General features: G+C 44.2%; 43 protein-coding genes and 1 pseudogene (2 of these 44 cut by a window edge). 40 read left to right on the forward strand and 4 right to left on the reverse strand.

The genetic code is table 11. The features are described 5' to 3' along the window. On the forward strand, positions 1-7,536 hold the 3' portion of the coding sequence (locus tag RQP50_RS14900; RefSeq protein ID WP_315745874.1) for a non-ribosomal peptide synthetase. 2,166 nt of this gene lie to the left of the window's left edge; 7,536 of the gene's 9,702 nt are visible here — the last part of the coding sequence; its start codon lies beyond the left edge, outside the window; its stop codon occupies positions 7,534-7,536. Between the two features lie 54 nt (positions 7,537-7,590). Here RQP50_RS14900 and RQP50_RS14905 read toward each other — a convergent pair whose 3' ends face one another. Continuing rightward, positions 7,591-7,713, reverse strand: coding sequence for a hypothetical protein (locus tag RQP50_RS14905; protein WP_260612126.1), 123 nt, complete (start codon positions 7,711-7,713; stop codon positions 7,591-7,593). A 455-nt stretch (positions 7,714-8,168) separates the two neighbouring features. Further along, complete coding sequence (locus tag RQP50_RS14910; protein ID WP_072730904.1) at positions 8,169-9,116, reverse strand: choline kinase family protein; 948 nt, start codon at positions 9,114-9,116, stop codon at positions 8,169-8,171. 315 nt (positions 9,117-9,431) lie between these two features. On the opposite strand from RQP50_RS14910, the gene RQP50_RS14915 reads away from it, so the two are divergent. The 29 genes from RQP50_RS14915 to RQP50_RS15055 all read left to right on the forward strand — a co-directional run bounded on the left by RQP50_RS14915 (position 9,432) and on the right by RQP50_RS15055 (position 40,636). Next, positions 9,432-9,728, forward strand: a complete 297-nt coding sequence (locus tag RQP50_RS14915; RefSeq protein WP_021255521.1) for a BMC domain-containing protein — start codon at positions 9,432-9,434, stop codon at positions 9,726-9,728. Positions 9,729-9,751: 23 nt separating this feature from the next. Continuing rightward, positions 9,752-10,045: a BMC domain-containing protein gene (locus tag RQP50_RS14920; RefSeq protein ID WP_021259275.1), complete on the forward strand. Its 294-nt coding sequence runs from the start codon at positions 9,752-9,754 to the stop codon at positions 10,043-10,045. A 30-nt stretch (positions 10,046-10,075) separates the two neighbouring features. Further along, positions 10,076-11,224, forward strand: coding sequence for a 1-propanol dehydrogenase PduQ (locus RQP50_RS14925; protein ID WP_315745875.1), 1,149 nt, complete (start codon positions 10,076-10,078; stop codon positions 11,222-11,224). A 33-nt stretch (positions 11,225-11,257) separates the two neighbouring features. After that, positions 11,258-13,816 (forward strand): choline trimethylamine-lyase, encoded by a 2,559-nt coding sequence (gene cutC / locus RQP50_RS14930; protein ID WP_315745876.1) that lies wholly within the window; start codon positions 11,258-11,260, stop codon positions 13,814-13,816. An 86-nt stretch (positions 13,817-13,902) separates the two neighbouring features. Continuing rightward, positions 13,903-14,865 carry a choline TMA-lyase-activating enzyme gene (cutD, locus tag RQP50_RS14935; RefSeq protein ID WP_315745877.1) on the forward strand — a complete coding sequence of 321 codons (963 nt, stop codon included), beginning with the start codon at positions 13,903-13,905 and terminating at the stop codon, positions 14,863-14,865. A gap of 76 nt (positions 14,866-14,941) precedes the next feature. Beyond that, a complete protein-coding gene (eutS, locus tag RQP50_RS14940; RefSeq protein WP_021255526.1) occupies positions 14,942-15,295 on the forward strand; it encodes an ethanolamine utilization microcompartment protein EutS in 354 nt (117 codons plus the stop codon). A gap of 72 nt (positions 15,296-15,367) precedes the next feature. Further along, the gene (locus tag RQP50_RS14945; protein ID WP_315745878.1) at positions 15,368-16,072 is read left to right on the forward strand and encodes a cobalamin adenosyltransferase; all 705 of its coding nucleotides are present in this window, start codon (positions 15,368-15,370) and stop codon (positions 16,070-16,072) included. Continuing rightward, complete coding sequence (gene eutJ / locus RQP50_RS14950; RefSeq protein ID WP_268623559.1) at positions 16,030-16,869, forward strand: ethanolamine utilization protein EutJ; 840 nt, start codon at positions 16,030-16,032, stop codon at positions 16,867-16,869. Before RQP50_RS14945 ends, eutJ begins: the two co-directional genes overlap by 43 nt. Beyond that, positions 16,870-17,190 (forward strand): BMC domain protein, encoded by a 321-nt coding sequence (locus RQP50_RS14955; protein WP_315745879.1) that lies wholly within the window; start codon positions 16,870-16,872, stop codon positions 17,188-17,190. Then, positions 17,177-17,440, forward strand: coding sequence for a EutN/CcmL family microcompartment protein (locus RQP50_RS14960; protein WP_072730882.1), 264 nt, complete (start codon positions 17,177-17,179; stop codon positions 17,438-17,440). Before RQP50_RS14955 ends, RQP50_RS14960 begins: the two co-directional genes overlap by 14 nt. Before the next feature lie 302 nt (positions 17,441-17,742). Beyond that, a complete protein-coding gene (locus tag RQP50_RS14965) occupies positions 17,743-18,399 on the forward strand; it encodes a cupin domain-containing protein (RefSeq protein WP_315745880.1) in 657 nt (218 codons plus the stop codon). A gap of 14 nt (positions 18,400-18,413) precedes the next feature. Beyond that, positions 18,414-19,232, forward strand: a complete 819-nt coding sequence (locus tag RQP50_RS14970) for a BMC domain-containing protein (RefSeq protein ID WP_315745881.1) — start codon at positions 18,414-18,416, stop codon at positions 19,230-19,232. A gap of 27 nt (positions 19,233-19,259) precedes the next feature. Beyond that, a complete protein-coding gene (locus RQP50_RS14975; RefSeq protein ID WP_394358398.1) occupies positions 19,260-20,732 on the forward strand; it encodes an acetaldehyde dehydrogenase (acetylating) in 1,473 nt (490 codons plus the stop codon). Next, positions 20,732-21,388 (forward strand): phosphate propanoyltransferase, encoded by a 657-nt coding sequence (locus tag RQP50_RS14980; protein WP_315745883.1) that lies wholly within the window; start codon positions 20,732-20,734, stop codon positions 21,386-21,388. The genes RQP50_RS14975 and RQP50_RS14980 overlap by 1 nt, the downstream gene beginning before the upstream one ends. Before the next feature lie 2 nt (positions 21,389-21,390). Next, the gene (locus RQP50_RS14985; protein ID WP_019419483.1) at positions 21,391-21,672 is read left to right on the forward strand and encodes a BMC domain-containing protein; all 282 of its coding nucleotides are present in this window, start codon (positions 21,391-21,393) and stop codon (positions 21,670-21,672) included. Positions 21,673-21,824: 152 nt separating this feature from the next. After that, positions 21,825-22,106, forward strand: coding sequence for a BMC domain-containing protein (locus RQP50_RS14990; protein WP_090510678.1), 282 nt, complete (start codon positions 21,825-21,827; stop codon positions 22,104-22,106). A 252-nt stretch (positions 22,107-22,358) separates the two neighbouring features. After that, a complete protein-coding gene (locus RQP50_RS14995; RefSeq protein ID WP_021255536.1) occupies positions 22,359-23,537 on the forward strand; it encodes a histidine kinase in 1,179 nt (392 codons plus the stop codon). 4 nt (positions 23,538-23,541) lie between these two features. Continuing rightward, positions 23,542-24,297, forward strand: coding sequence for a response regulator transcription factor (locus RQP50_RS15000; protein ID WP_268623563.1), 756 nt, complete (start codon positions 23,542-23,544; stop codon positions 24,295-24,297). 150 nt (positions 24,298-24,447) lie between these two features. Beyond that, entirely contained in the window at positions 24,448-25,524 is a 1,077-nt protein-coding gene (locus RQP50_RS15005) for a DMT family transporter (RefSeq protein WP_315745884.1), read from the forward strand. A gap of 4 nt (positions 25,525-25,528) precedes the next feature. Continuing rightward, entirely contained in the window at positions 25,529-25,816 is a 288-nt protein-coding gene (locus tag RQP50_RS15010; RefSeq protein WP_028532960.1) for a hypothetical protein, read from the forward strand. Positions 25,817-26,333: 517 nt separating this feature from the next. Next, complete coding sequence (locus tag RQP50_RS15015) at positions 26,334-26,903, forward strand: RNA polymerase sigma factor (protein WP_315745885.1); 570 nt, start codon at positions 26,334-26,336, stop codon at positions 26,901-26,903. Positions 26,904-27,683: 780 nt separating this feature from the next. Next, positions 27,684-29,042, forward strand: a complete 1,359-nt coding sequence (locus tag RQP50_RS15020; protein ID WP_315745886.1) for an amidase domain-containing protein — start codon at positions 27,684-27,686, stop codon at positions 29,040-29,042. A 105-nt stretch (positions 29,043-29,147) separates the two neighbouring features. Continuing rightward, complete coding sequence (locus RQP50_RS15025; RefSeq protein WP_315745887.1) at positions 29,148-29,822, forward strand: hypothetical protein; 675 nt, start codon at positions 29,148-29,150, stop codon at positions 29,820-29,822. 671 nt (positions 29,823-30,493) lie between these two features. Continuing rightward, positions 30,494-31,471, forward strand: coding sequence for a sugar kinase (locus RQP50_RS15030; RefSeq protein ID WP_315745888.1), 978 nt, complete (start codon positions 30,494-30,496; stop codon positions 31,469-31,471). A gap of 52 nt (positions 31,472-31,523) precedes the next feature. Next, entirely contained in the window at positions 31,524-32,177 is a 654-nt protein-coding gene (locus tag RQP50_RS15035; RefSeq protein ID WP_394358405.1) for a bifunctional 2-keto-4-hydroxyglutarate aldolase/2-keto-3-deoxy-6-phosphogluconate aldolase, read from the forward strand. Between the two features lie 181 nt (positions 32,178-32,358). Beyond that, complete coding sequence (locus RQP50_RS15040; protein WP_021255543.1) at positions 32,359-33,258, forward strand: carbohydrate ABC transporter permease; 900 nt, start codon at positions 32,359-32,361, stop codon at positions 33,256-33,258. Positions 33,259-33,287: 29 nt separating this feature from the next. Beyond that, the gene (locus RQP50_RS15045; protein WP_021255544.1) at positions 33,288-34,112 is read left to right on the forward strand and encodes a carbohydrate ABC transporter permease; all 825 of its coding nucleotides are present in this window, start codon (positions 33,288-33,290) and stop codon (positions 34,110-34,112) included. Between the two features lie 256 nt (positions 34,113-34,368). Further along, a complete protein-coding gene (locus RQP50_RS15050) occupies positions 34,369-35,319 on the forward strand; it encodes a hypothetical protein (protein WP_315745890.1) in 951 nt (316 codons plus the stop codon). Positions 35,320-35,419: 100 nt separating this feature from the next. Then, on the forward strand, positions 35,420-40,636 hold the full coding sequence (locus RQP50_RS15055; RefSeq protein WP_315745891.1) for an InlB B-repeat-containing protein: 5,217 nt from the start codon (positions 35,420-35,422) through the stop codon (positions 40,634-40,636). A 159-nt stretch (positions 40,637-40,795) separates the two neighbouring features. On the opposite strand, the pseudogene RQP50_RS15060 reads toward RQP50_RS15055, so the two are convergent. Together RQP50_RS15060 and RQP50_RS15065 are read right to left on the reverse strand one after the other, a co-directional pair. Then, positions 40,796-40,939: pseudogene (locus RQP50_RS15060) on the reverse strand (transposase); the annotation flags it as partial. Between the two features lie 188 nt (positions 40,940-41,127). After that, complete coding sequence (locus RQP50_RS15065; RefSeq protein WP_315745892.1) at positions 41,128-41,985, reverse strand: PhzF family phenazine biosynthesis protein; 858 nt, start codon at positions 41,983-41,985, stop codon at positions 41,128-41,130. Between the two features lie 410 nt (positions 41,986-42,395). Here RQP50_RS15065 and RQP50_RS15070 point away from each other — a divergent pair, with 410 nt between their 5' ends. From RQP50_RS15070 to RQP50_RS15115, 10 genes are all read left to right on the forward strand, one after another. Continuing rightward, positions 42,396-43,736, forward strand: a complete 1,341-nt coding sequence (locus RQP50_RS15070) for an ABC transporter substrate-binding protein (protein ID WP_315745893.1) — start codon at positions 42,396-42,398, stop codon at positions 43,734-43,736. A gap of 123 nt (positions 43,737-43,859) precedes the next feature. Next, positions 43,860-45,656: a sensor histidine kinase gene (locus tag RQP50_RS15075; protein ID WP_315745894.1), complete on the forward strand. Its 1,797-nt coding sequence runs from the start codon at positions 43,860-43,862 to the stop codon at positions 45,654-45,656. 6 nt (positions 45,657-45,662) lie between these two features. After that, entirely contained in the window at positions 45,663-47,330 is a 1,668-nt protein-coding gene (locus RQP50_RS15080) for a response regulator transcription factor (protein ID WP_315745895.1), read from the forward strand. Between the two features lie 20 nt (positions 47,331-47,350). Beyond that, a complete protein-coding gene (locus RQP50_RS15085; protein WP_315745896.1) occupies positions 47,351-48,466 on the forward strand; it encodes a glycoside hydrolase family 88 protein in 1,116 nt (371 codons plus the stop codon). A 555-nt stretch (positions 48,467-49,021) separates the two neighbouring features. Next, complete coding sequence (locus tag RQP50_RS15090; protein ID WP_315745897.1) at positions 49,022-50,707, forward strand: sensor histidine kinase; 1,686 nt, start codon at positions 49,022-49,024, stop codon at positions 50,705-50,707. Positions 50,708-50,715: 8 nt separating this feature from the next. Then, entirely contained in the window at positions 50,716-52,041 is a 1,326-nt protein-coding gene (locus RQP50_RS15095; RefSeq protein WP_315745898.1) for a response regulator transcription factor, read from the forward strand. Between the two features lie 100 nt (positions 52,042-52,141). Beyond that, the gene (locus tag RQP50_RS15100; protein WP_315745899.1) at positions 52,142-53,545 is read left to right on the forward strand and encodes an ABC transporter substrate-binding protein; all 1,404 of its coding nucleotides are present in this window, start codon (positions 52,142-52,144) and stop codon (positions 53,543-53,545) included. An 81-nt stretch (positions 53,546-53,626) separates the two neighbouring features. After that, positions 53,627-56,218 carry a carbohydrate-binding protein gene (locus tag RQP50_RS15105; protein WP_315745900.1) on the forward strand — a complete coding sequence of 864 codons (2,592 nt, stop codon included), beginning with the start codon at positions 53,627-53,629 and terminating at the stop codon, positions 56,216-56,218. A gap of 173 nt (positions 56,219-56,391) precedes the next feature. Then, positions 56,392-57,273 (forward strand): LysR family transcriptional regulator, encoded by an 882-nt coding sequence (locus RQP50_RS15110; RefSeq protein ID WP_315745901.1) that lies wholly within the window; start codon positions 56,392-56,394, stop codon positions 57,271-57,273. A 25-nt stretch (positions 57,274-57,298) separates the two neighbouring features. Further along, positions 57,299-57,671, forward strand: the start of a protein-coding gene (locus RQP50_RS15115) for a LysR family transcriptional regulator (RefSeq protein ID WP_315745902.1). 521 nt of this gene lie beyond the right edge of the window; 373 of the gene's 894 nt are visible here — the first part of the coding sequence; the start codon lies at positions 57,299-57,301; its stop codon lies off the right edge, out of view.

A 57,671-nucleotide genomic window follows, 5' to 3' on the forward strand; every position in this document is an offset into this window, starting at 1 on the left:
CAGCATATCGCATTACGCTTCCAAGACGAACAGATAACCTATCAAGAGCTTAATGAGAGAGCCAATCGTCTGGCTCATTATGTAAGACAGATGGGCGTAGGGAACAATGTCATCGTTGGTGTTATGGGTGAACTTTCCGTGGAAACGGTGATCGGCATTGTAGCAGTTCTAAAGGCTGGCGGAGCTTATTTGCCAATTGATCCGAAATACCCGGTAGACCGAATGAGGACTCTGCTTGCAGACTCCAACACTGGAATGCTCCTTGCCCAATCCTCTCATATGGAAGCATTACTTCATATCGATAGCAAGATCGACATCGTGCTTACGGATCGAATCGCAGTGGAATTGTCATCAGAGAGCTCTGATAATCCGTTGCTGATTAACAGCCCTTCAGATTTGGCTTATGTCATGTATACATCCGGCTCCACGGGAAGACCAAAAGGGGTTATGGTAGAGCATCAAAGTGTTGTGCGGCTTGTCCAAAACACGAACTACATAGAGTTTGCGGAAGGAGACCGGATCTTACAAACTGGGGCGATGGTCTTTGATGCCTCCACATTCGAGATCTGGGGAGCCTTGCTGAATGGAATCGAATTGGTGTTGGTTGACGAACATATCCTCTTACATGCGGAACGGTTAGGGGAGGAAATTAGTAGAAATCAAATTACAACGATGTGGTTGACCTCTCCGTTATTTAATCAGCTCGTTCAACAGGACGTGACGATATTTAAGGGACTGAAGCATTTAATCGTGGGTGGAGATGCGCTGTCTTGGGAGCACATCAATCAAGTCAGACAGGCTTATCAGGGCCTGAAGCTGATAAATGGGTATGGTCCAACCGAAAATACAACCTTCTCAACCTCCTATGCTATTGAGGAAGAGTTCGGTAGCTCTATCCCAATTGGAAAAGCAATTAGCAATTCGAAAGCCTATATCGTAGATCGTCATCACCATTTACAGCCTATTGGTGTGGCGGGTGAACTATGCGTTGCCGGAGACGGTCTTGCTCGCGGTTACGTCAACAATCCAGAATTGACGGCGGCGAAGTTCGTTCCGAACCCGTTCGAAGCGGGGGCACGAATGTATAAGACCGGAGACTTGGCTCGCTGGCTGCCTGATGGGAATATCGAATATTTGGGCCGGATTGATGAACAGGTCAAAATTCGAGGCTTCCGCATCGAACCAAGCGAAATCGCCCAGCAATTGCTGCTGCACGAGGTGATCCAAGATGCAATCGTAGTGGCCCAAATAGGAGAGGACGGACAAGCGTACCTATGCGCATATATTGTGAGCGAGATGGAGCTGTCTGCATCAGAACTGCGGAATCATGTGTCTGCATCGCTGCCGAGCTACATGATTCCATCGTATTTCGTACAGATGGATCGGCTGCCGTTAACCCCGAATGGAAAAGTAGACCGTAAGGCATTGCCGGAACCAGATGGCAAAGTGGTTACTGGAGCCGAATACGCAGCGCCTCGAAATGACATGGAGAGAGCAATCGCCCAGGTATGGGAAAAGATATTAGGCGTGAGGAATGTTGGCCTCAATGACGATTTTTTCGCCTTAGGCGGAGATTCCATTAAAGCGATCCAAGCGATTGCCCAAATGAGCAATAGAGGTTATTCATTTGAGATTAAAGACTTAATGGGCAATCCTAGAATTAAAGACTTGATCCCGCATATCAAATCGACAACAAAAACCATAGATCAGGGCGAAGTATCCGGCGAGATCGAGCTGACACCAATTCAGAAATGGTTCTTAGCGCAAGAACATCTTGACAAAGATCATTTCAATCAGGATCTGATGCTTTTCCGTGAAGATGGCTTCAGCGTAGATAGAATCGAACGCGCTTTTGATCGTATTGTGCAGCATCATGATCTATTGCGAGCCATATATGTTGACCAGGCGTTAATCAATCGAGAAGTAACGAATAGATTATATGATTTTCATATTTATGACCTCAGAGGAAAGCCGATTACGGATAAATATATTACAGGCTTATGTACTGAACTCCAGTCAAGTATGAAATTAGCGAGAGGCCCGCTTGTCAAAATAGGACTGTTCCAAACAGACAAGGGCGACCATTTGCTTATATCCATTCATCATATGGTTGTAGATGCCGTGTCATGGAGAATTATTATAGAGGACTTTGATATGCTCTATCAGAATCCAGAAAAGAGTTTGCCGTTGAAGACCAGCTCCTTCCAAGAATGGGCTTCCAAGCAGAAGCAGTATGCTGGCGGATTTACATTGCATAATGAGCTAAAATACTGGAATCGTCTTAGCCAATGGGACGTGAAAGAGATTAACAAGGATTATGAGCCTTCAAGTATACAGGGCGCTAAGATTATGAAAAAGACGATTGAGCTGGATCAGGCCTATACCGAGAAGTTATTAACGAAAGTAAATAAGGCGTATTCCACGGAAATCAATGATATCCTTCTGTCAGCCTTAACCGTCTCAATTGCTAATTACAACCAAGCGGAGCGCATACTTATTAATTTGGAATCGCACGGAAGAGAACAAATCGTAGATGATGTAGACATAACAAGGACAGTCGGGTGGTTCACCAGTCAATACCCGGTGATTCTGCACGCCCAAGATCATATTTCGGATGTAATCAAATTTACGAAGGATACACTCAGACGGATCCCTCGCAAAGGGATAGGCTATGGAATGCTGAGATATTTATCTCCTTTTGATTTGAAGGCGATACGCACCCCAGACATCAGCTTTAACTATTTGGGACAGTTCGATGAGAATATTTCTGGCGACAACTTTACGTTATCCGATATTTTACCGGGGGATTCGGTAAGCCAAGAAAGCGGTAGATTGTATCCTCTAAACATTTCAGCAATGGTTCTCCATAAACAATTTAGTCTGACCTTGAGCTACGTCAGGGAAGAATTTAACGATGCAACGATTGACGAGATACTGCAGCGCTATATGGATAGTCTTAAGCAGATTATCGATCATTGCATCTCCCAGGAGCATGTAGAAGTTACCGCTTCGGATGTCACTGATGAGAACATATCCTGGGCCGAATTAGCTCCGTACCATGAGCAAATCAACAACGTGAAACGCATGTACCCGCTCACTCCAATGCAGGAAGGTCTGCTGTTCCATTCGATGGCGGATAAGGGCGAGTACTACCATGTCAATATGGAGCTTAGGGTAATCGGAGAACTTAATGCGGAGTTATTCAAGAAGAGCTTTGTAGAGCTTGTTGCTCGTCATGACATCTTGCGAACGAATGTTGACAGCAATCATTTCAAAGAAAATATGCAGATCGTGTACAAATCAAGAGAACCCGAGTTCACGTATCTGGATATTAGAGACTTACCATCCGATAAGGAAGCGTATATCGAACAGCTGGTCATAGAGGATAGACGAAGAGGCTTTGATTTAAGCAACGATATCCTTATTCGATTATTTATAGTAAGGATGAGCGAGCGGGAATACAGTTTACTGTTAAGCAATCACCATATTATTTTGGACGGATGGTCATTTGGGATCATTAGCAGTGAACTGTTCGATATCTATAATCTACTGCTGTGCAATACACCTTCAGCAGCGAAGAAAGTACAACCTTATGAAGCGTATATCAAGTGGATTGGTTCGCAGGATAAGACGGCAGCTCTGAACTATTGGTCAACGTATTTGAAGGGATACGACACGACAATCGATATTCCATTCAAGAAAGCTTCAACAGTCCAAGGGAAACCGCAAGAGGTTATTCTACGTCTAGATAAAAGCGTTACAAAACAAATTGAGCTTTTAGCGCAGCAGCATACCGTTACAGTCAATACCATTTTCCAGAGTATATGGGCGATCCTGCTGCAACGATATAATTACGTGGATGATGTCGTGTTCGGATTTATTGTATCGGGCAGGACAACTCAAATACATGGAATTGATGAAATGGTAGGATTATTTATCAATACCATTCCATTACGAGTAAATGCGACGCAGGAGAAACGATATACGGAAGTGCTGCGGAAAATAAAATCGGATTTTCACGAGAGTGAGCCCTATCATTATTGCTCAATAGCGGAAATCCAAAAGCTGACTGAGGTTGGCAATAGCCTCATCAATGGGCTGATGGTCTATGAAAATTATCCGATGGATCAAGATATGATTCATAAAGATATTCAAGATAAGGTCAATCTTCGTATTCATTCAGCCCGGATATTTGAGGAAACGAACTATAGCTTCAATATCAAGGTCATTCCAGGGGAAGAGCTGCTTGTCAAATTCAACTATAATGACGGAATCTACGATGAAGAGAGCGTCCATACGATCAAAGGCCATTTCCTTCACATTTTGAACCAAATCATGTCCAATCCGCATATCCGCATTGATGAACTTGAAATTGTGGGAGAGGAAGAGATAAACGAAATCTTGGTCGATTTCAACAACACGGTTATGGAGCTTCAACCTGAGGACACAATTCAAAGTCTCTTTGCACATCAAGTGATGAGGAACCCAGAGAAAACGGCGGTACGATGCGGTGAAGATTCCATTAGCTATCTTGAGTTGCATCAGAGAGCGAATGCGTTAGCTATTCAACTCAGAGAGAAGGGCATAGGTGCGGAGTCGATCGTGCCGATCATGATCGATCGCTCCATCGACATGGTTGTCGGTGTACTAGCCATCTTGCAGGCGGGCGCTGCCTATCTGCCTATTGATATAAATTATCCGGAAGAACGAATCAATTATATGTTGCAGGATAGTAAAGCTGAGCTTATGCTGTCAACCCATACACTTGTGCAGAAGAGAACACTAGAAATTAATGAAATGATTGATTTGGAAGATAAGGCGTTATACGTACGCTCGATTGAACAAATCGATAATATCAACCATCCTCACGATTTGGCCTATGTGATCTATACCTCAGGAACGACCGGAAAGCCTAAGGGAGTAATGGTCGAGCATAAGGGCGTCATTAACTTGAAGCACTGGTTTGAGCGCGAGCTTGGAATCGGTAACGATGAGAATATACTGCAATTTGCAAGTATAGCGTTTGATGCGTTCTCATGGGAGTTGTTCATGGCATTATTGCTTGGCAATACCCTTTATATTCCGGATCAAGAGGTGCTGCTCAATACGGATTTATTGAACGAATTTGTGAGAACTCACGGCATTACCACCATTACTTTACCTCCATTTGTCGCGGGTAATTTGGAGGCAGGGAACGGTTTGAAGCGGGTCATAACAGCAGGAAGTGAACTGAAGTACGAACAGATCTCGCATTTGCTCGGACAAGTAGAGGTCATTAACGCCTATGGCCCGACGGAGGATACTGTATGTACAACAGCATGCAAGCTGTCCGAGGTTCAGCAAACGAAAATCTCCATTGGAGCTCCGATCGCAAATCATCGCGTATTGATACTGGATGCCAATCATAAACTGGTTCCGGTAGGTGTAAATGGTGAACTGTGCATCGCAGGTGTGGGGCTAGCAAGGGGCTACTTGAATAACGAGCAATTAACGAAAGAGAGATTTATTCATAATCCATATCGGCCAGAAGAGATTCTATACAAAACGGGTGATGTGGCAAGATGGCTGCCTGATGGCAATATCGAATATGTAGGAAGGCTCGACCATCAGGTTAAAATCAGAGGATATCGAATTGAAATCGGCGAGATTGAACAGACCCTGTTACAGCTGCCAGAAGTGTCCCAGGTTGCAATTATCGATAAGGAAATCGATGGATCGAAAGTTCTCTGTGCCTATTATGTAGCAGAGCAGGAAATCGCCATCCATTCTTTACGGGAATCATTAAGCAAGAAATTGCCGGCCTATATGATACCCGCGTATTTCCTGAGAATGGAGTCGCTGCCATTTAATCTAAATGGAAAAGTGGATCGCAAGCGATTGCCTGAAATGGAAGGCAATATCAAGACGGGCGCTCATTACGAGGAGGCCGAGAATGAAATCGAAAATCTAATGCTCGACATTTGCAAGGATGTACTGGGATTGCAGCAGTTGAGTGTTAGGGACAATTTGTTCGAAGTTGGCGGAGACTCGATACGAATTGCAAAAATATACAAAGAGTTACAAAAGGTAGATGTCCATATTTCGATTAAAGATATTTTCTATTATGAAAATATACGTGACATCTATAATAACTGGGCGAACAAAAGAATGGATAGCCAAGAAGAAGAAGGATCTAAGATCTTAGAGCGTATTTCACTAAACGAATCAAATTGGAAGCAAGCTTTAGCCGACCAACTCAATGAATTTAGCAGTTCGATTGTAAATAAGAACGAGATAACGAGCGTGTACCCACTATCCGCGATGCAGAAAATCCTTCTTGATACCAACCAAACATATAGTGGGGCGATCATCGATTTTAATCACCAAGTTAATGTGCAGCTGCTGAAGAAGAGCATTGCGTCTGTCATTAACGAACAGGGGCTGTTACGAAGTACATTAATCCAAACTGATCATCAAATCATGATCCAAGAGTACGGGGTGGTTCAAGGCATTGATATCCCTTATGTAGACTTGGAACATGCGAGCGAAGAACAGAAAGAACATATACAGTCCTATATCCATGAGCGGTTTGGAGATCATGCGGATCGTACAAATGTATTGAATAATCTGCTGTACAACATGATCATCACAAAAATCTCGGACAGTCATTATAAGGTGTATATGCCTTGCAGTCATCTCATCTTTGATGCAATGAGCTTCGATATCATACAATCAAGTATCCGACAAGCCTATGCAAACAATGGGGAATCAAGAGGGCAAAGCATATTGCAATTTGAACATTATGTTCAAGAACAGTCGAGAGGGCCGCAAGGGATAACGGAAAAGGATCTGATCGAGAGGTTCAAGCTGACTGATTTTCAGGATAGCTTTAGCCAGTATTTCAAAAAGTACAAGGAAGCATCATTGATTCATACTACCATTTCGATTCCGTTGACTGAAGAAATACGCGAGTCTGTACAAGAGATGTCCTGGGATATATCCATGAACATCTTTTTAAAAATTGTTGAGCTCGCTTTCGATCTTGATTCGGTACCGTTTGCACTTATGCATACAGGAAGAAAATATACATCCCATAACTATTATCATACTATGGGGGCATTTATTGATATTCTGCCTCTGAGTCTGCCACGAGATCAGCACCTGGCTATGGAAGACATAAATGAACTCATTCGCTTTGCCTATGAGAAAAACATTCATTTTGCAGCGTTACTGTCTCAAGAAGAGCCGAAGAACAAGTATAAGAAGGTACGACGTGCACTAAAAGAGATCTACAGCTCTGAAACGATTACGCTCCCGATTTTTAACTACCTTGGACTGTTTGATTCACATGCGGAGATGAAGAATGAGCTCACTGCAATCAAGGAGATGTACAGCAGCAGGACAAAAAAATTATCTACAGAGATCACAATTGCGGTAGTAGAGGATCAGCTCATGATTAAGCTATTCTGTGAGGAGCACAAAATACCAAGGATTACAAAAGAGATTCAAACCTATATGAATAATGTAAAGGAATATTTGCCGCTAGCGTCGCGGTGATATGTCTACAAGGTATTTGCAATTCGTTTCAAACTATGTAGCCCGATGAATGGTTCATTCATCGGGCTTTTCTTTTTTGTCGCGCATATCCGGCTCCAACAGCACGACTTGCAGGCTAAGCTTCTTACACAATGTAATGTCCTTCTGACCGTCCTCAGCCAAACCAATGGCTTGCATATCCTTATGTTCCTTCAGAATGCTATGTAGGCTGCGCTCAGACCAAACCCTTCAGATGGTCTCCATTCCTATCTACAGCCTCCATTATTAATTCCTCGTTATAAATGTTAAACGTACGACCCGTTTTCCCAATAAAAATCCTCTCCGCTTAACAACATCTAAGTCCATCTTACCAGTTGTCTTTTTTTCGTTTTCTACCATGAGGGGATTCTGATATTTGGATGGCTCACAAATGTGTTAAAAGGTAAGGGGAGAGAAGAAGAGGATGGCGTTTAGGAATGCTTCCTGATGCAACAAGAATCACATTGCTCAAATTAAAAAACCTGTACTTTTTTATCCATTTAGATAAGAAAGTACAGGTTTTTTTTTGTATAGTATCTGACCGGTCAATCGTTTTTAAAGAGATTGGATTAACCTCCAAAGGTTTTTCATTACAGCGCAAGCGACCGTTAGTGCTAGCGCATCACCATGTCGGCAATAGGATAATCCGGTTGTGTGCTTAATATTTGAATATTCCGACGCAGGCGGTTATAGCGCAGCGAGCAGTAATCCAGGTAATCATCCCCTGTATAATGGCGCAGCAGGGCCCATACCGTCCATAACAAATCTTGGGCCATCATATAGCATTTGACCTTCATCAGATCATCCTCTGTAAACGTATTGCCGTAATAGGCTTCAAACAGTTGCTCAATAGACTCTTCTGTCAAACGCGATTCGATGATATATGCAGCAATATCAAAGGCTGGATCATTCATTCCGGAATATTCCCAATCTATCAAATAGACACTGCCGTCCCCATCTACGAGAAAATTCTCCGGAACCGTATCATTATGGCAGGGCACGGAAAGGACATTTTTGAGATGTTTCTGCATGAAACGAAGCAATTGCTCTTTTAAGGATGCGTAATCAAAAAACAATTCACCGTTGATCTGCGTGACAATGGTTTCATATTTGGCAAGTTCACTGAGCCAATCAAACTTGTTCGGGAAGTGCTTGGGACTACCGTGAATTTTCTTCAGTAAAGAGGAAACGGCCTGCAAGCTTGGCAAAGCCAAGGGTCCTGCTGCGGCAAGCGTTGTGCTATCGGGAATATATTTGCTGATCTTAATGCCGCTTTCCTCATCAAAATATATACATTCTGAATTTACGCCAAACTCCGAAGCGATGCCGTTGTTCACACGCTCTATCTTGCGATCGATCATTTGATCAGTCAGATTACCGGGCTTGCGAATCACATACTCCGTTCCGTGGATATTCATAATGTAGTTATAATTGGTCAACCCGCCTGCAAAACGAGATTTGTCAAAAACAATACTCTCATCTTTAAAAAAAAGACGGAGTTTTTGCTGCACAAGGTTCTCCATATTCATTTGTTTGGATAAAAAGTCGTTTAGAGGTTTCATGATGGCCTTTTCTCGGCATTCCATATACATGCTTTAACAATGTATATACTCGCCGCACAGATTTTTCCACAATTATAGCAAGATAGGAGAAGTAATTCAATGAAATGGACACGCTTGAGGACGTTCTGGTACTTGTCGTGCAAGAAAGACGTTTTTGTACCAGATTGGCGGTAAAGGGGGCATTAGAATCCTAAAATCAGCTACCGAATCCTCCATAATCACGGGGAGAACCATGTTAACCTGCTAGTAAGAGTTAAATATCTACGATTACAGCGATTTCACAAATAAAAATGACCTATGTGAGGTGAGATTCGAATGGAGTACCGGGGAGAAGAAGCTCTCGGGCTTGTGGAAACATTGGGCATGGTTCCTGCCATCCAAGCAGCGGACGCTATGCTTAAAGCAGCAGATGTTGTTCTAGTATCCTATGAGAATGTTGGTTCCACACTCGTAACGATAATGGTAAAAGGTGATGTGGCGGCGGTTCGTTCGGCAGTAGAGGCTGGCGCTGAAGCAGCAGCGAAGATTGGCAAAGTCACGGCCCATAATGTGATGCCGCGTCCGCTCAGTTCTATTGCAGGAATTGTGAAAGCGCATTCTATAAACGCATAATTGCCGGGGAGGGAAATAGGTTCATGAGCAAGCATGATGCACTGGGTTTCATTGAAACCTTTGGAATTGTATTCATCATGGAAGCGGCAGATGCCATGTGCAAAGCGGCCAATGTAGATTTGATCGGTTATGAAAACGTAGCGTCCGGTTATATATCTGTCCTTGTTCGCGGAGATGTAGGGGCTGTAAGGGCTGCAGTAGATGCCGGCGTCGCCGCAGTACAGGCGATGGGGACTGAGGTGTACAGCTCAAACGTTATTCCTAATCCACACCCAGACATTGAAAAGATCATTGCCCGCTATGCCCTTCCAGCTTAGGGGTAGGTTATCGACAGAAATTCAAGGGAGGTGACCGTCATAAACGACATCTTTGTTATGAAATCGAAAGTATTTTCAGGGGAACAGTCACTGAAGAAACTTGCGGAAATCCATGGCACGAAAGCCTGTATCGTATCCGATCAGATGATGGAGAAGTTGGGTTATCTGGGGCAGGTGGTTGATCTACTGCAAAGCGGTGGAATCTCCACTTCAGTGTATACCGGTGTTAAGCCCGATCCAAGTGTGAGTATTGTAGCCGAAGCGCTTCAAGTGTATTGGGAAAGTGGCGCTGATGTGTTGCTGGCGCTGGGCGGCGGCTCTGTCATTGATACAGCGAAGGGTGTTCTGTACTTCGCCCGGCAATATGCGTTAGAGAAAGACGAGCCTTTTGTCAAACCATCGTTTGTCGCCATTCCTTCCACCAGCGGCACCGGATCGGAAGTGACAGACTTTTCGGTGATTACGGCGGGCGGAGACAAAATGGTTATCGTGGACAATTTTATCGCACCGGACATCGCGATTCTCGATTCCACCCTTACCAAGCAATTGCCAAACAAAATCGTGGTGGACACCGGAATGGATGTTCTGACCCATGCGCTGGAGGCTTATGTCTCCACCAAAGCGACCGACTTTACCGATGCCTTAGCTGAAAAAGCCGTCCAATTGGTATTTGCTCATCTGGAAACGCTTTACCATGATCCGGCAGATGCAGAGGCGCGGGATCGGGTGCAGAATGCGTCCTGTATGGCGGGAATGGCGTTTACTAACGCTGGTCTAGGTATCATTCACAGTATGTCCCACGCCTTTGGCGGAACGTTTCACATTGCTCACGGGCGGGTGAACTCCCTGCTATTAGAGGTGGTAATGGAGTATAACGCCAACTTGGGCGGAAAAACGATAGATAGGGTTTGTGAACGCTATGCTAGGCTTGCTTCACTGCTGCACTTGCCGGCCCGAACCGCCCGTGAAGGAACCGTAAGTCTGATCCAGGCGATTGGAAAGCTGAAACGATCTATCGGTATCGAAAATGGAATCCGTGAGCTTGGCGTTGACCAGGATGCTTTTAATGAGGCGCTGTCCCGCATGGCGCGGAACGCAATGGCTGATCGCTGTACGCCAACCAGTCCTCGTCAGCCAACGGAGGAAGAGTTGGAGCACATTTACCGTAAAAGCTTCTAAATAATATAAAACTTACAAGATTGCGAGGGAAAAATGTTGGATATTCATGAGTTTTCAAGCAAATTCGCCGAAGCTACGAAAGCCATGGCTCCTCAAGAACGAGCAGCGATCATGAAGCTGTTCCAAGGAATTTCTAAGGGGCTATCAGATAAGGGAGCTCAGTCGCAGGTCGAAAACAGCCTCGGTAAGCTTCATAAGGAAGAATGCGCATACCCGGAAGGAATGACCGAGCGTTTGCGGGCTTTGAAAGAACATTATTTGACCGCTACGCCAAGCATTACAACCTACCGTGCCAGAGCCTTTACTCAGGTATATAAGGAAAATCCAGGTCTGCCAGAGATTATGCTGCGTGCCAAGGCTTTCCGCAAAGCGTGTGAAGAGGCTCCGCTGCTCATCCAGGACAACGAGTTGATCGTTGGTCATCCTTGCGGCGCGCCGCGCGCGGGCGCCTTCTCGCCTGACATTGCTTGGCGCTGGACCCGGGATGAGCTCGATACCATTCACAACCGTCCTCAGGATCCATTCTATATCTCTGAGGAAGACAAGCGAATCATGCGCGAGGAGCTCTTTCCGTTCTGGGAAGGCAAATCGGTGGATGAAATATGTGAGCAGCAATACCGCGATGCTGGTCTTTGGGAGTTTTCCGGCGAAGCATTCGTCAGCGACCTTTCCTATCATCAGATTAACGGCGGCGGAGACTCCAACCCCGGCTACGATGTCATTCTAATGAAAAAAGGGATGCTGGATATCCAGCGGGAAGCCAAGGAGCATCTTGCGAAGCTGTCCATGCAAAACCCGGAAGATATCGACAAAATCTATTACTATAAATCCGTGCTGGACACAACCGAAGGCGTAATGGCGTATGCCAAACGGATGTCTGACTACGCATACCAGTTGGCTGCTAAAGAAACAAATCCGAAGCGCAAGGCTGAGCTGCAAAAAATCGGCGAGATCAACGCTCGCGTGCCGGCTCATGCGCCGACTACATTCCATGAGGCAGTGCAATCGGTCTGGACCGTAGAATCTCTGCTCGTGGTGGAAGAAAATCAGACAGGCATGTCTGTCGGTCGTGTGGATCAATATATGTATCCTTTCTATGAGGCGGACAGAAAAGCTGGCCGTCTGACAGAGTTTGAAGCTTTCGAGATTGCAGGCTGTTTCTTAATCAAATGCTCGGAAATGATGTGGGTTTCCAGCGCGGGTGGCTCCAAGTTTTTTGCCGGCTACCAGCCGTTCGTCAATATGTGTGTAGGCGGGCAAAAACGAGAGGGCGGCGACGCCACCAACGACTTGACTTATCTGCTCATGGATGCAGTACGTCATGTCGGCGTTTATCAGCCTTCGCTCGCTTGCCGTATCCACAATAGCTCTCCTCAGAAATATTTGAAGAAGATTGTGGATGTCGTCCGTGCGGGATTGGGCTTCCCGGCCTGCCATTTCGATGATTCCCACATCAAGATGATGCTGATGAAGGGCTGCAGTATCGAAGATGCCCGCGATTACTGTCTGATGGGCTGTGTGGAGCCGCAAAAATCCGGACGCTTGTATCAGTGGACCTCCACTGGATACACCCAGTGGCCGATTGCCATTGAGTTCGTCCTTAATCGTGGCAAAATGCTCTGGCACGGAAGCAATCCGGGATTGGACATGGGCGATTTGAGCAACTTCAAGACTTATGAAGCATTTGAAGCAGCGGTGAAGAAGCAGGTAGAATACATCACCGAGCTTTCCGCAGTCGGTACCGTAATCAGCCAGCGCGTACACCGCGATTATGCACCGAAGCCGCTTATGTCGATCATGTATGAAGGCACAATGGAGAGCGGCCGAGACGTTTCCGCTGGCGGCGCCATGTATAACTGGGGACCTGGCTTGATCTGGTCCGGTCTGGCAACTTACGCCGATTCGATGGCTGCCATCAAGAAGCTGGTTTACGATGACAAAAAATATTCGCTCGAGCAAATCCGTGATGCGTTGCTGGCCGATTTCGAAGGTTATGAGCAGATCCACAGGGATTGTTTGGATGCGCCAAAATTCGGCAACGACGACGATTATGCCGATCGCATTGCCGCCGATATCACGGGGTGGACGGAGAACTATCACCGCAACTTTAAAACGCTGTACTCTACCTTCAGCCATGGTACGCTTTCGATTTCGAACAATACGCCTTTCGGCGAGATGACAGGTGCTACCGCCAATGGGCGCAAGGCTTGGCTGCCGCTGTCCGACGGTATCAGCCCGACTCAGGGGCATGACAAGAAGGGTCCGACGGCTATTATCAAATCAATTAGTAAAATAGATGTTGAGGCCATGAATATTGGTATGGTGCATAACTTCAAGCTATTGCGCGGTTTGCTGGAAACACCTGAAGGAGAGAACGGACTGATTAATCTGTTGCGGACGGCCTCCATTCTCGGAAACGGTCAAATGCAGTTCAGTTATGTGGATAATGAAACGCTGATTAAAGCGCAGCAAAATCCTGATCAATACCGTGATTTAATCATTCGGGTCGCTGGCTATAGCGCGTACTTCGTGGAATTGTGTAAAGAAGTGCAGGATGAGATCATCAGCAGAACGATGATTGAGCATTTCTAAAATAGCCCCGTGCCTCTTCTCTGGCGCTGACGCCGGGGAAGAGACATTCTGGCATTTAGATTTGCGGAAAGGGAGGAGCCACAGCTATGGAGTCAGGTATGCCGGAAAGGCAGGCACGTATTTTCAACATTCAAAAATATTCCATATACGACGGCCCCGGTATCCGGACGCTTGTTTTCTTCAAGGGATGTCCCCTGCGCTGTCAGTGGTGTGCGAACCCGGAGGGTTTGGAAAAGAAATATCAGGTGATGTACCAGCGGGATTTGTGCAACGATTGCGGCGCATGTGTTGCGGCGTGTCCCCGGGGAATCCACCGTGTGGACACTTCCGGCTCGCAGGAGCCGTCCAAGCCGCAGCATGTGGTGGACCGGAAGATCGAGTGCATGGGCTGCCGGGAATGTGAGAAGGTTTGTCCCGCACGGGCGCTCTCAATCGTCGGGATGAATATGACGGTATCGGAAATTGTGGAAATTGTAGAGCAGGATATGCTGTTCTACACGACATCCGGGGGCGGCGTCACGTTGGGCGGCGGCGAAGTATGTGCGCAGTCCGAGTTTGCGGTCAATTTGCTCAAAGAATGCAAGCGCTCCGGAATCCATACGGCCATTGAAACCTCCGGGCATACCAAACCGGAAGCGATTTTGGCCATGGCCGAATTTACCGATCTGATCTTATACGATCTGAAACATATGGATTCGGATCGCCATTATCAACTGACGGGTGTACGCAACGAGCGCATTCTCGAAAATTTGCGGGAACTGATCACCCGCAAACATAACGTGGAGGTGCGGATGCCGCTAATGAAGGGGCTCAATGATGATGAGGACACCATACGCGAAACGGTAGAGTTTCTGCTTCCCTACAAGGAATACCAGAATTTTAAAGGCATCGATTTGCTCCCTTATCACAAGCTGGGGATTAACAAATATAGGCAATTGGATATGGTTTACAACGTTGAACGCGATCTAAGCCTTAATGAAGCCGATCTGGAGCGTATTGAACGTCAAATCAGCCAATACGATTTCCCAGTACGGGTTATCAAACATTAAGAGCATGCTTTCGAAGCCAGTTTTATTCGATAAAGCTACCGTTTTACAAGCTCGCAATACTTTTAGGAGGACGTTTATGCAGCAGCCTGCTGGGCCGGATCTCGGGCGGATTATTCAGGAGTCGGTGCCGGGCAAACAAGTGACGCTGGCCCATATGATTGCTTCACCCGTGCCTGACATGTATGAAAGACTGGGCATCGATGAAGCGGGGGCTATTGGCATATTAACACTGTCGCCCAGCGAAACCTCCATTATAGCCGCCGATATCGCGACCAAGGTGGCAGATGTGAAAATCGGCTTTCTGGATCGCTTTGCTGGTTCGGTGCTTCTCACCGGAGATATAGCCAGTGTGGAAACGGCGCTGCGGGCCATCATTGAGACGTTGGGCGATAGTCTTGGTTTTACGACGGCGGAAGTTACACGGACATGAAAAAACGTATATTGCTGGTTATCGGGGAATTGAAACGTTATTTGTTCGGGTAATAAGAGTGGAGTTGATACCATGAAATTTATTACCGAAATGGAATTGCGCAATATGTACAGGTTAGAGCCTTTTACTTCATATATGGTGGAGCATGGAAGCCGATTGACGCCGGAAGCGCGCCAGTTTTTGACGGATCGCCAGATCACACTTTCCTATGGTATGCAAGAGCAAAATCAAGAACAAAAGCAAGAGCCACTACCGAATCCAGAGCTACAGGCGAAAAAGCCGGATTGGCGGCGTGGAAAGCTGCGCTGTCAGATGCAATCCGTCTCAGCCCTGTTCTTGTTAACCGGGCAGGAGCTGCTGGAGCGGGATGTGCTTCTGGCCCAGAAGGTGCTAGAGCTGTCAAGGCAGTTTTCGGCCCTTCATAAAAGGGAAGGAGGCGGCACATCCACTGCCGACTTATCTTTCCAGGGTTGTACCGGTATTACAGCCGATGTTCTTTTTGAGGATGCAGGAGATTGCTTTGAGGTAACCGAGTTTCACATTCAATTGGAGAAAGGCAGAGAAATTGCGTTGCTCCACCGTCTGCGCTGCGCTTTGCGGGATCTTGGGTTTGGGATGTTGGAAGCCGCAGCAGGCAGTCCTCAAGAAAAGCCGGAGGAATCTATTGTTGCTGGAATCAACTTTATGATTAATGAATTGAGCTCGCTTATTTGCAGAACTACAGGAGGTGGAACATGCCAGAGACAAAACCCTTTGCATACTGCGATCAACTCGTAAAGCAATTTGAAGCGGTTATCCAGAAGCCGATTCCAGGACGGTCTTCGTTCTACTATACCGGTGTGGATCTGGGAACGGCCTGTGTGGTGCTTACGGTGTTGGATGATTCTCGGAAGCCGGTGGCGGGAGCTTACCGTTACGCCGATGTCGTCCGCGACGGAATGGTGGTGGACTACCTTGGAGCGATTCAGATCGTGAGGGAGCTTAAAGCACAGTTGGAGCAGCAATTGGGTACAGAACTTGAATATGCAGCTTCGGCGATTCCACCGGGTACCGATTTACTGGATGCTGGCGCCATCAAGCATGTGATCCAAGGTGCGGGTTTTGAAGTTACGGCTTTACTGGATGAACCTACGGCGGCTAATGCCGTGCTGCAAATATCCAACGGAGCCATTGTGGACATTGGCGGAGGAACGACTGGCATTTCGATTCTGAAGGATGGCAAGGTTGTCTATGTCGCAGACGAAGCAACGGGAGGCACCCATTTTTCTTTGGTGGTTGCCGGGGCATACCAGATGAGTTTTTCTGAAGCGGACTGCTTTAAGCGCGACCCTGCCCATCACCAAGAATTGCTGCCGCTGCTTCGGCCGGTTATTGATAAGGTTTCCTCTATCATCAACCGCCATGTGGTGGGCCATGAAGTCAAGGAATTGTACTTGGTAGGCGGAACCTGCTGCTTGACCGGTATGGAGACGATCATTGAGCAGAGGACTGGCATTGCTACCTATAAGCCTAGCAACCCACTGTTTGTCACGCCACTGGGCATTGCTCTGAATTGCACGCGGGAGGCGATGTAAGTGGAATTTCGGATTATCAAATCTCCATCCAAGGGGACGCTGGACATTTTGCTTCGTCGCAGAGGAGCGCCCAGTAGCCGGGAAATTCCCCAATGCGACGCGGTCGGTCTGGTGCAGGGAAGGCTGATTGACATGGTATGGGCCGCTGATGTAGCTGAAAAAGTGGTGGGCGTGACAGTGGAGGATATTCGCGGCAGCTGCCCGCAGAACATGATTCTTCTCGCTATTTTTGGTGACACGGCTTCTGTGGAGGACGCCATCGCCGAGATTAAGCAGAGAAGCGGAAAAGCGGGGAGGACGGACTGCTATGATTGCCGCTGAATTGATTCACAATATCTGGTCTACCCGTAAAGCAGATTCCCTTGTGGGAATGAAACTGATGCTGGCCGAGGTGATAGGAGGAAGCGACGACGGGCGCCGCTTGATCGTAGTCGATACGATCGGCGCTGGCATAGGCGATCGAGTGATTGTCTGCACCGGCTCTTCGGCCCGCAAAATGCTGCATACAGACGATGTCCCTGTAGATGCCGTCGTCGTAGGCATCATCGACGCGGACTGCATGTTTGAATAAATATTCGAACAGAAATCTTATAGAGGTTGTTCAAAAAGCCCCCCTTTGATCACGAAGAAACACTGAATGCATATTCGACATCGAATCTTGAATTCAGCCGGGCCTAGGTAGAAGCTTCCGAAGCATGTTTCCTGCGGAAACATTTCAGGTGCTCACGTACCCAAAACGTACGCTCCGCTCCTCAGGTCCTAGCTTCATCCAACTGAAGCGTTTTGAAAAAATGCACATCGGAAGCATAAGCTTCGGTGCTGAAAGTTTGACTTTTTGAACACTTACTTATAATTCGAAAGGGGGCGAGAACTGTGAAAAAACTGATTTGCGCTGCGGATGTGGAAGAATGGGTGTCTTCCGGACAGAAGCGGTGCTGCATTGACCGAAACACGATTGTGACACCGGCAGCCCATGATAAGGCAAGGGAGCTGGGTCTGGAGTTTACCGATGAGCCATGTGGCACTTTGAGTTCCGAGGCCGCGGGCAGCGAAACTCAGGATGATCTCGACATGAATGCCATTTTCAAATTTTTCAAGATGTTATCGGAAAAAGGAATGGTTGAAAAGCTGTTAGGGATGACTCTTGATCCACCTTATCAGGCGGAGACGGATCCGACGGGCTTAAAACTTGTACGGGGCCGAACGGTAAAAATGGAAGCTTACGATACGGGAACATCTGGTGCCAAGGTATACCGTCAAGAGGTAATCGGGAAGCCGGATTGTTCCATGAGCGCAGGGTTTATGACTGTCGATCACGGTTGCTTTCAGCAGGAGACGGCCCACGAAGAAACTTATATCGTGATGGAAGGCACGCTCGATGTCACTTTGAACGAGAGAACCTTCACCGCTCATGAAGGGGATGTACTCTTCATCCCCAAAGGGGTGAAGGCGATCAAGGGATCGTCGAACTGCGCGAGGATGTTTTATATGACTTATCCGGCGGGCGGTCCTGATCGGAAGCTACAGTAACTGGAGGTGATAGCATGCAGGCGCTTGGATTAATTGAAACGCGGGGACTTCTTCCGGCGATTGAATGTCTGGATATCATGCTCAAATCAGCTCAGGTAGAACTGATAGAAAAGTGCAATGTGGGTGGCGGGCTAGTGACCATCGCGGTAACCGGCGATGTTGGCGCTGTTCAAGCATCCGTGGAGGCGGGTGCCTCCGCGGCGCAACAATTGGGCAGTGATGTGCTTATCAGCCGACATGTTATTCCAAGACCCCACAACGACATAGCGAGCATCATCGGTCTTGGCAACGTTTCGAACATTGCCGAGGAGAAGGACAAGCATGCACTGTCGGTACAGCATACTCAGGCGTCAGAAAAGTTGCCGGAACAGCTGCCCGAGCAAACGCCAGAGCAGACTCCGGAACTGGACGCAGTGTCTGATGTTCCACTGGGCGATGCGCCCAATATTCCATTAGTCACGGCTCCTAAAGTTCCACTGGAAGCAGCGCCCGATATCTCAATCAATATCGGTGGCGAAGAAGACTTCCCAGTACTGACAGCCGATCCCGCTCAGGCTCTTGCGTCTAAAGACGTCAGTCCAGAAACAGACAATCAAGATCCGGTAGATGGAGAGCAGGCAGTGCTGGGCAGTCCATTCAAACAACAGATTGACGTGCTGGTGAAGGAATCAGGGCTTGACAAAGCAATGGAACTGCTGGAAACGATGACAGCCGTGAAGCTGCGCGAACTGGCCAGAGAGTGCGGCCCTGCGTATGGGATGAGCATGACGACGATTTCCAAGGCAAACAAGGTGAAACTGCTCAAGCGGTTCCGCCATTATTATCAGCAGTAAGCAGTAAGCGAGAGGAGGATGTTTCACTTGGGAAATTATGATTATGATTTGCAATCGATTCAGGAAACGCGGGACTTGGCTCGTACAGGAAAAGCGGCCGCCGATATCCTTGCCGGGTACGATGCTGATCAGATTGACAGAATTGTACAAAACATGGTGCGGATAGCGGAGGTAAACGCCGCTGAACTGGCTGCGCTGGCTGTGGAAGAAACCGGATTTGGCAAGATTGAGGATAAGATCTTCAAAAACCGTCTGGCTTCCACGGAGCTATATGAATCCATTCGGGATACGAAAACGATTGGGGTTATCCGCGAGGACAAGACAAATCAATTAATAGAGATTGCCGAGCCTGTCGGACTGCTCATGGGTATTATTCCATCAACAAATCCGACATCCACTACGATTTTCAAATCGATTATTGCGATAAAGGCTCGTAATGGAATCATATTTTCGCCGCATCCATCGGCAAAGAAATCCATTATGCGGGCCGCCGAACTCATGCATGCAGCCGCTGTTGAGGCAGGGGCTCCCGAAGGAATCATTGGCTGCGTTGCCATGCCTTCTATGCCAGCTACACAGGAACTGATGAAGTGTGAGGAAATCGCCATGATTATCGCCACAGGCGGCTCTGCGATGGTGAAATCTGCCTATAGCGCGGGTAAACCGGCGCTGGGGGTGGGGCCGGGTAATGTACCGGCCTATATAGAGCGCACCGCTGATATTCCAAAAGCAGTAGCGAATATCATAGCCAGCAAAACCTTCGATTACGGAACAATCTGCGCATCTGAACAGGCTGTTATCGTGGAAGAATGCATCCGTCCTCAGGTGATCGCGGAGTTTGAGCGTCAGGGCGGTTACTTTATGAATCAGGAGGAGACTGCCAAGGTCGCGTCCAAGCTGTTTGTAAAAGGCCATGCCATGAATTCAAGACTGGTGGGACGTTCGCCTCAGGTGATTGCAGAAGCGGCCGGCATTCAAATTCCTGCAGGGGTCAAGGTGCTGTTAGGTGAACAGCAGGGCGTGGGAGAGAAATTCCCGCTGTCCTATGAAAAGCTTACTACCGTATTGGCGTTTTACACCGTACAGGACTGGCATGAGGCTTGCGATCTAAGTGTTGGGCTGCTGCGTAATGGAGGAATAGGCCATAGCTTCTCCATCCATACACAGAATCACGATATGGTCATGGAATTTGCACAAAAACCTGTATTCCGCATTTTGGTGAATACGGGCTCCACTCAGGGCGGCGTGGGCGCAAGCACCGGGCTTGCCCCGGCCTTCACTTTGGGATGTGGTACCTGGGGGGGCAGCGCCACTTCAGATAATGTGGGACCACAGCACTTGATTAATATCAAGCGTGTGGCTTATGGCATTAAGGACTGCACAGCACAAAAACATTATTCTGCTCCCTCCCCGCAACAGCAGAAGCAACAGGAGGATGCAATGCTGTTGAATCTGGTCGATGAGCTGATGTCTATTTTGCAGAAAAGCGGTGACTGCTAGTGGGGAGCTATGATCAAGTACTTTCATTATTAATGGAGGTGGTATCCGGTGCCGGCAAGGCGGGGGAGGAGCCGCGCTCCATCCCTTTAGGGATTTCGAATCGCCATGTGCATCTTTCTCAAGCTGATGTGGAGACGCTCTTCGGATCCGGATATACGCTATCCAAAATGCGTGATTTGTCCCAACCTGGACAGTATGCATGTAATGAGACTGTTACGGTCTGCGGTCCCAAGGGAGCGATTGAAAAAGTGCGGGTTCTCGGTCCAGTGCGGAAACAGACTCAGGTAGAAATTATGCGGGGAGACTGCTTTAAGCTGGGCGTGAAAGCTCCAGTGCGCTTATCCGGGGAGCTTGAAGGCACACCTGGAGTCACATTGGTCGGTTCCAAGGGAAGCGTATATATTACTTGCGGCTTGATGGTTGCACAGCGCCACATTCATATGACGCCTGATGATGCCCTTTTCTTCGGCGTAACCGACGGAGAAATGGTCAGCATTCAATTTGATGGACTCCGGGGCGGGGGGTACAATCAGGTCGCAATCAGAGTTGGCAATGACGCCGCTCTCGACTGTCATATCGACGTTGAAGAGGCCAACGCGATGGATCTGACATCGGCGTCTGTGGTTAAAATCATAAAAATTGCTAGGAGGAAATGAACATGAGATCGGAAGCTCTTGGTTTGGTTGAAACAAAAGGTTTGGTGGGTTCTATCGAAGCAGCGGACGCTATGGTCAAAGCGGCCAATGTCACCTTGATTGGCAAAGAAATGGCAGGTGGAGGCCTTGTTACCGTAATGGTACGGGGCGATGTAGGTGCTGTGAAGGCAGCAACGGATGCTGGAGCCGCCGCTGCGAAGAATGTTGGGGAACTCGTGTCAGTGCATGTAATTCCTCGTCCCCACAGTGAAGTGGAGAACATCCTTCCGTCTACTAAGGCATAATTCAATAAATCATATATAAGCCTATGCTTCCGAAGCAAGTTTTGTTCGGAGCTAGCGCTTTATTCTCACAAAACTAAGCCTATGCTTCCGAAGCAAGTTTTGCTCGGTGAGCTAGCGCTTTATTCTCACAAAACTCTTAGGAGGAATGTATCATGAAATCGGAAGCATTGGGTTTAATTGAAACAAAAGGTTTGGTAGGTTCTATCGAAGCAGCGGACGCTATGGTCAAAGCAGCCAACGTCACCCTGATTGGCAAAGAGATGGTAGGCGGCGGCCTTGTCACCGTAATGGTACGAGGCGATGTAGGAGCAGTAAAAGCGGCAACGGACGCTGGTGCCGCAGCCGCACAGCGTGTAGGGGAACTGATATCCGTACATGTGATTCCTCGTCCTCACAGTGAAGTGGAAATTATTCTTCCCGCTGCTAAGCAATAATTTATATCGATGTTCTGCAAAGGGCCAAAACTCGGTAAAACGGGTTTTGGTCTTTTTATATTTGTCTGTAACAATCCGCGTGTCGAAAGCTTGTCGAAGTGGTGTATTTCTATAAATAGAGCTTTGAGGAAGGGGGATGTACTATTTCCAAACAGTTTGTAAATTGTTATAATAGAGATATTATATTGTGAAAAATTTAGCATGTAACGTCTATTTTCCCGTTCATTTTCGGTGAAAGGGTGCAACGAGATTATGCTGAAAACCGATAGTCCGATCGCAACCAAAGTATACGCACGATACAGCGGCATCCTGTCTCTTTCCAAGTTCTCGCTGCTGCTGCACGATCACAATGGAGACGTTTTGCTAGAGTTCAATCCGTCCCCTGATTTCTGCAGGCATTTTTGTTGGGAGAATCCTACGCGACCTTGTGCAGATTATTTGAAGCGCTTTAATACCGGCGAGCAGGGGCGATTTGTTTGCTGTTACGGCCTGGAGAATATTTTGCTGCCTATTATGGTCAAAGATGAAGTTGTTGGCTTCATATCGGGGATGCAAGCGTATTCCCAGGAGAGGGAATATCAGAAGTATCTGATTAACACGGCGGAATTGGCTGAAATGAAGGGGCTGGATTTGGAAGTTGTCGCGAAGGCGATATCAGCTTTTCCAACCATTGACAAGGATAAAGCAGATATTCACGAGCAGCTGTGCCATCATATTGCAAGGAATATTGCGCTCGACATCGCCGAAAGCGCGCAGGACAACACAGGGATTATCAATCGTCTGTCTGCGGAAAAGGAAATACTGGAGAAGAAAGTGATTGACTTAGAAGCAAAAAACATGTCTCTCGTCATCAATCCACATTTTCTGTTCAATACGTTGAATTCCATTGCCCGCATCGCCTATTTCGAACACTCCCATACGACGGAGGAATTGATCTATTGCCTGTCCGACTTGCTGCGATACAATGTGAAGCAGGATGATCAGCTTCATACCATCGCATCCGAATTGGATAACATTGAGAAGTATTTGTATATACAAAAGGCGCGCTTCAAAAATCGCCTGCAGTATGAAATCATTGTTCCGAATGAATTAAAGGCTTATCGCATTCCGAATTTGGTGATTCAGCCTATTGTGGAAAACGCAGTCATACATGGGATTACCCCTAAGCGTGACGGGGGAACCATTCGTCTGATTGCCGAAAAGTACAGAAATGATATCACCATTTCTGTAATAGACAACGGTAACGGGTTCTCACCGGAGGTACTCAAGCTCATTCATCAGCCGGACAGCAAAATCGGTGTTGGCTTCCGGAGTACTGATAGCCGTTTGAAGCGTTATTTCGGAGAAGAGTATGGGTTATCGATTGTGAAATCGGATTACAGCGGGAGCACGGTTAACATCCGCATCCCTACCCAACCAATTGCGAGGTGATGCAATGAGCGTAGTTATGTTTGTTGAAGATGAACCGATAGAACTAGAGTTTCTTCAATCCATCGCGCAGGAAATTCTGGGTGCTGAAGATAAGCTGCTTATTTGCGATACGGGTATGCAAGCGATTAAGCTCGCCAAACAATATCGGCCGGATATTATTTTTATGGATATCATGCTGCCTGAAATGGACGGAATATCCTCATTGCAGGAAATTCGCCGCTTTCTCCCCAATGCCTCCGTGACGATTTTGTCGGCCAGCTCGGATTTCTCCTATGCACAGGCGGCAATCAGTCTGCAGGTACACGAATATCTGCTTAAGCCTGTCAAGCCGGACAAATTGCGGCAATTGATTCGTAAGGGGCTGGAGAGGGCCGCTCAATCAGAAGAAGATGGTGTAACAGAAACTTATCTGATAGAATCCGCTCAAGAATGTCAGCGCTTTATTCAAGAAGCCGTCGATTATATTCAGCAGAATTACAAAGATAAGCTGACCCTGCAAATGGTGGCGAGTCATGTGTACATGAATGCTCAATATTTTAGCCGCATATTCAAAAGGGAGCTCGGCGTTACATATACGGATTATGTGAACAAGCTCAAGATTGCACATGCCTGCAAGCTGCTTGAGACTACCGGGTATCCCGCCTATCGCATCTCCACAGAATGCGGCTTTACCGATCCGTCTTATTTCAACCGGGTTTTCTATAAGCAAATGAAAATGACACCGAAGGAATACAAAAAAAGTGTTCTAGCTCGAGTGTGAAGACGCTTTAATAGATAGAATCAAGGAAACTCCCGTCCGACTAAATGTCGAGCGGGAGTTTTTTTATTTAAAGATGTCGTCCTAAAAGTACGAAAAGTACCAGATTGAAGAAAAAAGTGATTCAGGAAGTCCAAACAAGAGGTACGGTTAGTGACAGGTGTAATGGCCGCATTGCTTTACAATGAAGATACATCTACGAAGACAAATCTACTTAACAGAGGTGTATGGATGATGAAGGAAGCAGTGGCTTCGGCCGGCATGCTGAAACAAAAGATGAACAGTCGTTTCCGAAGAAATGGAATCGCTTACGGACTGATTTCCGGGTTAACGTTCGGCCTTTACAGTACCGTCGTTGCCCTGGCTATGATGAAGGAGCCTTTTCTGGGGATCGTAGGAGCGTTTGCTGCGCCTATAGTGGCATCGGCGATCAACGATGCTTTGGCGGCGATCTGGCTTCTGATTTGGAACTTCAAGAATGGGATGATCAAAGAAATTGGCCGCAGTCTGGTAACAATACCAGGGTTGATGGTCGCAATTGCCGCGGTGTTTGGCGGTCCAATCGCCAACGGGGCCTATCTGGTTGGAATTGATATGGCTGGAGCGGCGGCTATTCCTATTTCGGCGCTTTGTCCGATGTTTGGTGCTATTTTCGCGCGAATGTTCCTTAAGCAGAAAATTGATAAACGGGTGGCCGTCGGCATGTTCATCTGTGTTATCGGAGCTGCGCTCATTTCTTATGTCAAGCCTGAAGGTGGCGTGGATAATTTCACACTAGGCATTATTTTTGCTCTGGTGGCCGCGCTTGGCTGGGGATTGGAAGGCGTATTTGCTACCTTCGGGATGTCTATGCTTGATTCCAATATCGCCATTACCATTCGCGAGGGCGTTTCCGGACTCGTATATATTGCTGTGCTGATACCTATCTTCAGCGCGACAGATCTCTTTACTTCCGTACTTGGCTCCGTGTCGCCTATGCTCATTATTGCGGCCGCAGCCCTGTTTACGGCAATCTCTTTCCTGACGTGGTATATGGCCAATAGTATGGTTGGCGTTGCCGTCGGAATGTCGCTCAACATTACCTATGTACTGTGGGGGGTTGTCTTTGCTGCTATCTTCCTCGGTAGTTCGTTGACTCCTACAATAATTGCCGGCGCAGTTATTATTACACTTGGAGCACTTTTAGTTTCGATGAATCCAATGGATCTGTTCAAGAAGAAGGAGGCGTAAGCAAATGCCATTGTTGCCGATTCGCTCCCGGGTGCTGCTTTTCATGTCCACTGTGCAGCAAGCAAATATTGATGATGCAATGGACGCATTGAAAAGCGAATATGGTGGAGAACGTCAATTTACAAGAGCAAACTTTCTGGATCATATGCTGTCCTTGCAGGCTAACGGACTGATTGACGAGGTTCATTACGAGCTGGATGCTAACGGGGAATTATGTATGTACTATGCAATCAACGATGAGGGAATTCATACGATCAATAAATACTTGCCTAAAAAATGGACGCAAAAATAAGGACAATCTCTATCGAATTAATGAAAAGGATTTTTTAGACGAACCACGAAACCCGGCCTTAGGCCGGGTTTCGTCATATGCGCGGAGTGCTCGCTTAACTTATAATCATTAGTAATGTAATTATGACCCGACCCGGAATAGCTTCGAGCCTTCGCAGAATAGCGGAATAATATTGTATTAAAATGGAAGCTGAAACTCGTACTAAGACAGCCTGTTTTAATTCACACATACGGAAGAGCAGATGAATATGAAAAACAAATGGCATTGTCAAACAGTTTCCCGAAAAATTTTAAACGAATTGCATTAGTGATTGCAGAGTAAAGCTTTTTATGTTCACCCGAAAGGGTAATTATAAAAAGCTTTTTTCGTTTAATGAATCGTTAATGTAGCTATGGCTCTAAAGCTTAAAAATTTTGTAATGAGGTAACTCTGCATAATAATGAACTTAAATTACATATAGTTCCAAATAGACTAATATAGAAAGTAATGAACATATTTCAGAATGGCGGTTTGAGAGATGCTACTAATTCTTTTTTCAGTCATTGAGGAAGAAAAAGATCAGGATTTTTTAATTGATTTATTTTACCAGTATTACCCTCTTATGAGAAAGAAAGCTTACGAAGTAACCAATGATTACAATGTAGTAGATGATTTAATTCAAGACGTTTTCCTAAAACTGATACCCAAAACTCCCCTTTTACAAACCATGGAATATTGCAAAAGGACTTCTTACATCATTTATTCCATTAGAAACATGGGTGTCGATTATATTAGAGCAAAGGAGCGGCAGAAATTATTAGTCAGTACAGCACAAACCGAAGATATGATTAACCGTCTTCCCGACTCCCAACAGAGCGTAGAAGAAGTGATATTCAGGAGAGAAGACAGACAGGAGATGTTTAGTAAGCTGTCTAAGCTGACGGATCGCGATATAACTTTGCTCTATTACAAGTACAATATGGATGTGAAAGATAGTGAAATTTCCCGGAAATTGGGTATCCCTGTGAATAACGTTAGACAGTATTTAACTCGAGCCAGGCGTAGAGCATTGAATCTCTTGAAAAAAGAGGTGAGGGGGAGTGACTAAAAAAATTTCAGGGAGTCATCAAGCTCTAATGGATGAGTATGATGAATTACTGCTCAAAATGGCCTAAATCAGTTAGTAGGGATTTTGAGAAACGAATAAAGCGGGGGATTTTTCTTTGTAGAATTTTCAGTTTTTTTAATATTGTTTCGGTATTAAAGGCTGCACTGGGATTATCTATATGTTTAATTGCCATTCTTTTATCCATTATGTCAGTGAAAGCTGTTAGAGTTCTATTTCTGAATGTACTTGTTACGCGACCACAACCCAGTCATTCCACTTCGGATTCCTTCTTACTCTCAAAGGACGGCGGCATAAACCTGCCAGAAGCAGATGGGCTGGTTGATGCTGTTCAATTCATTGTAGTGTCTTTTGATAAAATCCAGATGTTCCGCAGTTTCACCTCCTTTCTCGTCCCGGTACCCTCGCTTTGAACTCATTATAGCGACATTCGATTGTCGCAGAAAAACTCTTACTAATATATGCAACAAAATACAAACTTTTCCCGTCCGATCAATCATAGGTACCAAACAGTTTTGTTGAAATAAAATCTGAATAATTGTGTTGCACATATAAGCGTATGAGCGTCTTTTTTAAGGTAAGGAGTTACAAACAAGCGATTTTATACTCTTAGATTAGCCTTCTTACTAATATTAAAAGTGAGGAGTCGATACTAGGCAAGTTATTCATTGTTTTTGTTTATCATTACCTGATAGCTACGAGTGAGAGCAGATTGTCCGCGAACTAATGTGGTACAAATTAAAGGAAAGGAATGACGTATCATTGAAAAAGCTATTAACTGTTGCACTCATTGCAGCACTTGTCAGTAGTTTGGGTAGTTCTACTGTTCTAGCTGAGAGCAACTCGCCTTTGAGCCCTGTTGAAGATACTTTGCTATCATCTGATAAGCTCAATGATTTGAACGATAAGTCTTCATCGAATGTCTTAGATTTGTCAGCGGTTGAATCTTGTTTTTCTATGGCAAAAGATATTTTGAAAAATTATTATGAACGTATTGATCTTGGCACAGAGCAATCAGTTAAAGGAACATTCACTGATGATACCAAATTGCTTGCTCATAACCTCTCTGAATATGTAGAAAAGAAAATGAATACAAAACATTTTGTCGTAGAAGCTGCAAATGCACAAAAAGAAAATTATGTCTTAACATTCAACTTGCTATCTTCAGAAGTGACCAAAGAAGGTATTCTCCTAACAATCAGTACAGAAGCTTCATTTAATTATGTCGGAATGGAGGTACAGTCTGGGTTTGGCGAGGTATCGAATGTGGTATTTACCTATACTGATACGGGATTAACGATGTCCGATTGGTATATGCCAGATGACTATTATGATGAATTTGTCAGAGGATCATTGGATCATTCAAGTAACCTTACAATGAACTCTATTTCAGAAAGCTCCAATATTGCCGAAAAACAAACGGAACTTGAGAAAAAAATTACTGATTATTTCTCGGTTAATCGAGAACTTCCAGTAGAAATGACTAGTACAGACGGGGTGGAGGCAACCAATCAAGTGATAACACCATTGGCTACCCTTGCTTCGTTAAATAAGACAGCCATAGCCAACTATGCAAAAAACAACAAGGCTAAAGATTCACCTGCAAGTGGCGGATCTAATGTATCTTATTACGATTTTTCTCAGATATCCGGAAATTGGGATTGTACTAACTTTGTATCTCATGCTTTGCTTGCTGGCGGCGCAATTCCCTATGACACAAATGGATCAGGTATTTCCTCTAAGGGATGGTACTACAGAAGTCTGAGCAATCGTTCTTCATCCTGGTCAGGTGTCCCTAACTTGCATGATTTTCTGGTGAACAATACTACAAAAGGGCCGGCTGGTTCCGCAACTACTTACTCAACATTCAAATATAATCCTAATTCAGGTTACCCATATGCTATTGGAGATATCCTGCAATTCTATCTGAGTGGTTCATATAACAATTGGAGGCATTCAACTATAATCACGGAATACTACGAGACTAATACGGCTTTAGTTTTAGGAGCATTGGTAACCGGTCGTAGTGGAAAAGGTTCATATAATAATAACCAGAAGGCAGAAGAAGTCTATCCAGGTGATAGCAAAAGAGTTATCAAATTGTCTGGCTATTATAAGTAAAATTTGAAGAAGGATGCACATCACTTCAAACTATTCTTATAGAAGTGGTGTGCATCAATCCTAATGGCTGCTCCATGATCATTATTTTTTACGGGAGGGAAAAGAATGAAACGTGTTTGCCTGTTATTAGTGCTTATATTCGCTCTAAGCGCGTGTAATAATGCTGCTGGGAATATCGACGAAAAAAATACTCCTATGGAAGTCAACGTGAAGGTAGCCAAAAACACAGAAAATTCAACCATCACGAAAGAGAATGCTTTGAAGAGTTCTCTCGAATTTTTAGCAGAAGATAAAAATGGTCTGTCTGTTTGGGATTATAAAACCGCTTATGAAATGTGTGAGGGTGCTCTGTCTGCATATTACAAGGCGATTTGGAACGGCACAGATATCAACTTGAATGCTTTCTTTGATAATAAAAGCCTGAAACAATATATGCAAAAGAAAGTTACTTCCCAGCATGAATTATTCCGTAAGAACAAACTAACCGATAATTTGGTGACAGATATCGATGTTGGTGCTAGAAAAGTGGAGCTTGTTGGTGAAGATAACCCTTATTTCTACTTCAAACTAGACACGCGCGTGAAAAAGGATGTAGGCAGCTTTGCAGAACCGACTGAATTTCTTGTACAGAACTTGAATGGAAGGTTAGTAATTACGGATTGGTATTCTAGTGGAAAGGATAGTTATGATTCTATGGTGCGTGGAGAGAATCAGACCATTGACAACCCCGATATTTGGAACAATAATGAATGGGTAAAGAAACTGGAAATTAACCGTTAATTATCGTCTCATCACCTCGCAGTATTCCATCCTGTACCATACGCTCTATGGTTAAGCACAACGAATCCATTCAATCCATTAACATAGTCCAAGTGTGGAGTAGTCAACTGGACAGGCATTCTCCCTTAGTTGCTATTCTGCCAGAGCAGAATACCCCATTCTACATGTCCTATGTAGAATGGATACACTTACGCTTATTGCAAGTGGAGTCAGCTTCTTTAATTTCCATTTTCATTGGTGGCGATCAGAATTGTATTGGGTCATGTACTCATTGAGCGATTGCAGAGTAAAGCTTTTTATGTTCCCACAAGGGTAACTATAAAAAGCTTTTTTCGTTTCATGGAGCAAATATAGAAATAGCTTACACATTTCGATCCAAGCATTTGGGTCGTTTTTTTTGTAAACATGTCAAATTCGTTTGAGAATGCACGAATATATGTCCTGTACCGCAAATTTCGACTGTGTATAGTTAAGACAATCATATTTATAAGCTTTGGATTAGAACCAAATATATGTATAGCCGAAAGTATAAACATGGATATTCGTTATGTATCATCCAAATCCTGAAAAGCATTGACCGAATGAACGATTCAATAGAATTAACCCATAAAATGGGGACTGTTATGGATTACCCATGACAGTCTTTTCATTACCTAAGGGGAGGGAAGTCGATGAAGGATCAAAGTATGTCCCATATGCAAGCAAGCCCTGAGGTAGTTACCTTTGGGGAATCGATGGCACTCATGCTGCCGACGGGAAATAAAGGAATCGAATACAGCCATACGTTGGAATGCACCTTCGGTGGGGCCGAAACCAACGTAGCCATCGGTTTGGCTAGGCTTGGCATTCGTGTCGGATGGTTCTCTCAACTAGGTGAAGATCCGCTGGCGACGATGATGATCAAAGCATTGCGGGGCGAAGGCATTGATGTCTCACGCGTGAAGTGCACAACTGCTGCTTCAACGGGTCTCATGATGCGTGAGGTAATAGCCGGACAATCCCCCGTTTATTATTTTCGGCGGAATTCGGCTGCTAGTCTGATGTCGCCTGATATGCTGGATGAGGTGTACATAGCAGGTGCTCGCATTTTGCATGTAACGGGCATTACGATGGCTATCAGCGAAACTGCATGTCAAGCGGTTATTGAGGCAGTGCGTCTGGCACGCAAGCATGGCGTTAAAGTCAGTTTTGATCCCAATCTTCGCCTGAAGCTCTGGAGCGTGGAGAAAGCTCGACAATTCATTCTGCCTCTAGCGGCGGAAGCAGACTACTTCCTGCCTGGGCTTGATGAATTGAAGCTGCTCTATGGAATTGACGACGAAAGTGCTTTGTTCGCGAAGCTGCATGAGCTTGGCAACGTATGCGTCGTCAAAGGTGGAGATCATGAAACCTATTTGTTACAGGGTGGAAAGGTAGCTAGAATTCCTTATTTCACTGCTGAACACGTAGTAGACACCGTTGGTGCTGGCGATGCCTTCTGTGCCGGCTTCCTTAGCGGTTTACTAAGAAATAAATCCCTTGAGGAATCTGTTCGCATCGGAAATCTGCTTGGATCTATTGTGATCCAGACGGAAGGCGATTGGCAGGGTCTCCCGACAATGGCACAGGTAGAAGCGAAGCTTAGTAGAAAAGCGCATGTTGAACGTTAAGTCCAATGTATCTAGTACATACAATAAAAGGCAGGGAAGCAAATTGAAGAAAATGAGTATTATTCATCGGATTCATGAAGAAGGGGTTGTCGCGGTATTACGGGGAGAGAATTGGCAGCAGGTGGTGCGACTAACCGAGGAAGCCATTGCTGGCGGCATTAAGGTGATTGAGATTACGATGACGGTTCCGCATGCACTTAAGGCGATCGAAGAGCTTGCCAACCGTTATTCATGGAATCATCCTGATTCAGCTCAGCATGCGATAATTGGCGTCGGTACGGTGCTCGATCCTGAAACGGCACGCCAAGCAATGCTAAGCGGCGCTGAATTTGTAGTGAGCCCTACGTTGAATCCAGATACGATTAAGCTGTGCAATCGTTATCGCGTTCCAATCATGCCGGGCGTTATGACCATTCACGATATCCAAAGCGCACTCGATTTAGGAGTGGAGGTCGTAAAGCTGTTCCCGGGAAGTCAATTCGGGCCAGGGATGATCAAGGATATCAAAGGCCCATTGCCTCACGCGAATGTAATGCCGACTGGCGGAGTGAATGTAGAGAACTTGGGCGACTGGATCAAAGCAGGTGCATTTGCGGTAGGAATTGGTTCGGATCTTACGAAGGAAGCCATTGAAACAGGCAATTATACACTCGTTCGTGCCAAGGCTGAACAGTATGTGAAGGCGTTTAAGCAAGCGCGCAAATAAAATAATTATATGAAGCGTTCTCTTGATAGACTCAGAGAACGCTTGTTTTTTATCTAATGCATGAGCTGAGAAAAGTAAAATTCGTTTCAAAATGAACGTTTTTAGTTCTTATTTGCGACTTTCGTTCTTATTACAATGACACTATAGAACAAGACGTATTTTCTCAGAGGAGGAATAAGAAATGAAAGGTAAGAAATCACTAGGAATTAGCGCTAGAGAGACACTAGCTGGCTATATGTTTGTAGCCCCCTTAATGATCGGATTAATGGTCCTAACACTTATTCCTGTTGTGTGCTCTCTATTGCTGAGCTTTACGGAGTGGAATTTCGTAGCGGGATATGGTGCTATTAAATTCGTAGGCTTTGATAATTTTATTCGTTTGTTCCAAGACGATGTGTTTATACAAAGTTTATTGAACAACTTGGTCTTCATCATAACAGTTCCGATAACCTTGATCTTATCGCTGTTGCTGTCGATTCTCATTGACAAACATGTTTATTTCAAGGATGGGTTTAAGGTTGTTTATTTCTTGCCTTATATCTCCAGTGTCGTTGCCGTCGCCATGGTATGGCAGGTTCTTTTCCATCCATCATTAGGTCCGGTAAATCAGCTGCTAATGTCATTTGGCATTGAGAATCCACCTAAATGGTTGGCAGATATCGATTATGCATTGCCTTCCCTCATGATGATTCAAGTTTGGATTATGCTTGGCTATAACATTATTATTTACATTGCTGCGCTGCAGTCCATTCCGAAGGATCTGTATGAAGCAGCGGACATCGATGGCGCAGGAACATGGGTGAAATTCCGCCAGATCACAGTGCCAAATGTTTCACCAACGACCTTTTTCTTGCTAGTAACAGGAATCATCGGTTCCTTCAAGGTGTTCGATCTCATTCAAGTATTAACGCAAGGCGGACCTGCGAATTCAACAAATGTAATCGTTTACGATTTGTATGACACTGCATTCAATCAGTTGAAAACAGGCTATGCCTCTTCGATGGCGCTCATATTGTTCCTCATTTGTTTATTCATAACAGCCGGACAATGGATTGCCCAGAAGAAATGGGTTAACTACTAGAAGAGATCTAGAACGGAGGAACAATATCCATGAAAAAAATTTCGGTTTCAAAGATCATTTTCACAATGATTATGGCTGCTATAGGACTTCTATTCCTGCTTCCTTTCATATGGATGTTATCGACATCATTCAAGCCTGAGGCGGATGTCTTTACATTCCCAATTGAATGGATTCCGAGAAACTGGAATGCACTTGAGAACTATGCGGAAGTGTGGACAGGGAGCTTCGTCAAATATTATGCAAACTCGATTTATGTAACAGTGGCAACCACTGTGCTCAATGTATCTGTGTGCGCACTTGCGGCTTATGGGTTTTCCAAAATCCAGTTCAGAGGAAGAGATACGATGTTTCTTCTCGTCCTCGCGCTTTATATGGTTCCACCTCAAGCTTCATTAGTTCCGCAGTTCCTGCTCTTCCGTTCCTTACATTTGTTTGATTCTCACCTTGGTCTTATCTTGCTGAACGGATTTAGCGTAATTGGAGCTTTCATGCTTAGACAATTCTTTATGAGTGTCAGCAACGAATATATCGAATCAGCCAAAATAGACGGTGCCGGACATGCGCGAAGCTTCTTCCAAATCGCGTTGCCGCTTATTCGTCCAGCCATCGCAACCTATGCGATCCTCAGATTTATTTGGACATGGAACGACTATCAGTATCCGCTGATTTTCTTGAAAAGCAAAGAGTTGTTTACCATTCAGCTTGGAATCAGATTGTTCGGTGACCAATATGGAGATACGTATTCCTTGATGATGGCTGGCGCTGTGTCAGCAATCTTGCCGCTGGTCATTATCTTTATCATCGGTCAGAAGCAAGTGATCGAGGGGATTGCGCTCGGAGGCGTTAAAGGATAGAAATGTTTAAAAGGATAGAAGCACTACAATTAGATAGATAGTTAATTAGAAGAAATGAACCATAGCGTTCATTTCTTTTGTCTTAAGGGGGGAGTATCCGGTCAAAATCGTCTGAGAAAGGTCAAAATATGAAATTGGTCGGTCATATGAAAATAGATATATTTATTAATAAAAGCGTTTTCAACGAGTGTTTTATTCTTTTCATCTATGACCATTACCTGTCCTGAGCTAGTGCATATTAGAAAGGTGGGTTGATATGGGTTTTACAAGACGAAAACCAACAGTGATCATATGGTTTACAGCAGTACTACTAATTGTACTTGCTGTATTCATGATAATTTTAATTAACAAAAAAACTGCATTGCCTGAGAATTGGTTGTTTACAGTGGATGGATACGCTGTGACAGATGAAGAATTTCTATTTTATATCAACGACCAGAGAGCGGTAACAGTAGATTATTTCTACAGAACCTATGGTGCGCAAGTAGATGAAGGCTTCTGGACACGTCAATACGGAAAAAATCAGGAAACACCATCTGAGTATGCCAAAAAATCTGCGATGACTGCATTGCTAAGAGTTAAACAGGAGCAAATTATTGCTGACGAGCGGGATATTGCCCCATACAAAAGTTTTGACGAGCTGAAATCCGACATGGTGGACGAAAACAAGAAGCGGGCTGAGATGGAGGATATAGAGGATACTTACTACGGTTTACCTGAGTTAGATTTATACCAATACATGCAATATGTAAGTGGCGCCCGTTGGCCGGAGTTGGTTGAAACCCAGGTCAAAAAAACGAAAATGGGCGATGCTGAGTTACAAGATGAATATGCTTCAAGGAGCGCAGAATATGTTCGCACTGCTGATGAATTAACGGTCATGCTCGCAACAAATGGACAAGCAATGGAAGAGAAAGTACTAAATCGATTGGATATATCCAAGGATGATACGGAATCTCTACACTTTTGGGAGTCATTGGCGGCCGCTTCTGTAGGTGAGACGGTAATCGGTAAATATATGGGTGAGGATGTCATCGCCACATTAATGACAAAGCCGGAAATAACCAACCTTACACTGGAAAAAGTGAAAGATTCCATGATATACGGGCGGGCTGAATTTGACTTGCGGGCGTTGATTGCATCTAGAACTGATAAGGCGAAGATTGTGTATAACGGCAATCAATTCAATGAATTAGAAGTGAAATAGGTTACATTCTATTCTTACGTTTATATAAATCTGAATCTATTTTGGTTCTCATAGGTTCAGATTTATATAAATATGAATTCATAGAAAAGGAGATTGCCAGATGAGACGATCCAAATGGATGCAAAAAGCTTTATCGATTGTTACGGCAGCAACTTTGACATTCTCAGGTCTGACTGGTTTAATGCCTGTACCTGACGTTTCGGCTGCAGAGAGAGTGGTTGAATCTTTTGACTCTGTTGCACTGGAACTGACACAAGCGACGGATCATGCAGGCAGAGTGAACCTTACTTACAAAGGTGCACCATTAAGCAATCTGATTAAAGGGCCGGTTATCGATGCGTTCAGCTATGATTCAAGCAATTCGAACTTACTAACGGTTGATGAAAACGGAAATGTGGCATTAGCTAATGGTTATACATTTGCTGCCCCAGGTGATCCAGGCATCCCAGTGACGATCACAGCCACGACGAGTTATTATCATGACTCAGATGTGTTATTCATGGAGGACTTCGAGAACAACAATGGTCCGCTGACAGCAACGAGCAAACTTGGTTCATCATTCACACTGTCTGATGCTCAGTCGCGAACTGGTTTGAAAGCGATTACACCAACAAGTTCAACGAATACGGAGAATGTAAGCCAAGACGTGGCTCTGCCAGCCGGAAGCAACTATAAAATGACGGCATGGTATTACGACCCGTTTCCAGATGAGGAGAAGACAGCGACTGCAAGAACCCAATTTGCGATTTTGGATGGTAAAAACGCGACCTTCGCCGGGACATTCTATCAAAGTTCACAGGTCGACGTTATTCATAACCCGACAAAATATACGTGGGCATTTGCACCATCATCAGCCGGCTCAGCAGCGAAACGTTGGAAAGACAGCGGGGTTGAACGTTCCACAGGCTGGCATAAATTTGAGTGGCTCATTACACCGAATGGTGCGACTTTGCAAATTGACGGAATTCCAATTCCTGATTCAGCAAAGTATGATATCTACAAAGCGATGAAGAGCGGTACAACCATTCAGCCTAAAGTTGCTGGAGGGTGGAATAACCAATCAGGCAACATCTCTTATGTTAATAATAAACATCTTATCGACGACTTTTATGTTGTCAAAGACGTCGCTCCAGTAACGGGTACTAGAACATTAACATTGAAGTTAACACCTCCAGGTGGAGTGTCAGATTTGGAAATTATCACTCAACCAGTAGCGGCAAAAGTTAACCTAGGCGAGACAGCAACATTTAGCGTTACGACATCAGCCGCTGCTGCATCATACCAATGGTATGTATCTAACGACGAAACGGGGTTAAACGGGGAGGAAGTCGTCGGAGCCAATGATGCGGTATTAATGCTGACAAATGTTGACTCAGCTACACAGCAAGGTAAGTTTTATTATTGTCTAGTGACTACCGCAGAGGGAGTTGTGAAGTCCCACGCAGCACCGTTGTTGATTCAGACAAATACTGAGGTGAATGCGCCAATTAACCCGACGCTTGACCCGAACACGGGTATTTATACAGGCGGTTCCAATTACGGGGATACCCTTGTAACACTGTTCAAAGATGGTGAACCCGTTGGTTATTATTTATCTAAAAATGGGGGGCCCGACCAGCTTAACAATCATGAAAGACATCATGTTCTGCCATATGCGAGGGCATTGGGAGCGGGTAATTATACCGTTTCAGCCATCGTCATGAATACAGAAAAAAACATTAGTGAAGAAGTTACAGCTAACGGAACATTAATGATCGAGAACTTGTCTACACCGGTAAATGGTAGATGGAACGGTTTCTATGCTACTTGGGAAAGCGTTGCTCATGCATCTGCGTATTCGGTTCAGCTCTTCAGTAATGGAATTGCAAAAGGAAGTCCCGTCGCAGCGACTAGTAATGATGTAGCTCTGTCCCCGAGCTTTGATGATACGTTTAAAGTTAGAGCGATTGGAAGCGCAACAACACGTTTCTTAGATTCTGATGAATCAGGGGAGAGTGCAGCATATTCAGCTCATATTGCGCTAGTCCGTCAGAACGAAACTTTACAGGCAGGGGAGCGTCAACGGCTAATCGTTGACACTGCTGATATGTTCGTAGCTGATAACATTAGCTTTAGCCCAGCAAATAAAGACAAGGATAAGATTGAAGTTGATGCTGCTGGATTCGTAACAGTTAAGAAAGGCTATGTTCCAACAGAAAACGAAGTCGTAACCGTGAATGCCAGTGTTGATTACTTCAATAAGGCGGACACGATGTTCTACGATGGATTTGAAGGGGATAAGAAGTTTACGAATGGTGAGAACGGGTACGTCCAAAGTGACGTGATGTCCCGCACAGGAGCAAGGGCTGCGACAACGAGTGGCGCTGGCCAGGTGGCTACTGTCCCAGGAACCTATAATTACGCCCCTAAAGCCGGCAAGACAACAATCGTCACTGCCTGGTACTACGACGATGGTGGGGTATCATCCGGTGATCACGCGGTATTTGGCTTTACTCCGTCCGCGAATGAACATATTACCATAAATTATGGTAATTCGGATGGCAACTGGGTGGCGAACCAGACCAACTACGCAGTTAGAATCGGATCGACGGGAAGGTTCTATCCAGTCGACGTGAAGCGCAGCAAAGGCTGGCATAAATTCCAATGGTTCGTTACATCAACGGGAACAACCTATAAAATTGATGGACAAGTAATAAAGAGACAAATGGCAGATGGGAGCACATTTAATACTATTGTAGCGAACAATGTTCTTAAGATTGATGCGTTGCAACTTGCTACGAACTGGGGCAATAAAGCCGGAACGATTAAAGATATGCAGAACAAGCATTTTATCGATGACGTATATGTCATGGATAGTGCAGTAACAGCCCAAACAACAACAGCATCTGTTACATTAAAACTCTTACCTAAAGTGTACACTCACTCCGAAGACAGCACTTATGTTCTTGGTTTGGAAGATTATAAAATTACCGTAAATCCTGATTTAGCGGATCTAGCTGGCGTGAAAATCGGTAATACAACCTTAGAACAAGCTGTGGATTATATGGTTAGGGGCAATGTATTAACGATTAACAAACAAGCATTTGTAAGAAACAACATTATGCCAGGAAAATATACCGTTAGACTCGACCTGAACCCTGCTGAAATTACTTTCGAGTTGAACATTGCATCTCGTGAAGCCCGTGATTATTATTTCTCCAATAACGGTGATGATAGTGCCGATGGACGCACACCGAAGACAGCATGGAAATCCATTTCCAAAATAAATGAAAGCGTATTCCTTCCAGGATCAACCATCTATTTGGATGCAAACAGCGTATGGAATGAACAAATCAGACTGCGCGGCAACGGTGAAGAAGGAAATCCGATTACACTTACTAAATATAATACGACCGATCCTAACCAACGACCGATTATTAATGGTGGGGGAACAGCGTCAAGCCCATCAGGTATTACCGTAAACGGTACAATTGAGTTGTACGACGTCAATTATTGGGTAGTCAGTGGAATCGAAGTCACGAACATCGGCACTACAGCAGGTGACGGCCGCTCCGGTATTGCAGTGATGTCTCGTATATCCAAGTTGGGACAAGGTCAATTTAACATTCAGGATTATGCGGATGCTCGTATGCAAGGAATTGTCATTCGAGACAACTATGTTCATGATGTAAATGGACTGCATCAAGCGAATGGAGCGAGTAAGATATCCGGGGGCATCATTATTAATGGTTATGTAGATGTGCTGGTTGAAGGCAATAAGACCCTTCGTTGCGATAATGAAGGTATTCGCAACAATGCTTATGGGCCAAACAACCCGGGGACTAACAACACAGGCCTCACTTGGAGCAACTCAAGCTACCCATGGGCATCTAACGCTGTGTTTAGAAACAACTGGGTATCTAGTTCAGTTGGAGATGGCATTGTTCTGTCCGGCGGGAACAATTCCCTTGTAGAACGAAATGTCGTTACGGACAGTGGATACAGCTATTTAAGCGATAAGAGCGGTAAACTGGTACCGAACTGGGGTTCAAATAATACATCACCAACATATCTTGGTTCACAGAACTATGCCGCAGCTTGGATTATGGCAAGTAAAGGCACGATTTTCCGTTACAATGAAGCTGTAGATAACCCTTATCATGCAAGTAATGACGGTATGGCTTGGGATATCGACAATTATTGTCAGGACAATGTGTATGAATATAACTACAGCCGGAACAACTATGGCGGTTGGTACTTGCAGATGAATGCTGCCAAGGGCAACATCGTTCGCTATAACATTAGCGTGAACGACGGGCGTAGCCCGGATTTTAACAAGAGTTATAACAGTCTTGTATTACTTGCGGGAGGTTCTTCAACAAGCGAGGAATTAAGCGGATTATTCTATAACAATATCATCATCTCTCCATTGAAGAATAACAGTTCGTTAGTGTTTGACCCAGCGGCCTCCAACCTGCATATTTACTTCCAAAATAACATATTTGCTTATACTGGTGCTAACAGCAGCGTTGGTCTGAAAGGCGGCGGAACCTCCGCTCCATTTAAAGCCGGACGGTTTACGAACAACATTGTCTATCCAGCTAATCTTTTTGGAAGTATGAACCCAGGCGGGGGCGGATATTTAGGTGCAGGTGTAACAACAGCTGCCAACCGCTACGTAACGGAAAATGAACTATATTCCATATTGAAAGATTATAAGATTGCACCGGAACATTGGATTGCCAGCAGTGGAACCGTTGATGCTAAGCTTGATTACAGCGTGATGGACGGATTCCGCCTTGCCGATGGCGACAACATAGCCTATGGTTCAGGTGTCAAGGTAATAAGCCCGTATGTTGATCGTGCGAACGCTCTGCCTCATATGACAGAGAGAACGGACTTCTTCGGCAATCCACTAGGCGATAGGGCACCTTCGATCGGCGTGCACAACCCTTATGCGGTAACTTTTGATTCCAATGGTGGCAGTGAAGTTGCGATGAAGTTTGCTGATATAGGGGAGACAATCACCGAGCCAACAACACCAACCAAAGCTAAAAGTAAATTTGGTGGCTGGTTCCGAGATGCAGAATTAACTAATGCGTGGAATTTCGCTACGGATACGATTACAAGCGATATCGTATTATATGCGAAATGGCTTGGAGATAAAGAACTAACTGTAGGGGAAGATCTATTGGGTTTGGAAGTCCCTAAAGGCGCAATGATGAATCAAACAACGGTTACGGCAACTGTGTATGATGAGGCAACTACACAAGACAGCTCGGAGAAGGTTTATTCGGTTATTATTACGAGATTAGAAGATAGAATGGATAACCTCTAGAATCTATAGCGGCATTCCTAATTGATAGGGAAGCAGGATTTACCTCCTGCTTCCCTTAGATTGAAAACAAACACATTGTTCAATTAAATAATGTGTTTGTTTTTTTATCTATTTCTCTATTTTTGAATTAAAACACAGAAATAGGAAAATAGAGTCCTTTTAGTCTCTTAATTTCAGGATTTTTGCTAATTTTTTTATATTTAGACAAGCAAAAGTAAGCCCAATTTTCATATGCATTTTTTCTTTACCAATCATATTCGTATAGCGAAGACCATGAAATTCTTTAGCTGTTCCAAATAATCGTTAACTAGATCATCTAAAGAATAAAAACCAATTTGATCTCGTTTACTTATATCTTGTTTTTTTCAACATCAAAATCGGCTCCTTTTCTCCATTTTACCAAGAAAAAGTATCGAATAATCAGAACTATGTCTACAGTCTGAGGTTGAGAAATTATTTTCTCAACTTTTTTATTCGGTGTTTTTTTATTTTCACTCAATATTTTCTACATTTAAACACTTAGTTTCACAGTAATAGCCTTTGCCGCTAACATAAACTTTTTCTATTTCATTCTTGCTATTGGTTGCTAATTTAACTAATATTTCGGAAGGCGATTGTAAAGAATAACCTTGTTCAAATACATAGACTTCTTTTTGCAAGTAGTGCTGTTCATAAAGGTAGCAAGCTAATGCACCGTTTGAAGTTCCAGTCGCTGCTTCTTCATTGATGTCGTATAGTGGAGCAAAATTTCTGCATATAATTCGATTGTCATTAAAAGTATATAGATGCATTCCGACAACATTATAATACTTGCTGATTTCTTTAATTTTTTCAAAATTAGGTTGCAGTGCATGTAATCGTGTTTCGCTTTTTATAGGAATTAAAATATCTTTTAAGCCCGTGGAGACAATTTGAATTGGGTATTTATTGTCTATAGCTTTAATGTCAAAACAGTGGATGAACTCGTTTGGAGATACAACATCATAGAATATCGGTTTGTTTTGTTCCATGAATATGATGTCATCTTTTATAGTAATAGTAAGAACACCGCTGTTCGTTTCAATCGTATAGCGATTCCTGAAAAGTTTATTTAAATGCATCAGTATCGCGAAAGAGCCAATTGTGGCATGACCACATAAATCAACTTCTTCTTTTGGTGTAAAATACTCAAATTTATAATCAGCAATTTCAGATTCTGATATAAATGCGGTTTCCGCATAGCCCAGTTGCTTGGCTATTTCCATTTTTTGAGTAGTGGTCAATGTATTCTCAATAAATACCACTCCTGCTTTATTTCCGCCTTTATGTTCCTTGCTAAATGCACTTGCAACATAAACGGATATTTTCATAAAACACCTTCCTTCCTCACTTATAGTAAATTGTAGCATAGAAAGCACTACGTATAAATTTTGTTGGATAAAATTGCTATAAAGCAAGAGACAGACTATTTTTTAGCATCTGAACTCTCCAAAAATAGTTTGTCTACAGTCTGAGGGAAGCAGGACTTACCTCCTGTTTCCCTTATATTTTGAATATATCCTCTAATTGGACAATCCGCGAATTGCTTAGGATCCGAGGGATAGTGCCTATAACCATGCCGATCAACATAAGCGACATCATGCTCTACTTTTTTTATAAAGAAGTAAAAATAATCTTACCTGAGTAAAAATTGTCTGCTTTGAACGGATTTTAATCATGTTACGATTATACCGACATTAAGGAAGTTTACTAGCGACATCATCATATGAGGAGGGTCTACATGAAAAAGATAATTCAAACTGTATTAGCAGTATCACTAGCTTTATCGCTAACTGCTTGCGGCAGCAACAATTCCTCTGATTCTTCATCAACTCCGGCAGCAGATGGTACTTCTGCAGGGCAAGTAACATTGAAGCTGAGCACTTGGCAAACTGATGCGAAGGCGCAATGGAGCAAAATCATACCGGAATTCGAGAAGGCGAACCCAGACATCAAAGTAGAGCTTGATCTCCTAAACGAAAAAGGAGATTCGGTTGCATCTATGCAAAAGCTTGATTTGATGGCTGCATCAGATGATCAATTGGATATTATCGAAATGCCGTATACAAACTACTCACAGCGTGCTTCTATTGGTCTGTTGGAACCGCTTGACAGCTACATAGAAAAGGAAGGCTATAAGTACGGTGATGAATACCTAGTAGATACCCACGTGGATGGGAAAATTTTTGCGCTCCCATCCTCTCTGCAGCGTTGGTTCATTCTGTTAAACAAAGACATGCTGGACGCAGCACAATTGCCGGTACCACAAGATTGGACTTGGGCTGATTTCGAAGATTATGCTAAAAAGCTCACGAAAGGTGAAGGCGCTTCCAAAGTGTATGGTACATACTTCCATAACTGGCCAGACCTTTACAACTTGCAGCTAAAGAGTAAAGAAATCGATAACAATTTCTTGAAAGCGGACGGAACCTCGAATGCGAAGGAGCCACTCCTTGCATCCAGCTTGAAAATGCTGAAAACGATGATGTACACAGATAAAACAGCAAATCCTTACGAAGACATTATTTCTCAAAAGCTGCATTATCGTACACAGTTTTTTAACGGTGCAGCAGCGATGGTACCAATCGGTGACTGGATGGTTGCTGAATCGGGCGGTACGGATGCAATCCCTGCAACCTTCCATGCAGCGTTTGCACCCATTCCTAAGCTGGAAGGTACAACTGAGCATTATTCCCCAGTACAACCTACTTACATGGGGGTTGCTGCTAAGTCCAAAAACAAAGAAGCAGCTTACAAATTCGTGAGATGGTATACAACTGAAGGCTTGGAGATCGGTGGTCGTGTATTTTCCGGTTGGGCTAAATCGGATTCCGACAAGTTGACAGAGAAAATCGTCAGCACTTCGAAGGATCCTTCCAAGGTGGATATGGAATCCTTGAAATATACCATGAAAAACACGAAGCCTGGTCAAGCGCCAGTTCCGGTTCCTTACGTTGGTGAGGTCGAGAAAGCTGCCATTGCTGAGGTTGAATTGTACTTGTTAGATAAACAAGATATCGATAAGACAATTGAAAATATGGACAAGAAAATTACAGATGTAATCAATAGTAACAAAAAATAAAAAATATGATCTTGTTGCTTGCCGAAATTAGATAGGATCATTATATATTGGTAACAGGGGAAATGAGATAAATCGTTTCCCTGTTCCTATTCTAAGAGTGATGAACATTTGAGGGTTCCATTTATGAAAATAGATCGATATTCACTTCGTACAAAACTAGTTATTGCGGCTTTGATGTGTTTTATGATTCCCCTGATTGTGAATTACTTCTTAACTACGTATGTAACCAAAGATATTGTGCTGCATAAAGCGGTATCTAGCACGCAGGATACGTTAATATTAGTTGATTCCAATGTATCCGGTATTGTTGAACAGATGCTATCTTTGTCGAATATAATTTTGATGAATAATGAAATCAATAAACATGTCACAATTAGCAAAGAGCAGTTTGCAAGAGGTAGTAACTCAGGTCAACAGTTAGAATACATGCGTTTAATTTCTAATCTGGATGACCTGTTTGCCCAGAATTCAGATATGTATATCACTGTGTTGGGTGTAAATGGGTTTACATATACGAATTATTCTTTTAGTGATTTTAACCCGAATTTCTTTCATGGAAAAATTGTATTCAAGGAACTGGATAAGCTTGCTGCGTTTTCAACGGCATGGATTGGTTTACAAGATAATTACTACGGCAATTTCGAAGCGAGGCAGAAGTCACCGAAGGTGCTTACCATCGCTCGCACCATGAAGAACTCAAGTGGTCATTCGCTGGGCTATGTGATTGTCAGCGTGAACGAAAGTAAGATTCAACGTCAGCTAAACAGCTATTCGGAACAGAAAATTATGCTGATGGATGATCAAGGAACGATCTTATCTCAGTCTCAGTCGGATTCCATAAACATCGGACAACAATTTCGATACACTGATTATGCGATTAACGAGAATACGCTCGTCTACAACAATGAAAAGTATATCTATGTGTCAGAGCCTGTAGCTGGAACCAAATGGTCCTTGCTCAGTCTAGTTCCCTATTCTTCGGCAGTGGGTCCTAACAACCAGATATTAGTCACCAGCTTCATTATGCAGTTTCTATTCTTTACAGGGTTCTGCATTCTACTGATGATTCTGATCTCGGCGATCACTAAGCCGATCACGAAGTTAAGTAAATTTGTTGCCAAGGTCAATACGGGGCAGCTAAATATACGTTCGGGGATTAGAGGACAGCATGAGGTAGGCCAACTTGGCAAATCGATTGACCAAATGCTGGATCGAATCGAGATGATGATCGAACAGATTACGCTTGAGCAGACGCAGAAGCGCAAAGCAGAGCTGGAGATGCTTCAAGCACAAATTAATCCGCATTTCATGTTCAATCTGTTGAATTCGATTCGCTTAAACATTCTGATTCGCGGCGATGAAGAGAATGCGAAGTTAATCGGTTCGTTATCCTCATTGCTTCGGATGACCATTAATCGGGATAATGAATGGATATCGCTTCACGACGAGGTCGAGACCATTCAGCATTATATACGTCTGATGAATTTCAGGCATGCAAATCAGGTTCAATTGATCGAGAAAATTGCCGTGGGCAGTGACCACGTCTTAGTTCCTCGTTTTATGATCCAACCGATAATCGAAAACGCTATCATTCATGGGTTTCATCAGTATGGCGGCCAAATTGAAATCGAATCGTATACGGTAAAGCTGGAAGAAGAAAGCAGCCTCCTGATTAAGATTCATGATAATGGCGTCGGAATGACGCCAGAACGATTGCAAGAATTGATAACCAAACTTGAGAATGGGCAGGGAGGTACTGGGCCTAACAAATCAGGCTTCTCTGGCATTGGCGTGACGAATGTTTACCAGCGATTGAAATTAATATATGGAGAAAAGTTTCTGATGAGGATTAACAGTGAAGTTGATGTAGGAACTACAATTACGCTTCAATTACCCCAAGTAAACCGTGAAGTGGAGTGAAGCTACATGTTTACAGCAATTGTAGTAGATGATGATTACCCCGTTCTTCAATATTTGTCTCAAGCCGTCAAATGGAACCAGCTTCACATCGAATTGCTCGGTACGTATTCCAATGGATTAGAAGCGTTGGAAGCGATTCGGATGTGCGAGCGATTGCCAGATATCGTGATTACGGATATCGGCATGCCGAAAATGAATGGACTTGAACTGATTGCGGAGTATAGCTCAATTAACCCTGACTTTGCGGCGATTATTATCTCCTGCCATGATGAATTTCATTACGCTCAACAAGCGCTTAAGCTGAATGTTCAGGACTATATTTTGAAGGAAAGCTTGGAAGTGGAGCAAATAGAGCAGATTTTAAAGAAGATAACCCATCGATTATGCTCCCAACAGGATCAATTGGCCGAATTTCAACATTACAAGCAATTAGGCAAATTGAATCAGACTGCTGTCAGAAGCAAGTTTTTGAAGGATACCCTATATCAAAATTCCTGGTCGAAGCATGCTTGGATTGAGAAGGCAGGATTAAATGGCATTAATCTCCAATCAAAACAGTACGTCACAATGATCCTCTCTGTAGATCGGTTGAGTGAGATGACTCGTGTGCACAGATTGAATGATCATACGATTATTTTCGCGGTGGAGAATGTGCTTCAGGAGATTCTGAGCGATAAAGGGAATTTCGTTATTTTTAACTACAATAGTCGCGACTTGGTTGTTCTCTATTTAACGGATGATCCGAGTGTTGAACAGTCATATGTGTATCACATGATGCAGACCTGCATTACAAACATCAAACAGTACTTAAAAATCTATGTATCCGGTTTCATTGGTCGAACGGTAAGCAAACCTAAAGAAATCCAAGATGCTCTGCTTCCTATGCTGCAGGAGCTGGAGCATCGATTTTATAGTGCAGAATCCAGCGTGAGTACATGGTCGAATCGAGAATTCAGCAAAATTGATATGTATCAAGAGTATGCAAAGTATTATTCCATGATTAGCGAGCATATAGCAGCTAAGAATCAGTCTGGACTCGTGGTGACGATACAAGATTGGTCGAATTGGGTGAAAGCCTCTCATTTCCATCCTGATTATGTAAAAGAATGGGTACTGCAATTACTTTTGGATTTACATATGAAAATAAAAGTTACACTTCATTTTCAAAGCGAGTTTTCCGATGAGAAGCTCTATTTAACGATAAGCCAAATCGTAACCTTGTCGCATTTATCGGAGTGGTTCCTAGACTACTTATCACGTATGGCTGCTAAGTTAAGCGAGATTACGATATCTTCGCGTCCGGAAGTGATTAAGGCGCAGCAATATGTCATTCAGCATGTGTCGGAGCGGATAACGCTGGAGGAAATGGCCAGCTATTTGAATCTCAATTCGAGTTATTTCAGTCGGCTGTTTAAGCGAGAGCTGAATATCAATTTTATTGAGTATGTGAATCGAGTTAAACTTCAGAAGGCCAAGGAGCTTTTGCTGCAATCGAACAAAACAGTAGAGGAAATCTCAGATTTGCTCGGTTATTCGAACAAAAGTTATTTTATTAAACTATTTAAGCGTGATGTAGGAACAACACCAAGAGAGTTTGTCTCTTGGGACAGATCACAAAGGATGATGGAGAACAGTTCCAAAGATGCAATTATCAGCATACCTACAAACTTTTAACTGGCAGGAGAGTAGAGTTCATGTGGCGTAAAGCAATTGAAGATGCACAGGCTAAAATAGCAAATAATCTACGGAATCATCCAGGTTTGCTTCCTCATATTACAGGAGACAAGTGCTATGAATGGGGAGAGAACAACGATTGGATCGAGGGCTTCTATGTCGGAATGATATGGCTGGCGTATGAATATAGTCAAGATTCCTATTATAAAGAAGCAGCAGAAGCCTTCTTGGAGAACTTTAAGCATCGTTTGGATCATCATGTGGATTTGGATCATCATGACATCGGCTTTCTCTATTCTCTGTCCGCCGTTGCCCAATATCGCATAACAAGGAGTGAAGAAGCAAGGCAGGTAGCCTTGCAGGCAGCACGAGTGCTTGCTAATCGCTGGCGTCCGAAGATGGGTATTATTCAAGCATGGGGCACAGAAGGTGATCCTGAGAACGGCGGCAGAATCATCATCGATTGCATGCTGAATCTTCCGTTATTGTTCTTTGCCTATGAGCAGACAGGTGAACAGGAATACTATGATATTGCGTATAAGCATGCACGAAAGAGCTTGCGCTTCCTAGTTAGAGGTGATTCCTCTTCCTACCATACCTTCTATTTCGATCAGGAGAATGGCAATGCTCTGCGTGGAGGCACGCATCAGGGCTATCAGGATGGCTCAACCTGGACACGAGGCCAAGCTTGGGGTGTCTATGGCTTTGCGCTTGCTTATCGATATACGCAAGATCCTGAATTCCTTGCTGCTTCTAAGCGTATGGCGAAATATTTTATCGATCATCTGCCAGAGGATCATGTTGCGTATTGGGATTTTGACGTTCCAGTTGAAGCGTCAACCCCTCGTGACAGCTCAGCTTCTGCAATCGTTGCCTGCGGCTTGATTGAGCTGAACAGCCTACTTGATGTGGAGGATCCAGATCGTGCGTATTTCACCAATTCGCTGCATGAACAGATGGAGTCCCTTGTTGCGAACTATTCAACAATGAATATGCCAGATGCAGAAGGTTTACTGCAGCATGGCTCTTATCACGTAAGAGGAAATCGTGGGCCGGATGATTACATGATCTGGGGAGATTATTATTATTTTGAGGCTTTGGTTCGTCTGCAATGCGGAATTAGAAGCTACTGGTAATGTAATGAATTGTTCATCACAATTACTGAGCTGTAACCATATTGACAAAGCACTTTCAATAAACCAGTGGCAGTCTAAGACTTGATCATCCAGTCAAAGACTACCGCTGGTTTTTTTATTGGACTAGGAGAGTCTTAACTAAATGAATATCTCTGTTTTTCAGGCGAGAATTAAAGATAACAGAAAAAATATGCCGCCCGTTGTTTGAGCTATTGATGATGATCATCAATTTGCATATTTCTTTTCTCGCAGCTGTCCATAGATCGTATATACTAAGAGTAATCACATTACTAAAACCTAGTAAATATTTTTTCCACCTCATATAACCTACACGATCTACTCCTGATGAATATATATTATCTTTCTTTCCTATTTCTTATCGATTCGCCCGATTCAACAAACGGAAGTTTTGAAGGAGCGAAGAGCGTGCGAACAATGTTTTCAAAACCTAGATCAAAAATGAGTGTTACCTACAAACTTCTGCTCCTGTTTATATTTATGGTAAGTCCTATTTTTATTCTTACCTATTATGGAAACTTGACAGCAGAGCACATATTGAAGCAAACCGTCACGAACGCCTATCTTGAATTAAATAAACAGAACTTAAACCTTGTAAATCGAGATATAGACTCCATTGATCTTATGACCAAAACCATTATTCAAAATCCGCTTACACAGCATATGATTCCGAGCGGTACCGACTCCATTCTTGAACGGGTTAGCAAATACGAAGCGTTGGACAAACTGCTCAAAAGCTACTCGATTGGCGTAAATGGGGGGGAGGCGGTTTATTTTTCCCTGTATGTTTATGATCCTGCTGACTACTATTCGTTCGCACCAAAAGATCGATCCGCTCCTCAAGCCGGTGTCTATTTTTTAACGGAGCAAGACAAGCCCGATTGGTTTCTGGAAGCGCTTCGGATGCAGGGGAAGGGGAGTCTAAAAGTCATTGATAGTATGAGTTCCTCGTCCCAGCCAAAGACGCTAAGCTATGTCCGAGCTGTCAATAATATATCCCAGGCTAGCGGTGTGATTGGCGTACTCGTAGTCACTAAGCTTGAAAAAATAATTCAAAACGATTTCAGCACGGTTTCTTTGCCGCAAGGAGAAATTTTTTTAACAGATTGGTCCAATCAAATTTTTGCCTCAACAGCAGAAGGAGTAGGATCCATATTGGAACTCCCAGACCGTGCAAAAGAAATCGAGCGAAAAGATGGCTATCTAGACATTATCCATTCGGGTCACATCTATGTCATTAACTATAGCTATCATCTGCAGCAAAAGCTCGTCTATCGACTCCCGCTTCATTCCTTGCTCCAGCAGCAAAGCCAACTCAAACAAATTATTCAGTTCATTTCAATTGTTTACGCCTTACTCGTTTTTGCGGCCTTCATCTATTTTTGGAGATCGCTGATGAACCCGATGCAAAAATTGTCGCGTTTCATTCGCAGTTATACACCTGGGAAACATGCGGCCAGACAAGTTGAGGGGAACAGAAATGATGAATTGGGTGCACTGATTACGTCCGTATATGATATGGCTGACCGCCTAAATCATCTTGTGAACGATAAATATCAATACGAAATTAAGCAGAAGGAAGCGCAGCTGCAAATTTTATATCAGCAAATCAATCCGCATTTATTGTACAACACGCTGGAGAGCATCTACTGGAAAAGCATGTTGGAAGGAAGCACGCAATCTGCCGAGATGATTAAAGACTTAGCCAAATTAATGAAAATCGGATTAAGCAGAGGAAGAGAATTAATAACCATTGAAGAGGAGTTGGCGCATGCTTTAGCTTACATTAGTTTGCAGCAGCGTAGATACGAGTTTCGTTTTCGTGTTGTATGGAATATAAGCGATGAGGTGCGCCATTTGCAGATCCCCAAAATTACCCTTCAGCCATTAATTGAAAACGCCATTATTCATGGCGTGAAAAATATGGAGGATGACGGTGAAATTGTTGTTTCTGCCGACATTCAATCCGATATTGTGATTATTCGAGTAGAAGACAATGGATATAAAGAGGTCGATTATGAAGAAATCCATCGATTGTTGAATGAAGAGATGGAGGAGCTTTCCGTCGGGTATGGAATCCGCAACATTCAGCAGAGGATTAAGCTGCACTTTGGCTGCTCCTATGGGATTAGCTATAGCAAAAGAGAGCATCAGGGGACGATTGTTACCATTACTCTACCTAAAAGCGAAGTTACTCACGGCAAACAAATACTTATGGGGTGAATTTTTATATGTATAACATTTTGATCGTAGATGACGAGCCATGGATTTGCAAAGGATTAAGCAATCTGCTTGCTTCTTCAGGATTACATATCCATAATGTTTTCATCGCTCACAGTGGATATGAGGCGATGGATTTTATCCGAATGGAAGACATTGACTTATTAATTACAGATATTCAGATGGGTGAAATGAGCGGTATCGAATTAATGCATCAAGCTAAAATGGCAAAGCCGTCCGTTCAATCCATTGTTGTCTCCGCGCATGAGACTTTTCAATATGCACAATTGGCTATGCGGCTGGGAGCAAAAGATTATTTGATCAAGCCCATTAACAGCAGCCAGTTCCTAGATTCCGTGCGCAGCGTGCTGCTGAGGCTGACAAAAACGACCGCACACGATGGAGTTGCCACTCCATTAAATGAACACTTTCGTATGAACGAACCAGATCCGGCGACAACAGCGTTATTAAACAGACTGCTTGTTCATCCTGATATAGTATGTAAGGACGCTTTTGCTGTTCAGCAGTTGAGTGATCTCTCATTAGTGGGGCCCTATTTTTCGGTGCTCAAAATCGATCTTCAACTGCAATCCCCAGTAAACAGACAGCGATCGTTGGGAGAAGATGTTCAGTTGCTGCAGTATGCCGTTTTAAACATGACAAATGAACTGCTTGAAGGGCAGTGTAATTATATTTCTTTTTGTTCGTCGGAGCATGAGATTACGGTCATTCTCCAGTGGGATAGTGAAACATATGGCGATCCAGGTGAAGACAAAATCAGTCAATTAGATGTGATTGGTAGATTACTCTGCTTGAATATTCAAGGTTACTTATCACTGCAATCTGTGATCGGCATGAGCCATATTTTACAGGGGTTTGAGTATATCAGCGTATTGGATCAACAGGCGCGACGAGCAGTCCGCTTTAACCGCGTATTCCCAGATCATTATGTGTTTTATTATGGAGATTTTTGCTGGAATCATGATGGGGAAGAGCCTATGAAGGACGAACTGCACATGCAGTCTAATCAAATTGTAGATAAGGCTAAGAAATATATCCATGAGCATTTTGCCCAAAAGGGATTAACACTCTTGGAAATTGCTCAAAAAAGTCATGTGAGTCCAAATTATTTAAGTTATTTATTCAAAAAAATAACGGGTTACAACCTATGGGACTATGTCGTGAAACTGAGAATGGAAGAAAGCAGGCTGCTGCTACTAACTACTGATCTGCGACGCTATGAAATCGCTGAAAAGGTCGGCTACGAATCACCGGAGCATTTCAGTAAAATATTCAAAAAATATTATGGAGTAAGTCTGAGCGAATTCAAAAAGTAGAATCGCCTATGATCTTCAGAGAATCACACATGTTCATCGTTAATCTACCAAATTACAATAATAATTGTAAATAGATTCGCTCAAAGGAGCCGCTATCCTTATGGATAAACGTAGAGTTATTCTCGTAACCTCGATAATCATATGTATCTCTGCATTGATGCTAACCGCATGTAGTCGTTCATCAAGTATCACCACTGACGATGCATCAAAATATTCAGCGGAATCTGCTAAGGTAACGATCAGCATCTACTACCCTCCACCTGATCAAATCGAGAAGAGGGCGCTTGAAGATGACAAGATCAAACGTTTTGTAGCACAGTACCCGAATGTGGAAGTTGTAAAAAGCGATTGGCAGTATGATCCGAATCAAATCGGAATTAAGATGGGAGCCAATGAGGCGCCAACTTTATTCAATACATATGCAACAGAAGGAAGATTTTTGGCAGATAAGGGATGGGCAGCCGACATCACGAGCTTGTTTCATGATTATGCGTTTAAAGATCAAATGAATCCGATACTTCAGGAGCAGTTCATTATTGGAGGCAAGGTATATGGAACTGCCCAGCAAGGATATGTTACCGGCACAATTATAAACAAAAGTCTCTTAGTTCATAAAAAAATTGCGATGCCCCGTTTTGATTGGACTTGGGATGACATGCTTGCTACAGCACAGGCGGCGGCTGAGCCTGCGAAGGGCATCTCGGGCATCGCACTGATGGGCAAGGGGAATGAAGCCGGCTGGAACTGGACGAACTTTCTATTTGGAGCAGGAGGCGATATTCAGAAAGCAGATGACGGTAAAATTACGGCCGTATTTCATTCGGAAGCTGGCATTAAAGCCCTCACATTTTATCAACATCTAGCTTGGGAAGCGAAGGTAATCCCGAAAGACTGGGCACTTGGTTGGGGAGATGCTATAGGCGCCTTGATTCAAGGAAGAACGGCGATGATCATATCGGGCCCTGACGGCCCAATTGATCAGGCACTCAACCAAGGGAAGATGAAGCCTGAGGATATTGTCGTATATCCGATGCCAGCGGTCGAACAAGGAGGCAAACACATAGGTGTACTTGGAGGGGATTTCCTAGTTATCAATCCGAAAGCGACGAGTGAAGAACAAAAGATGGCCTTTCGTTATGCTACGTTTGATTATTTCACCGATAAAGGACTGTTGTCGATAGAAGCGAGTATCCAGCAGCGACAGAAAGATCAAAAATATTTTGTTCCGCCTGTTATTGAGTATTTCACACCTGATTCTGCCTATGCGGAAAAAGTTAAGGCAATCTATGAAAAATACGACAATGTGTATCAATACCCCCCTGAGACACTGGAGCTAATGGATGGAAAGTTGGAGGCGCAGTTCAATACGCAAGAGTACTACGCGACGATGGCCGGTGTCGTTCAGGATATTTTCTCACGCGAGGATGCGGATCCAAAGACGGTGTTGGTGGCGGCTGCACAGCTTGTACAGGTGAGGTTTTACAATCAGATGACAGTCAAATAAGAGAGCATCATGTGTGAAAATAGCGTTACAAGTATGTCTAACATATTCGATTCAACCAAAAAGGAAAGGAAGGTTATGAAGATGCGAGTACGACTCCCGAGAAAGTCCACGATTCTCTTGTTATTCCTCATTGTAAGCTTAATACTTACACAGTTGTCACTAGGTGCAACCCCCGTGCAAGCCTCCTCCAATTTGGCAGCAGGCAAGCCCGTCTGGGCAAGCAGTTACAACGATATTTACACGCCTGAGAAAGCGGTAGACAGCGATCCGTCGACGTATTGGGAAAGTGCGAACAATGCATTCCCGCAATGGCTTCGTGTCGATCTTGGCCATGTGAGCACGATCGGTCAAGTCGTTCTGCAGCTCCCGGAAACATGGGGGCAAAGAGAGCAAACCTTATCCGTGTCGGGCAGTATCGATGATGCTAATTATACGACATTAGCTGCCTCGGCCAGCTATTCGTTTGATCCAATCAGTGGGAATACGGTAACCATCCATTTCCCAGCTACGGCAGCAAGATACGTAAAACTGAATTTCACTGCCAATAATGGTTGGGTAGCCGCCCAGTTATCTGAGTTTGGAGTGTTCGCGTCGTCGAGATCTGCATTGTCCACCATCGAAGCAGAAAGCTACGACGATCGAATGGGCATTCAAACGGAAGTATCCAGTGAAGGCGGATTTAATATCGGCTTTATCGAAAATGATGACTATACAGCTTATCACAATATCGATTTTGGCTCCGGTGTATCGCAGTTTGAGGTGCGGGTGGCAAGTAATGGCGGCGGAGGACTTATTGAAATCCGATTGGACAGCTTGGCAGGCACACTTGCAGGTACTTGTGCAGTTGAGCCGACAGGCGGATGGCAGACATGGACGACAAAATTTTGCAGTATAAATCCAATCAGCGGTTTACACCATGTCTTTCTGAAGTTTAAGGGCAGCGGGGATGGACTATTCAATATCAACTGGTTCAAATTCTCCAACAGTTCTTTGGTGCCACAAAAAGGCGCGACAATGCCTTATGATATGTATGAAGCGGAGGATGGCGTTATCGGAGGCGGGGCAGTTATCGTCGGTCCGAACCGAAACATTGGTGATTTAGCTGGAGAAGCTTCCGGCAGAAAAGCAGTCACGTTAAACTCAACAGGCAGTTTCGTTGAATTTAAGACGAAAGCAAGTACGAACACGCTTGTTGCGCGTTTCTCCATACCTGATGCTCCTAGCGGGAATGGATTGAGTAATACACTGAATGTTTATGTCAACAACGTGTTTGCAAAGTCGCTCAATCTGACATCAAGGTATTCGTGGCTCTACGGCAATGAGGCATCGCCAAGCAATTCCCCTTCTGCTGGCGCTGCTCGGTTTATCTACGATGAAGCGAACATTATGTTTGATAACACGATTCCTGCGGGAAGTACGATCAAGCTGCAAAAGGATCCGGCAAACACAACGACCTATGCGATCGATTTCATCAGCCTGGAGCAAGTATCGCCACTGCCTAATCCCGATCCTTCCCAATACGTAACACCTACAAACACTACACACCAGGCTGTTCAACAAGCATTGGATCAAGTTCGTATGGATCCGACTGGAAAACTTATTGGGGTATATTTGCCTGCCGGAACCTATGAAACAGGGGCCAAGTTTCAAGTATACGGCAAGCCTGTGAAAGTGGTCGGCGCTGGTCCATGGTATACCCGGTTTGTAGCTCCTTCCAATCAGACAAATACAGATATCGGTTTTTCAGCAAGTGCAGGCGCTGACGGCTCCACTTTTGCCAACTTTGCTTATTTTGGCAACTATAACATCCGTGATGATAGGGCAGGCAAAGTATTCGCATTTACGAACGTAGCCAACATGACTTTCGACAACATCTGGGTCGAGCATCAGATGTGTATGTTCTGGGGACAGAACGTCGATAACACTATCATTAAAAATTCCCGGATTCGAAACGTATTTGCAGATGCTATCAATTTTACAAACGGAAGCACGAACAACTTGGTGACAAACAACGAAGCTCGCAGCACCGGTGATGATAGCTTTGCCTTGTTTAATGCTGTAGACAGCGGCACTTCCGAAGACAATCAAGGCAACGTCTTTGAAAATTTAACATCGCTACTCACATGGCGGGCTGCAGGACTTGCCGTATACGGCGGCTTCAACAATACGTTTCGCAATATTTACATTGCGGACACACTCGCTTATTCGGGTCTAACCGTCAGTTCGCTGGACTTTGGCATTGCGTTCCGCGGTTTTGGTTCGGCTCCTCCAACAAAGATCGAGAATGTCTCGCTTCTTCGTACAGGCGGTCATTTCTGGGGAAATCAGACGTTCCCGGCTCTCTGGCTATTTTCGGCCTCGAAAGAGTACCGAGGTATTCGCATAAGTGATGTGGAAATTATTGACCCAACCTACCATGGGATTATGTTTCAGACGAACTATAAAGGTTCTACGCCGGAATTCCCGATCACGGATACGATTTTATCAAACATTAAAATATCGGGCGTTCGCAAGAGCGAAGATGCATTTGAAGTCAATTCGGGCTTTGGAATCTGGGCGAATCAGCCAGTGGGATCCGTTACGTTCAATAACTTGCAATTTCTGAATATGGGGCCCGGGACAACACAAATAAACAATCCAACCTCTACGTTTTCGATTCAAGTCAACCCGTAACACCGTAATTATCATATGAAGCATGAATTGGTCAGCTACATGACAGATTCATGCTTTTTTTAATGAAGTAATATCGCTACTGATACGCATAGGATTGCACCTGTTCATTTTATGCAGCGATTTTTACAATAAAAGTAAGTCGCTTGATATACAGGTAGAGAGGAGTGCCGCTAATGGAACTGCGCCAGCTTCAATATTTTATCCAAATATGCAAATCGGGAAGTCTCACCAAAGCCAAAGCGGAATTGGGGGTAACGCAGCCTACATTAAGTCAGCAGCTTCGTGTATTAGAGAATGAATTTAATACGCCATTGTTTAATCGAGGCGCAAAGGGGGTGGAGATGACGGAAGCAGGCAAAATTCTTTTACATAAGGGCAACACCATAATGAATTTGCTTGAAGAAGCTCGATATCAAATGAAAAACGAAGCGATAGCAGTGAGAGAAACGCTTGCAATTGGTTGTTGTCCTGCTGAGCTTGAATATCTTGCACCTTGCTTTATAAAATTTCATGAAAAGCATCCCCATGTACAACTAAAGGTTATTGAGACTGCGAATGTGCAGCATAGTGTGCTAGAACGAGTAGTTGATATTGGGATTACTTCCGATTCAAAGACTAGGGATTCCATCGTATCGACTTACTTGTATCGGCAAGAAATGGCGCTCTTCGTTCATTCGAAGCACTCTATGGCTGCTCATTCCTTCCTTCCTATTCGATCATTGAAGCAAATGAATACCATTTTGTTTCTGCAGCAATACAAATCAGTAATCGAAATGTATGGATTAGCCTGTGGTCTTACTGTGAGTTCCATGATCGAAACTACTTCCATTTCTTTATTAATTCAGTGGGTTCGTCACGGGCTTGGAGCAGCGCTTCTTCCGGTATGTTTGGTTGAAAGTTTCAAGGAGTATGCTTTTCGGATGGTGAGATTTGAAGACTTCGTACCTTGTTGGGACGTATCGCTTATCCATCTGAATTCCTTTGCATGGAACATGACGGCACGTGCATTCATGGAAGAGATGAATCATTTTATTCGAGGCCAAATGGCTGGATAACAAAGAGAGGTTGAGGTGTGAATCCGTGTTCAGACAATTAGAGTGCTTTATTCAAATTTGCGAAGAAGGCAGCTTTGCTAGAGCCGCAGAATCGCTCCTGATTTCTCAACCTGCATTAAGCCAGCAGATTCGATATATCGAGGAAGAATTCGGAACTCCTGTATTTAAAAGGGCAGGTAGAGGGGTGAAGCTTACAGCTGCAGGGCAAATTCTTTATGAGAAAGCTCGTTCCGTAATGGAGCTGATCGATGAGTCGAAAACAGAAACATATGAACTAAACTATCCCCGAGCCAATCAACTCTCGCTCTCGATCTCGATCGGCATCTCGCCATTCGATTGTCCGTATTTGATGCCCCTTTTTTTAAAATTTCATAAACAGAACCCGGCTATTGCGCTTC

The sequence above is a fragment of the Paenibacillus suaedae genome (assembly GCF_032337355.1).
In the GTDB taxonomy this organism is placed as follows: domain Bacteria; phylum Bacillota; class Bacilli; order Paenibacillales; family Paenibacillaceae; genus Paenibacillus_B; species Paenibacillus_B suaedae.

Excerpts from the sequence above, each read along its gene's own strand:
- RQP50_RS14905 (WP_260612126.1), bottom strand. The coding sequence starts at position 7,713 with ATGCAAGCCATTGGTTTGGCTGAGGACGGTCAGAAGGACATTACATTG.
- RQP50_RS14910 (WP_072730904.1), bottom strand. The coding sequence starts at position 9,116 with ATGAAACCTCTAAACGACTTTTTATCCAAACAAATGAATATGGAGAAC.
- RQP50_RS14915 (WP_021255521.1), top strand. The coding sequence starts at position 9,432 with ATGGAGTACCGGGGAGAAGAAGCTCTCGGGCTTGTGGAAACATTGGGC.
- RQP50_RS14920 (WP_021259275.1), top strand. The coding sequence starts at position 9,752 with ATGAGCAAGCATGATGCACTGGGTTTCATTGAAACCTTTGGAATTGTA.
- cutC (WP_315745876.1), top strand. The coding sequence starts at position 11,258 with ATGTTGGATATTCATGAGTTTTCAAGCAAATTCGCCGAAGCTACGAAA.
- cutD (WP_315745877.1), top strand. The coding sequence starts at position 13,903 with ATGGAGTCAGGTATGCCGGAAAGGCAGGCACGTATTTTCAACATTCAA.
- eutS (WP_021255526.1), top strand. The coding sequence starts at position 14,942 with ATGCAGCAGCCTGCTGGGCCGGATCTCGGGCGGATTATTCAGGAGTCG.
- RQP50_RS14945 (WP_315745878.1), top strand. The coding sequence starts at position 15,368 with ATGAAATTTATTACCGAAATGGAATTGCGCAATATGTACAGGTTAGAG.
- eutJ (WP_268623559.1), top strand. The coding sequence starts at position 16,030 with ATGCCAGAGACAAAACCCTTTGCATACTGCGATCAACTCGTAAAGCAA.
- RQP50_RS14960 (WP_072730882.1), top strand. The coding sequence starts at position 17,177 with ATGATTGCCGCTGAATTGATTCACAATATCTGGTCTACCCGTAAAGCA.
- RQP50_RS14970 (WP_315745881.1), top strand. The coding sequence starts at position 18,414 with ATGCAGGCGCTTGGATTAATTGAAACGCGGGGACTTCTTCCGGCGATT.
- RQP50_RS14985 (WP_019419483.1), top strand. The coding sequence starts at position 21,391 with ATGAGATCGGAAGCTCTTGGTTTGGTTGAAACAAAAGGTTTGGTGGGT.
- RQP50_RS14990 (WP_090510678.1), top strand. The coding sequence starts at position 21,825 with ATGAAATCGGAAGCATTGGGTTTAATTGAAACAAAAGGTTTGGTAGGT.
- RQP50_RS14995 (WP_021255536.1), top strand. The coding sequence starts at position 22,359 with ATGCTGAAAACCGATAGTCCGATCGCAACCAAAGTATACGCACGATAC.
- RQP50_RS15000 (WP_268623563.1), top strand. The coding sequence starts at position 23,542 with ATGAGCGTAGTTATGTTTGTTGAAGATGAACCGATAGAACTAGAGTTT.
- RQP50_RS15010 (WP_028532960.1), top strand. The coding sequence starts at position 25,529 with ATGCCATTGTTGCCGATTCGCTCCCGGGTGCTGCTTTTCATGTCCACT.
- RQP50_RS15015 (WP_315745885.1), top strand. The coding sequence starts at position 26,334 with ATGCTACTAATTCTTTTTTCAGTCATTGAGGAAGAAAAAGATCAGGAT.
- RQP50_RS15025 (WP_315745887.1), top strand. The coding sequence starts at position 29,148 with ATGAAACGTGTTTGCCTGTTATTAGTGCTTATATTCGCTCTAAGCGCG.
- RQP50_RS15030 (WP_315745888.1), top strand. The coding sequence starts at position 30,494 with ATGAAGGATCAAAGTATGTCCCATATGCAAGCAAGCCCTGAGGTAGTT.
- RQP50_RS15035 (WP_394358405.1), top strand. The coding sequence starts at position 31,524 with ATGAGTATTATTCATCGGATTCATGAAGAAGGGGTTGTCGCGGTATTA.
- RQP50_RS15040 (WP_021255543.1), top strand. The coding sequence starts at position 32,359 with ATGAAAGGTAAGAAATCACTAGGAATTAGCGCTAGAGAGACACTAGCT.
- RQP50_RS15045 (WP_021255544.1), top strand. The coding sequence starts at position 33,288 with ATGAAAAAAATTTCGGTTTCAAAGATCATTTTCACAATGATTATGGCT.
- RQP50_RS15050 (WP_315745890.1), top strand. The coding sequence starts at position 34,369 with ATGGGTTTTACAAGACGAAAACCAACAGTGATCATATGGTTTACAGCA.
- RQP50_RS15055 (WP_315745891.1), top strand. The coding sequence starts at position 35,420 with ATGAGACGATCCAAATGGATGCAAAAAGCTTTATCGATTGTTACGGCA.
- RQP50_RS15065 (WP_315745892.1), bottom strand. The coding sequence starts at position 41,985 with ATGAAAATATCCGTTTATGTTGCAAGTGCATTTAGCAAGGAACATAAA.
- RQP50_RS15070 (WP_315745893.1), top strand. The coding sequence starts at position 42,396 with ATGAAAAAGATAATTCAAACTGTATTAGCAGTATCACTAGCTTTATCG.
- RQP50_RS15075 (WP_315745894.1), top strand. The coding sequence starts at position 43,860 with ATGAAAATAGATCGATATTCACTTCGTACAAAACTAGTTATTGCGGCT.
- RQP50_RS15080 (WP_315745895.1), top strand. The coding sequence starts at position 45,663 with ATGTTTACAGCAATTGTAGTAGATGATGATTACCCCGTTCTTCAATAT.
- RQP50_RS15085 (WP_315745896.1), top strand. The coding sequence starts at position 47,351 with ATGTGGCGTAAAGCAATTGAAGATGCACAGGCTAAAATAGCAAATAAT.
- RQP50_RS15095 (WP_315745898.1), top strand. The coding sequence starts at position 50,716 with ATGTATAACATTTTGATCGTAGATGACGAGCCATGGATTTGCAAAGGA.
- RQP50_RS15100 (WP_315745899.1), top strand. The coding sequence starts at position 52,142 with ATGGATAAACGTAGAGTTATTCTCGTAACCTCGATAATCATATGTATC.
- RQP50_RS15105 (WP_315745900.1), top strand. The coding sequence starts at position 53,627 with ATGCGAGTACGACTCCCGAGAAAGTCCACGATTCTCTTGTTATTCCTC.
- RQP50_RS15110 (WP_315745901.1), top strand. The coding sequence starts at position 56,392 with ATGGAACTGCGCCAGCTTCAATATTTTATCCAAATATGCAAATCGGGA.